This window comes from Pseudoalteromonas sp. PA2MD11 (assembly GCF_017808125.1).
In the GTDB taxonomy this organism is placed as follows: Bacteria; Pseudomonadota; Gammaproteobacteria; order Enterobacterales; family Alteromonadaceae; genus Pseudoalteromonas; species Pseudoalteromonas simplex.
The window spans coordinates 403,699-444,404 of the sequence record NZ_JADKNF010000002.1 but is presented as its reverse complement, the minus strand read 5'-3'; the positions used below and the strand labels follow the sequence as shown (position 1 = coordinate 444,404).

Genomic DNA, 40,706 nt, shown 5'->3' with positions numbered 1-40,706 from the left:
CAAGGTAAGTGTGGCTCAAATGATCAGAATAGGATCTCCGCGTAGCGGCTTAGTTCAACATGTTTATAGCGAGCTAAATGCGCGCTTTTCTTATTGGTTTATTTTTAACAAAGTTGTTAACTAATTACCACTGTTATAAAAATCTAGTCGTGCTAGTTATTCACCTGCGTTGCTAATTTAAAAATGTTATTTTGATCTAGTTAGAGAAGCGTTAGAGGTAATTAATGAAATTAACTTTTTATTCTTTGTTGCTATTCTTGATTACAGGTTGCGCCATTTCCGCCTCTGTACTCAAGTCTGGGATTAAAATTGATGGTGAAAACTCATCAAATAACGAATTTATCTATTGGATCAACCTAGATAATATAAATGAATTTAAGCTATATCCTGATGGGTGCTCACAATATGATGAGCGCTCTTTTATGATGTCTTTTCTTGTTCCATTACCACCCCTAGTGCCTACTACTAAGGTGGATGAAGTCACAAAATCGGAAGCTAACTTTACAATCCGTATTACATCAGAAACAGGGGCTAACGTTGACTTGGACTAAGTTTCTATTTCTGTCACGCTTGGCAGTGATGCATATGATTTTGTTTATGTTGAAACGATAACTAATCAATATATTCCAGAATTCAAAGCATATCGCTTTAAGTCCTCTCTAAAGTGCGGTCAAATACTCGATGGTACATTAAATATAAAGGGGTTTGATGTAGACACCATAAAGTATAAGATAAATTTTTATGAGGGTACTGAATTGGAAGTCGGGTATCTGCAAGCCTGAGATCTAACAAGTATTCCAAACAAGTGAGCTTGAGAATTCTAGATATTTTATGATTGTTACATCTGTATTTCCGCTGGATGCTTCCGTAGGTTCCGCACAAGAGTGGAACAAATATCTAGCTAGTAACTAAAGTTCTTATATCAAGGTAATTATGGATGGGATATCAAAAATTGCTTGGCGCGTGTTCTTTACTAATTTTAGCCAAGCATTTTTGCCAGTTATTAGTTCGTTGTATTGGTGAGAATCGTGCATATTGCTATAAGTTTTAAAAGTACAAAGTTTGACGTTTCAAAAGAGCGAACAAATCCAATTAATCCGATTTTTGGTGAATCACTTTTAAAGTGGTTTAAATCTGAAATTGAACCTGACTTTGACGTTACTGAACCAGATGCAGAGGATTGGGGTTGGTATAGCTATATTGATTGGAAGGGACGTCAATACATACTTGGTGCATCTACTTATTTTGAAGAAGGGAATGATCCAAAGTCAGAACTCGAGTGGGTTTTACAAATAGATAAAAGCCGTACTTTCATCTAGAAGCTCTTTGGAAAAGCAAAAATATCTGAGACTGATGAATGTGTATTGTATTTAAAATCGAAACTAGAGTCAGAGCCTAAAATTAGCTCAGTAAGTTTTGAGTAATCGCACATAACAACCGTTGCAGTAAGATATTTTTAACGGTTGACGTCATGTTTTCACGGAGTAGTGGTGATTTAAGGAAACTGGGATGGCGCAATTTTTAAAGCTTGCCATTGGTAGACTTTTGAGTGAGTGTTATAACTCTGGCGATGGGGTCGCTCAGCTTCACATATGAGCCAAACATTAAGCAGTCGCTGAATAGTGTATTATGAAGAAATTGTTATGGATTATATTGTTCTTTTAGGCTTTGGAATTGGCGGATTGTATATTTACTATGCTCCAACAAAGAAGTTGTTAAAAATTGATTTTGGTTTAGCCAAAATATATTACAGGAGAGCCAAGGACAAAGGTGTTGGTTTAAATAAAGCACGCGAGTATTACAACAAGCTAGGTAAAGCTTTTGTTTTTGTGTCGATAACGGGGATTTTAATAAAGCTATTCTTTGTTTTATTTTCGTCAGTAACATAACAAGCTGCCTAAAGAGGTAGTAAAAACTTTGCCTACGCTCCTTTATTGAGTATTTTAGCGAAGCATTTTTTGCCCCATTTAGGTGAGAATTATAAATCATGGAAGGTTTTGTGAAATTAAAAAGTTTTGACGTTTTCTTAATAATTCTTTCTTCTAACGTCTTGGCTTGAATCTCGATGGAGAGTTTATGCTTTTATTAAAGTAAGCTTATAGCCATATGTCATCTAAAGAAATTTATGTTGATATCCCCAACAAATTGAATGATAAATAGTGTTTACCAAATTCTTGCAATGGCTTTTTACTTTCAGGAGATACAGTGAGATTTCTAGTATTTTTACTTTCATTAACTCCCTTGTTTAGCCTTGCTTGTTCGACTGAAAATACGAGTGGGTTATCAGCTTTTAAAACTCAAAGTATTTACGGTGAGATATCGCATATAGAAGTTTACTACCCTTTGGATTACGGCGACGCTCAAGCTTTTCGAGCTGAAATTTCGTTTGAAAGCAATTTTGATCAACCTGTATTAACTGTTCCCACATTTGTTAATGAACCATTAGATCTAGATCAAAGGCCCGAGTTGAGACCTTATAGAGTTTCAACTTTCCAGCTTGCTACTAATATGCTAGTTAAAGCTTCTATAGCCATTTATTATAAGTTTCCGAAAAGAGATGATGGTTTAATAACATTTTGTATGGGACTAAGAGTGATATACAAAATAAGTGACTTACCTGAAAAGTCTCTATAACAAACACATTAATAAATGAATGTTTATAGGCTAGCTTATGTATACAGAACGTTAACTTTAGCCAGTCATAGAGCATAAAGTGTTTTATAATTTTGATGGCATTAAATGATCTAACATTGATTTTTCTCACCTTGAGCGAGATTATTTTTCTGATTAGGGCTAGTTATAGGTTTTCGAACACTTACCGATTTTACTTTTAGTTTAGTTGACTGATTCGTTTAAAATGAAAATTACGCAATGATGAACACCCCATCAACTTGAGCCCTTGTCGATGGGATGTTTAGTTTTATTACTAAATGAGTGAATTGGCGTACATTAAACTTTTAGGTTATTGCTAGATTAAGGTTGTTGACGGGTAGGAGCAATCTGTAATTCACGAACACACACATGTTGTGGTTGCTCTTGAATAAATAGCGCAGCACGAGCGATATCATCAGCAATTAGTACTCCACCCATAGCTTTTTTCCATTCGTTGTAACCTGCTTTTATATCGTCAGATGTTGTGTGGCCAAGCAATTCTGTCTCAACGGCACCAGGGCAAATACTTGTTACGCGTACCCCAAAGTCGGCCACTTCTTCTCGAACATTTTCTGTAATTGCTGATACGGCGAACTTTGAGCCGCAATAAGCTGCATGATTAGCAAATGTCTTTTTACCAGCTATTGAACTAACGTTAATTATGGTGCCACTATTACGTTTTTTCATAGCAGGTAAAACAGCTTGCATACCATTTAGTAATGCTAAAACATTAACATCGAACATTTTTTGCCATTCAGTAGACTTTTGTGTATCTATTTGGCCTAATAACATGACACCCGCATTATTAATTAAGCATTCAACAGGGCCGTATTGTGCCTCAGCTTTTTCTATAGAATTAGAAAACGCTTCTTTATCAGTAACATCTACCTGTTCACAGATGCAATTTTGAAGATTCAAAGCCTTTAATTTTTCAACTCGTCTTGCAACAAGCAAGAGTGGGTAACCGGCTTCGCTAAAGTGCTTAGCAATAGCTTCACCAATGCCTGAACTTGCTCCAGTAATCACTACTAACTTTTTCATTTATTACTCCTCTAGGTGAAATTAATTTAAGTTTTAACTATCTATTTCTAATGATGTTTTTCTGAAGCTTATTTTATTTATTAAAGATTTGATGATATATAGTCATTAATTCACAATACTGTTTACAGATTTGAGCGAATCTATGTGGTTAAGTTGATTTTAATGGGTATAAAACATGAAAAAAGACATCAATTATGCTGATATCAATAGCTTTCTTATTTTGGTCGAAGAGGGAAGCTTTACAAAAGCAGCCAATAAATTAATGTGCTCTCGCTCACAAATTTCTAAACAACTATCTCAATTAGAGGCTGGTCTAGGTGTCAGTTTGTTAGTTAGGACGACGCGTACGCAACATTTAACACCATCTGGTGAGCTTTTTTACGATAAATGTAAAAGAGCTTTTGAGCGCATTGAACATGCTATAGATATAACATCAGATACTGCGTCACATACATCAGGTGAAATTAGAATAAATTGTGTCGGGGGGTACATTGGTGAAAATGTTATTGGCCCAATGGTTACTGATTTTATGCAGAAGTACCCACAAATTAATGTTGTGTTAGATTTTAGTAGTCGAAGAGTCGACTTAGTAGCAGGCGAATTTGATTTTGTATTCAGAATGGGAGACTTAACAGATTCATCATTAATCGCAAGAAAGTTAACTGAGCTTACAATAGGCATTTATGCGAGCCCAGAGTACATTAAAAAGCATGGAGAACCATTAAACCCAAAAGATTTAATTAATCACAAGTGTATAGCAGGTTCATTGAATACATGGACTCTATTAAGTGAGCATACAAATGAGAAGCAAGAGGTCATCGTCCAAGGTGATCTTGAGTGCAAAAATGGCAAAGTAATGGTGTACTCTGCATTGCGTGGTAATGGCATAATCCGAGTTCCAGAAGTTTACTGTAATTCGGAGTTAAATGACGGCACCTTGATCCCTGTTTTTAAGCATTGGCACCCTAAGGCAACGCCATTCTATTTGGTCTTTTTACGAGATAAACATCAACCAATGAGAATAAAAGTATTTAAAGAGTTTGTTTATAAAAACTTTATGCATTATCTAAATGGTGGCTCTGGCTCAAATTGCTAGCTCAGCTATTTTTAAGTGACATAGTTTACTGAATTTAGCAAAAGGGCTAATTGACAAGAAACTTTGGGCAACAAGACTGGTAGCTGTCAAGAATAAGGAAAGAGTTGTTTATGTCACTTTATGTAAATCATCCCCGTTATGGGTGTAAGCCGATTCGATCTGGATACCAATACTCTGTAACAGAAATAAAAAATTCTTATTGGCGATATAAACACGTTAAGTTTCTCGTTGGGACAGCTATACCTGCTAATACAGAGAAACAGAATTATGGGGTTTATCCGAGGGAGAAATACATTGATATAGAAGAGTTGTGTGAGGTATGTAATAGACCTTTTATTTTCTTTGCCTTGGAGCAAAAGTATTGGTTTGAGGTACTCAGATTTTATATTGATGCGCACTGCACAAAGTGTATTGATTGCCGTAAAAATGAACAAAAAATAAAGAGGTTACAAAAGTCTTATTGTGATTTAGTTACAAATAAAAACAGGACTTCAAGACAAAATGAAACATTAAAAAAATTGTTTGTAGAGTTAACAAGGCTGGGAATAATCAAACATAAAAATAACCCTAGTTTTCGAGATAAACTTTAACAATCAATTACGGAAACATTGCTACCTGGTAGATTAGACTTACGCTTAATTTGGCAATTATAGGGATTTAGTTACAGAGTCTAGGGATGATATTTAACTATTCTAACAATATAAAAGCCCAGCTTAACTGGGCTTTGCACTCTCACAATTTAGTGCTTTTTCATTTTACTCATTTCAGCATGACAACTTTGAATTGTCAGCAGGGTTTTAGATAACGCGGCTTCACAATCATGTGGTTGTGGTTTTTTAAGCGCATGTTTGATTTCAGCTAGTGTTTTATCTTCAACTTCTTCAAGTTCGCTAACATAGGTGGCGTTTTTGTCGGCACCGAGTTTGGTAATTAGCGATGTATAGGCTTTACGCGCTTCTACAGCAAAATCAGAGCCATTTTCGCGCTCGCCATTTTCGTTAATAGCATAAGGTTGTAAGCGCTCAACACTTACTTTACGCGCATCTATCATGCGCTGAAATAAGGCAATTATGCTTGGGTCGGTTACTTTTTCCTGAGCTTTTTCATAAAAATCGATACCGCTATTCATAACTTGGATGATATCTGCAATATGATGAACGTCTTGTCCTTGATGAGTATTCATAATGACCTCTTTTTGAATATTAAAAACAATGCAATTAGATACTTGCAAAGCATATTCCAGTTCATTACTTAAATATAAAGTTATTATATTTCAGGTGGTTATTGGTTTTTAATAGGAGGGGTGCTGCTGATAAGCTAAGCTAACACCTTGCTTATCAGCAATAATTACAATTTGGTTGGTAAAATCTTACTTAAGCTCGTCGGCTACTTCTGCAACCTTTTGGCGTAACCAAATATGGCTTGCATCACGGTGTAATAGCGGGCTCCAAATCATATCGAGCTCAAACGGCGGAATAGGGAATGGCGGCTCAAGAATTTTAAGGCCCGGATCGTCTAAATAAATATTTGCGGCTTTTGATGGTAATGTAGCAACCAAGTTTTGTTCTTTCGCTAAGTGGATGGCAACGTGGTAGTTACGGGTAAAGGTGGCAATATTACGGTGTTTACCAAAGTGAGCGAGCGCCTCATCAACCCAACCTAGCTTTTGCACATCTTTAGGGTCCATACCAACGCCCACACCAAAGCCTGTTTTACTTACCCAGATGTGGCGTGCTTTTAAATAGCTGTCGAGGCTAAAGTCTTTGATAATTGGGTTATCTGCTTTTACTAGGCAACAAAAGCTGTCTTTCCATATTTGTTTATAGTGAAACGATTGCGGTAAGTTTTCAAAGCGGTTGATAGCCATATCTACCTTACCGTTTTCAACATCGTGGAAGGTAACATCACTTGGGGTCAAAATATCGAGTGTAGTATCGGGGGCTTCTTCGTGTAATTTACTTAATAAGCGTGGGGCAAGAGTGCTTGCTGCGTAGTCACTGGCCATGATACGAAAAACACGTTTACTTTGTGATGCTTCAAATTCGCGGTTTGGTGCAAGTGTTTCTTCAAGGGTCATTAAAATGCCGCGGATCACCGGCTGTAGCTCTTTTGCACGCTCTGTCGGTACCATACCTTCGCTGGTACGCACCAAAATTGGGTCGTTAAATAAATTACGGAGTCTTTTTAAGCCATTACTCATGGCAGGTTGGGTAATGCTTAGCTGGTTAGCTGCTTTAGTTACATTACACTCCCTTAATAACGTATCTAGGTAAACAAGTAAGTTTAAATCTATTTTACTTATATTCATTGTGTGTCCTTGGTGTTTACCAATAATGGATAAATCGTTGTGCAGCAGGGTATGGATAAATGTGGCTAACTACACCTTGCTTATAATTGTATTGTGCTTGTCGCCAATAGGCTGGATCTTCAAGCTCTGGGTGTGTACTCAATAAATATTGCTTATACACCGGGTTTGCTGTCACAAAGGTACATAATTGCTCTGGAAACACATCTTGCGGTGCCACAGAGTAACTTTGCTCATTGGTTAAGTAATCATCGTACGACTTTGCTTTTGGTAAGGCGCGAAAGTTCATGTCTGTTAGGTACTGAACTTCATCATAGTCGTAAAAAATAATGCGATTATGTTTACTCACCCCAAAATTTTTCAACAGCATGTCGCCTGGGAAAATATTTACGGCGATCATTTCTTTTAAAGCTTGGCCATATTCTTCTATTGCTTCAAACGCTTGCTGTTCACTGGCATTTTCAAGATACAGATTTAACGGTGTCATCCGTCTTTCTATATACAAATGCTTAATGATTAACCATTCGCCTTCAATAATCATCGAAGAAGCAATGGTTTTATGTAACTCTGCAAGTAATTTACTATCAAATCGGGCTAGTGGAAATACGACGTTCGAATACTCTATGGTGTCGGCCATGCGGCCAACACGGTCATGGCTTTTTACTAATTGATAGCGTTTTAATACGGTGTCGCGGCCAAAGGGTTTGCTTTCTCCAAAGGTGTCTTTAATGACTTTAAACACATATCCAAACGACGGCAGGGTAAATACCATCATCACCATACCCGGTGTACCAGGGGCAATTACAAGCTGATCGTTTGAATGATCTAAATGACTTAAAAACTCTCGGTAAAACTCGGTCTTACCTTGTTTATGAAAACCTATTGCATTGTATAGCTCAGCCAGTGTTTTATTCGGCATAAGCTGATTTAAAAAGCGTACTAACGCCGATGGGGCGTGGGTTTCAACCATAAAATAAGCACGGGCAAAACCAAAGATAACCCGCATTTGCGATGATTTGGTGAGTAGAGCATCAAGGTATAACCCTTTGTCTTCATGGTGCAATACCGCAATAATAAATGGCTGTACGCCACTTTCTGACACCACGCGACCAACAATATAAGCCGCTTTGTTTCGGTAAAACGGGGCTTGCAGTATATCAAAGCGCATTTGCCATGCTTGGTGATGTGTATCGGGCGCTTGTTTATAAAAGGCTTTTACCAGCAAGCGAATATCGCGTTCTAAATCAACAAAGGGCGCTTTAAAATCAAACTGATTAATAATTTTGCGTATTGTGGGTCTTAAGCCATCAACAACAGGGTGGTAACTGCGGTATTCAACTTCCATTGGAAGTGCGGGGGCATCTGCAAGCGTCGCTTTTACAAAGATAAAGTCATTATTAAAATAACGACGATGAAATAAACGACAAAAAACAGAGTTGTAAAAGGTTTCGGCAAGTTCTGCCTGAGGGTGAAAGCGCAAAAATTGCTGATAGAGCTGTTTGGTTTCGAGCCAGCAGGTTTGATCTAAGGTAATAATTTGCTGTTCGTTGAGCGACTTGAGCTTAGCAATGGTTTCGTTAACCCGATCATCGTAATGGCTAATTCTGAGTTTGCTTATTTCATTTATTTTTTGCCAATCACGCTGTGCAAACGCGAGTGGCGCTTTGGCAGTAATTGCTTGAAAGAGCTTATAGTGATTGCGAAACCCAGATAAAATTAACTCTGCAATGTGTTGTGGCTGCATATAAACTCCTTACTTGTACCAACATAGAGCAATAACTCTATTGGTGTTAAGAATATGTTATTTATTCTTCAAACCCAATAGTAAAGTGCATTTAATTATAGCGAGCTAGTTTTTTCTCTAGATTTGCGAGTTTTTTATTAACGCTTCTTACGTCACGCCCGTATTGCTTGTTAATTGCTTTTAGCTGCTTTTTAATGTCTTTATTAATTTGCTTTGCTTCTTTGTCAGACAAAATTCGGTTTAAGCGCTGCTCTTGCTGGTACTGAGCTCGGTCTCGATCACGGCTTAAAATATCTAAACGGTGTTTATAGCTGCGAATTTCAGCTTCGAGGTTTCTGATAATTTGCTGGCGCTCAAGCTCGTTGAGCTCTTTAACAAAGTTTTGCGGTGCTTGTAAGTCTGGATCGGTTACTTGAATTTTGTGCTTGGTTGCACGGCTACCACAGGGGAACTCACTAAATACGGTGCCTCTGTCTGTGACACATTTATAGTATTCTGTGGTGGCAGCAAGTGATGTGTTGGTTAAACAAATTAGTGTAAGTGATATTAGATAAATGATTATGGCTTTCATGACGTCCGTGTCTCCTAATCAATTAAGGTGTCTAATATCTAAAGCTAGCTCGAAATAATGATTTATCAATAAGCGCTAGGGCGTATATCGCTTCAGCTTTTTAATGCTTTGAACTAAGAATGGAATATCGAGCCCTTGTTCAATGGCAAAGCCTTGTGCTGCTGAAATGTTTTTAAAGTTACCATCTGAATCAATCAGGGTAATTCTGTCTTTTTTAAATGCGATAAATACATTTTGCGAGTAATTAACACCCGTGTCGTCATGGCGCTTGTATAAGTTACTGCCTAACATGCTTTGTTTAGCTAGGGTTTTGCAACCTAAATAATGGCCTACGCTGGTGGCGATAATATCACTTGGTTGAATAAGGCCTTCGGTTTGTACAACTTTTTTATCTGAGCTGTATAAACGAGAGGCTGTAACAATACCATTGCTCTGCTGTGCAAGACTAAAGGCAAACACGGCATTAGCAGATTCACGTGCTTGTGTTGTAGCGTCTGCACGTACAAGGCGAACCGCTGGGCTTTGGTCGTCGTTATTAATAAATTCGAATTGCTCAAAACCATTAATTTGAATTGAGCGATTATCAGCAAGCCACACAGGCAGTTGCTGTTTGTCTAGAATAGGGGCTTTGTAAAATGCTGGCAGGCCATACACTAAACTAAATAACGTATCTTCGGTTTCTACAGGTTGTAAGAACAAGTCTGTTTTACGTAATGCTGGCTCAGTGGCAACAAATTGTTCAAGGTCAGCATTATTTTCAAATACTAAAATATCGATAGTCGCACTCGACTCAGCTTTACACTCGGCAAGTGGAGTAGGTGCTAAGTAATCGATATTATGTGGGTCAAGCCTCACATCGTGCGCTTCTTTGTAGCTTTCTAAATCAAGCAAATCGTTTTTAGCTAATAAGCTTTTTGCTGTTGTAGGGTAAGACAACGGCAATACATTATCTTGTTTAGTGATATCAAATTTTAAATTGGCATCTGCCCAAATATGAATACTGTGGCTAAGTGCAAAGCACACTAAAATAGTGCTGGTTGCATAGCGCGGGAACTTATATTGCTTTAAACGCGCTAGGTGGTGCCACGTATAGTTACTGACTAATAACTGGAACGCTAAAATTAGCAGCACAATGCCGCCCGCAAGAATCGTTGTTAATGCCGGTGAGTTTGTTAAGCGGTGCCACAACAAAGAAACGATTTCAGGTAGCGCAGACGTGTTTAAGTGATAACCCAAGTTAAAATAAACATAGGCATCAAGCGTTAAGAATGACGCGCCGAGGGTTGCAATAATGGCTGCCATCCCTCGGATATGCCGAGGGTATGGAAACACTAAACTTAATGGAAATATCGTTAAAACAAAGGCAATAAAAGTAATAAAGCTGGTGTGGCTTAACCAAGTCACGAGCATATATACATAGCCCATGAAGGTAGTCGGTGCACTGTCTGCAACTAAGTAGCTTAAGCTAATAAATAGCACTAACCCTATGTTTGCAAAGGTGAACCAATGGCCCCAACTTAAAAGCTGACTTACTTTTGAAGAAAACTGACTTTGTTGCGATAAATTCATAAATCTTATTTAACCGACTGCGCTAATGCTTTGGCAAAGTTGTCGGCAACAGCTTGTCTTTTCTCTGATGGTACATGCTCTTTTAAAATATGCGTGATAGAATTTCCTAAACACATAAGGCTTAAATCAACAGGCGCTTTGTGCTCTGTTAGTACATCAATCAGCTGATCAACGATTTGTTCTACTTGGTCATTAGAATATTTTGATATGATAGGCATCAGTTGGTTCGATAAAAAGAGTTATATTCCCGTATTTTAACACCAGAGGCGTGAAAAACAAAGATGACAATAGATGTTAAAAAATTAGTCGTTCATTATGTAGACAAAAAAGATGACGATACAGATATTCATTTACGCAATGATGAGATGGTTGTTAACGATAAAGTAGCCGTTTTTATAGAGCAGCTACACCATGCATATAATGGTAAGCCTGGTAAAGGCTACTGTGCATTCAGCGGCGAGAAAAACAGCATTGTTGCTTCGGCAATGCAAAGTTACCGTAACGACGAACTTGGCTTTTGGCACATGACAGAGCAAGCAACGAATGTGCTAAAAGAAGAGTTAAATAAGTATGCCTTTAACGAAACGGGTTATTTAGTTTTTTGCCATTATCAATATGTTGCAAGTGACTTTTTGTTAATTGCGATGATCAATATTAAAGAGCATTACTCAATTACTTCTGAGCTTGATTTAGCTTCATCTCGTCACTTAGATATTTCGCGTATGCAACTAGCTGCACGTGTAGATTTAACTGCGTGGGATACGCAACCAGAAGATAATCGCTATGTGTCGTTTATTAAAGGTCGTGCAGGTCGTAAAGTAGCTGATTTCTTTTTAGACTTTTTAGGCTGCGAAGAGGGCATTGATCCTAAACAGCAAAGCCAAGTTATGCTTAGTGCTGTAGAAGATTATTTATCTGAGCAACAATACGACAAGTCAGAAAAAGATGAGCTACGTAAGCAAGTTTTTGATTACTGTAATGATTGCGTAACCACAGGTGAAGATGCCAGCGTTAAAGAGCTTTCTGCAACCTTATCGAAAAATGACGACAGTCCATTTGAAAGCTTCTGCCAAGAGCAAAGTTATGACTTAGAAGAGTCGTTCCCTGTTGATAAGAAAACAGTCACTAGCATGGTGAAGTTCTCTGGCATGGGCGGCGGTGTTAGCGTGAGCTTTGAACGTAAACACTTAGGTGAGCGCGTCATGTATAACGAAGCAACCGATACACTGGTAATTAAAGGTATTCCACCTAATCTTAAAGACCAGCTTCAGCGCTTTATGGAGCAAGACGAAGGTTAATCGGATTCAGCTTCAAGTTTTAAGCTTTAAGCGATAAGCCGATAGATATTAGTTTTTGCCCTGCATGTGTCACAATTGGGTTATTTTATTGTGAGCAAACTACTCATTCTTATGTGCTAGTTTGGGTTGTGTTACCACTGTGTGGGTAGGCTTATTTATTTTCTTTCGCTTTCACAGACTATTGATTGTTTATTAAAACAGTATTACCTACCCAAAGTAACATAGTATTTACTTTGTACGTAACCCATTAATTTTAGGTGAAATATATGCAATGGATTGCAATCTTTGCAGCTATAGGCTGGACCTTTTTGCAGGTATTTATTCTTTTTATAGCCACGCAATGTGTTTTTGCTTTGGTGGAGCTTAGATCTAAAACAGAAAATATTTATCAAAAACTATTGTCCCAAACAATTGTTTTACTTTTTGATTCTTTATTCATATTACCATTAATTTCATTAGGTGTGTTTTATTATCAGGTAATCAATATAATTAGTTGGTCTGAGCTATTACCTGCAATATGGCTCTTTGCTATGTGGTGTGGCTCATTTGTACTTTTTCTTATTTTATTAGATGTTAAAAGCTATATTGAAGGCAAGAAAAGAAAATAGCGTATGAATTCATAATTTCTGTAATGAAGACAGTGATAGTCTTTGGTTACCGGTAATCATGTTCAAGCTGCGTTTCTTTGGCTAGAATGTTTGCAACAACAGAGAGATAAAGTATTCTTTTTACGTTAAAAGTAATTTTACGGCTGAAGATCTAAGAGGTTAGATGGCTATTTCATTTAATACACCGAGACTAAACGTCATTGAAATAAACTCTAATACCGCTAAATTAGAGCAAACTACTTTAGTTAACGCTTTACCTTCGATATTAACACCTGCTGTAGTTGCAAATTTACCGGGTTATTTTCAGGGGATAGATTCTATAGCTGCTGCTGAAAAGTGGTTGGCTAACATGCTTAACGAGTGCTGCTTATTAATGGTGCAATCTCAACATCAAGACGTTGTTGGGCTTTTATTTATCTATACCGAAAACCATGATGCTCATATAGGTTATTTGTTAGCTGAGCAATATTGGGGGCAGGGTCTTGCATTTGAATTATTGCAGGGATTTATAAACTTGGCTGGTACTCAGTCACACTGGCATAAGCTCATCGCAGGTGTTGATGAGTCAAATACACCATCAATTAAGCTTTTAAAAAAGTTGGCTTTTGAAGAGCAAGCACCTAAGGAAAATGGCATGTTGTTTTATGAATTTAATTTAAACCAAGGCACTCAATAATGACAATAACCGCATTTTTAGTTAACTCGTTTAGTGCAAATAATACAGGCGGCAACCCAGCAGGTGTCGTTTTGAATGCAGATAAACTCACCAGCGCAGAAAAACTGACGATTGCAAAAGAAATTGGCTTTTCAGAAACCGCATTTGTGGCGCAAGATCATGAAGTTGACTTTGCTGTGTCATTTTTTACGACAACGGAAGAAGTTGATTTTTGTGGCCACGCAACCTTAGCGGTGTTTGCTACGCTCTTCGAACAAGGGTTATTAAAACCAGGTTATTACACTCAGCGAACAAAAGCGGGCTTGTTAGGCGTAACAATTGCCGAAGATGGTCAAGTTACCATGGAGCAAGCCTTGCCAAAATACCTAGGCAACTTTGCTTATGACGACCTTGCAGGCTTATTAGGGCTTGATGAAACGACTCTGGCAGAAACAGGCTTACCAATCGATGTAATAACTACAGGATTGCCAGATATTATAGTCGCTGTGCCGAATGGCTACTTAGATAAAATCACTATAGATGAAGAAGCTCTGAGCGAGTTCTGCCAACAGCATAACGTGATTGGTGTGCATGCCTTTGAATTATGTGAAGAGCAAAGTGAGCTGACCGCAAGTTGTCGTAACTTTGCGCCTTTGGTTGGTATACCCGAAGAGTCAGCAACCGGTAGCGCCAGTGGCGCGCTTGCATGCTACTTATCAAAACACGTATTTGTACAGCAAGAAAACCATTTCAAGTTTGAACAAGGCCGAGCAATGGGGTGCAGTTCACACATTTCAGCCAGTGTTTATTCGGATGAACAGGGGGTAAGCAAAGTGCTTGTAGGCGGCTATGCCAATCACCTAGGTACCCAAGATATTGCTTTATAAGAAAAATACACACAAAAAAGCCGCGTTATAAACGCGGCTTTTTTATTAAGCAACTAAATTAATCAGCCGCTAAGGTTTTTGCCATATCAGCACGGGCTCTGCCAGCAGGTTTAATTGAACCTGCACGAAGGCCGCTATCTGGAATAGCTACACGTTTATCATGGGCCATAGCTGCTGGTGTTGGCTCTGGGTCACTATCTGCAACTGGTGTAGGTTTTGCCATTGCAGCGCTTGCTGAACCTTTTACTAAAACAGTTTTTTCATTTTTAGCAGGTTCTACAGCTTTCACTGGTTCTTCAGCTTGTGCTGGCTCTTCAGCTTTCACTGGCTGTTCAGCTTTCACTGGTTCTTCAGTTTTAACTGGCTCTTCAGCTTTCACTGGTTCTTCAGCCTGTGCTGGCTCTTCAGCTTTCACTGGTTCTTCAGCTTTCACTGGTTCTTCAGCTTTCACTGGCTCTTCAGTTTTTACTGGTTCTTCAGCTTTCACTGGTTCTTCAGCTTTCACTGGTTCTTCAGCTTTCACTGGCTCTTCAGCTTTCACTGGCTCTTCAGTTATAACTGGCTCTTCAGCTTTCACTGGTTCTTCAGTTATAACTGGCTCTTCAGTTTTAACTGGTTCTTCAGTTTTAACTGGTTCTTCAGTTTTAACTGGTTCTTCAGTTTTCACTGGCTCTTCAGTTTTAACAGGCTCTTCAGCTTTTACAGGTTCTTCAGTTTCAGCCTGAGCCTGTTTTGCCTTAAGCTCAGCTTCATATTCAGCAGCAGCTTGATCTGCTACAGGAATAAATGCTGGCGAATCAGCTTTGTCATCACTTGATTTTTCATCATGCTCAGGGCGACGGCGACGTTGACCAGCAGCACGTAAGTGGCGAGGTGAACGACGAGAGCGTGTACGAGGTTGAGCTTGTTCTTCATCAGTTGATGATTCAACTACCGATTCAGTTTGCTCTGCTTGTTTAGGCTCAGCGTCAGCTTTTACTGGTTCTGCAGGTACTTGCTTTTCAGCAACTGGCTGTTCTGCTTGTTCAGTTTCAACTGCTACTTTTTCCTTTGCAGGCTTAGCTGGTTTTTCAGCTTTAGGTGCTTGCTCAGTTGTTTCAGTTGTTTGTACTGCTTTTGCTTCATCTGCGCTTTCATCTGTTACGCGAACTTTTTTGCGTAAGTTGCGACGTTGACGACGAACCTTAGGTTTAGTTTCCTTTGGTTGCTCAGATTTCGTCTCTGGTGCAGTGTCTTTATTCGTTTGTTCTACATCATCATTACGTTTTTCATTACGTTTTCTGTTGTTAGAATTACGACGACGTTTGTTGCGATTCTCGTTACCTTCTTTTTGCTCAGGCTTATTCGAAGTATTTGTGTTTTCTTCTTTAGCTTGTGCATCGTCAGGACGTTTATTACGAGAGTTGCGACGACGTTGGTTGTTGCTACGACGACGGTTGTCGTTGTTGCGACGATTATTGCTACGTCTTTGTGCTGCTTTTTTCTCTTCTTGCTCTTTTTCAGCTTCTTCTTCGGCATTACTGAATAGCGACTTGAAGAACTTACCAATGGCAGCAAATAAACCACCTTCAGACTTTTTAGCCGCAGGGGGCGTTTGCTCAGCTTTTGGTGCAGCTTGAGGTGCAGGTGTAGTAGGCATAACAACACCTTTAAGAACCGGCTCTTCACGAACTGGTGCTGAAGGGGCTTTAGCCATTTCAAAAGCTTCTGGCTCAGGAGCAACAACTTGCTCGTAGCTTACTGTTTCGATTGTTTCGTCTTTACGTAAGCGAACGACTTCGTAATGTGGTGTTTCCATGTGTTGATTAGGAATGATCACAACATCAACGTTATGGCGCTTTTCGATGCGTTGCACACTACGACGTTTTTCGTTTAATAGGTAAGCGGCAACAGCCACAGGCACTTGTGCATTTACTTGTGATGTATTGTCTTTGATTGCTTCTTCTTCGATTAAACGAAGGATAGACAATGCAATTGATTCGTTAGAACGAATCGTACCTTGACCATTACAACGAGGACATGGACCCTGGCTTGCTTCACCCAATGAAGGGCGTAAGCGCTGACGCGACATTTCAAGCAGACCAAAGCGTGAGATCTTACCAATCTGTACACGGGCACGGTCAGGGCGAGCAGCGTCTTTTAAACGATTCTCTACTTCGCGTTGGTGGCGTGGTGGTGTCATATCGATAAAGTCGATAACAATAAGACCACCTAAGTCACGTAAACGTAATTGACGGGCAATCTCGTCTGCTGCTTCTAAGTTAGTATTAAGTGCTGTTTCTTCGATATCACCGCCTTTAGTGGCTTTAGATGAGTTGATATCGATAGACGTTAGTGCTTCAGTTGGGTCAATTACAATTGAACCACCTGATGGTAAGCGAACTTCACGTTGGAAAGCAGATTCAATTTGGCTTTCAATTTGGTAGTGGGTGAATAGTGGTACATCGCCCTGATAAAGCTTAACGCGGCTCATGAAATCTGGACGGAAACGCTCAATATGCGCTTTCGCTTCTTCAAATACACGTGCTTTATCAATTAAAATTTCACCAATATCACGACGTAAATAGTCACGGATTGCGCGGAAAATTACGTTACTTTCTTGGTGAATTAAGAACGGAGCAGGGCCGCTATCAGCAGCTTGCTGAATCGCTTGCCAATGCACTAATAGTGCTTTTAAGTCGTACTCTAGTTCTTCAAATGATTTACCAACACCTGCAGTACGAACAATTAAGCCCATACCTTTAGGTAGTTCTAAACGGCTCAGAGCTTCTTTAAGTTCAGTACGCTCATCACCTTCGATACGGCGAGAAATACCACCGGCGCGAGGGTTGTTAGGCATAAGTACTAAATAGCTACCTGCAACGCTGATAAAAGTCGTTAACGCAGCGCCTTTTTGGCCACGCTCTTCTTTATCAACTTGCACAATGACTTCTTGGCCTTCTTTGATCACGTCACGGATATTAGGACGACCTTGGAATGTATAGCCTTGTGGGAAGTAGGTGCGAGCTATTTCTTTAAGAGGAAGGAAACCGTGTCTTTCAGCGCCATAATCAACAAAGGCAGCTTCTAATGACGGTTCGATACGGGTAATTTTACCCTTGTAAATATTTGCTTTTTTTTGTTCGTGACCTGGGCTCTCTATGTCTAAATCATACAGGCGCTGGCCATCAACCAGTGCAACGCGCATTTCTTCTTGCTGCGTCGCATTGATTAGCATACGTTTCATATTGTTACTCTACTAATTCTGTCGCTGACATGACGATATAAACTCGTCTGTTCAATGGTTTCTGACGGTTGTTTTTGTGCAGTCTCACGACTGGGTAAAGTCAAAACCTGAAGTTGTTTGCTTACATTGAGCATCACTAAGTGTGGCTGACAATAACATGTTGTCACGTTATTAAATTCTTATAGGTGTCAAAACTGCCGCCAATTCTGCGGTTTTAATTTACGAGTTTTGTCCCGAAGTCGACCATGTTCAAATTTTTATTCAATGTCTTGCTACAACAGCTGCTTCTGAATGACGTTGCTACGTCGTCACTATCAGTCAATTTATCTTGTTCAATTGCTTTTTATGTTCATTAATCAACATTCGTGCTCAAATTATTCAGGCAATATATTACGCGCATCGCCGATAATTGAACGCTCGTGTTGGCTGGGTAATTATAAAAGCTTTGGAAAACTTAGCGCGGATCTGTATGATCGGCAACCCAGAATATGCTTCACGAATGTATTAATGTGATAAAAGCACCGTTGTTACTTGCAAACTTTATGTTCGCGACGGTGATTATCCCACTATTACAGTCGCGTTAGCAACTAAATTATTTACTTAAATCAGTGATTAGGCAATGTCAGAAAAAACCGGCTTACAAGTTTCGTTTGTTACCATAGGTGAAGACCATCTAGGTCAACGTATTGATAACTTTCTTATTACTCACCTAAAAGGTGTGCCTAAAAGTGCAGTTTATAAAATCCTTCGTAAAGGCGAAGTGCGAGTAAATAAAAAACGCATAAAACCTGTCTACAAACTACAACTTAATGATGTGGTTCGTATTCCACCTATTAAAGTGGCCGAAAAAGAAGAGTTTGTGCCAAAAAAACTCGATAAAGTAAAACAACTTGAAGACGCCATTTTGTTTGAAGACAAGTATTTAATGGTGATCAACAAGCCTTCGGGTATGGCTGTGCATGGTGGCAGTGGCCTAAGTTATGGCTTAATCGAAGCGCTTCGCGTACTTCGCCCTGAAGAGCGTAGTTTAGAGCTTGTACACCGTCTAGACCGTGACACATCAGGTTGTTTGCTTATTTCTAAGCGTCGTTCAGTGTTAACTGATTTACATAAACAGTTACGTGAAAAAACCATGGAGAAAAACTATTGGGCATTAGTTGATGGTCAATGGGACTCTAAAACGAAAAACGTTACCGAAGGACTTCGTAAGAATACCTTGAAGTCTGGTGAGCGTGTGGTTCGTGTTGATAATACTGAAGGTAAACCATCGCACACGCGTTTTCGTGTGCTTGAGCGATATGCTGAGTGCTCATTAGTGCAAGCGTCGCCGGTAACGGGGCGTACTCACCAAATTCGTGTGCATACGCAATGTAAAGGTCATCCAATTGCTTGTGATGATAAATATGGCGTTGCAGAGTTCGATCAATACGTGAATAAACTGACTGGTTTAAATCGTTTGTTTTTACATGCCCACGATTTACGTTTTATGCACCCTAAAAATGAAACAACCATGCATGTTGAAGCGCCACTCGATAATGCACTTCAAAATTGTATCAAAAAGCTACGTGCAGATAATGAACAAGTTTAAGCTGGTTATTTTTGATTGGGATGGCACAGTGATGGACTCTGTGCCAAAAATTGTTACCTGCCTGCGAAATACTGCGCGAGACTTAGGTATTCCTGTTCCAACAGAGCAACAAGCAAAAGACGTTATTGGTTTATCGCTGGCAAAAGCCACTGAAGTGCTTTTTCCGGCGCATTTACATTTAAGCGACGAACTCGTTGCAGGTTACAAAGCACAGTACCGTGAGTTAGATGTTACACCTACACCTTTATTTAAAGATGTAGAATCCGTTTTAAAGCAGTTAAGCGATGCAGGTATGCAATTGGCTGTTGCTACCGGTAAAGGACGTGAAGGCATTGATAGGCTTCTTAATGAGTCAGGCCTTGGTAAGTACTTTGTGAATATAAAATGCTCTGACGATGCTGAGTCGAAGCCATCTCCAGATATGCTTGAGCAAGTTTTACGTGAGCAGGGCATCGCAAAAAGCGATGCTGTGATGATTGGCGATAGCCAACTCGATATGGCAATGGCTAATGCCGCAGGCATTGCTTGTATTGGAGTGAGTTTTGGTGCCCATAGCCCGGCGCAGTTGCAACAACATACGCCGTTATGTGTTGTTGATTCATACCAGCAGTTAAAGCAATATTTGCTTTAACTGCTTAGCCAATTTAAACACTAACAACGTAAGCTAATAATCGAGTTTGTACATTTTTGGCTATATCGTTCAGTAGAACACAATTCCTTTTTAATTTTTCGGCTACAATTCCCAGCTAAATGCGCATTACCACGTGTGTGGCTATCAATCGTTTCAATTTCTTTACTATTTTCCTCAATAAACTTAAGTAGACAATTTGAAATAGCTACATCAGTTAAATCCACCACAGGACTGAATAATAAGTTCATTGCCATACCATCTATAATTGATGCGCCACGGTTTAACTTGTAAGTTAAGTTTAATTTACGAGTACCACCAATATTAAATTCACCATTATATTTCACTTCAAAGTTTAAAAGGTTATCCGAACCTCCATAAACCTTACTAATATAAGAACCTATTTCATTGTGTTGAAGACTTATTTGAAATCCTAGGTCGCCTTTACTTAGTTTTAGCATGCTTTGAGTTACATCAGAGACTATAAAATTATCAAACCAATTTGCATCAAAAAGTTCTTTTTCTATGAGTTGTGTTAAAGTTTCATGGAGGTTGACTTGATATTGTTGATTGCCAAAATAACTAACTGGGTGTGAGGCACAACTATCTTCGTTATTTAAACTCGTTGACTTAAGCTCAAGCGGGCCTTGTATTTTAGATGATGTTATGTAAGAAGTTTTCGATACTGCGGTTCTGAAATCTCGGTCTATATCGTAAAAAGTTTTTAATAAATCTTTTTCTGAGGTGTTTAATGGCAAGATTTCGATTGTTGAAATAACCCCATTCTCTTGAGAAGTTGATGAGTTGTTTGTCGCCTTAACATTAAATTTAAAAGCTCTTTTATCTAATGGATTTGCTATTATCAAGTTTTTCGATGAAGTATCGCATTTTAGAATAGGTTGACCAAGGTGTAACCTTTCATTAGATGAAGTTTCCCATTGGCAAACAGGTTTGACATGGTGTTCTTTAGCAATTGTTTTGGCTTTTTCATAATTACACGTGTTGCATGAGTAGACTTCTATTAATTCTTGTGAGGCATGTATTTTGCCGGTAAACAAACTTAACCCTGATAGAAAAAAGGTTATTAACAATCCTTGTCGAGTCATAAATCCTTTCCTTTTTAGCTTGAATTTTTATCTACACTATTTAATAGAATTTACTAGGCTTTGTGACATGTCAAAACGTCAACACCAAACTCAGCCAGCACTTTAGTTAATGTGATAAGTGGCAGGCCTATCAATGTATTAGGATCATCGCCACTGAGCTTTTCAAATAAACAGATACCTAACCCTTCACTTTTAAAGCTGCCTGCACAGTTGTATGGCTGCTCTGCATCGCAATAAGCATTGATCTGCTCAAGTGTGAGTGTTTTAAATGTCACATCAAATGGCACTACTGTGGTAATTGCTTTATCGCTTTGTATATCAAAAACACTTAAACCCGTTAAAAAGGTCACTGTATGGCCACTAAATGATGATAGCTGCTTAATGGCATTCTCTTTAGTATGAGGTTTACCTAAAATTGTATCGTTGAATACCGCAACTTGATCTGAGCCAATTACCAAACCTTCACTATAATGTTGTTTGGCAACTCGGGCTTTTTGCTCGCTTAAACGAGCAACTAATTGCTCTGGTGTTTCAGCTGCGATAGGGGACTCATCAATATCTGGAGAAAAACTTTGAAAAGGTAAGTTAAACTTAGTTAATAATTGCTGTCTAAATGGTGAGCTTGACGCTAATATAAGTGTTGGTTTCATAATAAATTCTGGATGAAAATTGTATTTTGCCAAGGATAAGCCACAATGAATCCGAAAACAAAGCAGAAGATCGTTAAAAACCTACCAAAATTGGTTTTTTACTTTGACTAACTTACTAACTATCTATATGATGCAGCCCCTATGCAAAAGGTGAAAATTCCCATCACTCTTCATCCCAGCAAAGCAGCTCAACATCGTTTAACGTATGACGGTATTGTCCCGCTTGAAAAACTTTCTCGTTTAGAGCAAGTTGTGCAGGAGGAAGCAGGTGAAATAGCGGTAAAGATTCATTGCAAAATTGACGAGCAAGGTTTAGTGGTAATAAGTGGTAACTTATCAACACATGTAACTGTAACTTGCCAACGCTGTAATGGAGAATTAGGGTTGGATTTGGAACAAGACTTTGTGTATTCGCCAATTGGTTTGGATGCAGAGTCAGATCATCTACCTGAAGGTTACGATGAAGTAGAGCTGGACGAAAACGGTGAAATCAACGTATTTGAGTTAATCGAAGACGAACTGATTTTAGCTATTCCAATAGTGCCTACTCACAACGAAGCTTCATGCAGTTATTCATCAGAGCCTACTAGCTTTGGTAAATTAGCAGCAAAAGATGACAAACCAAATCCATTTGATATTTTGAAACAACTTAAGAAAGATTCTTAGGAGAAGACTAATGGCTGTACAAAAAAGCAAAAAGTCTCGTGCAAGACGCGGCATGCGCCGTTCACACGATGCGATCAGTGGTCCAACTTTAACTGTAGATCAAGTTTCTGGTGAGACTCACCGTCGTCACCACGTAACTGCTGACGGTTACTACAAAGGCGTTAAAGTAATTTCTAACTAAGAGATTGCTATATGCTGACCAATCTAACCATAGCGTTAGATATGATGGGGGGCGATTACGGCCCCCGTTCATCTATCCCCGCTGCCGTGCAAGCGGTAAATGCTAATACCAACTTAAGACTCATCTTATGTGGTAATCAGCAAGTTATTCTAAAAGAACTCGAAGCACTCGATTCTGTTTCACACCCTCGTTTAATTATTCGCCATTGTAGCGAAGTCGTCACAAATGCGTGTGAACCTGCTTCAGCTGTTCGTTCTAAAAAAGATTCATCAATGCGAGTTGCCCTCGATTTAGTTAAATCGGGTGAAGCGCAAGCGTGTGTAAGCTCTGGTAATACAGGCGCGTTATTTTTTATGGCGCATTATGTATTAAAGATGCTTCCAGGCGTTAAACGTCCTGCATTAATCTCTGCTGTTCCAACCGAACGTAAAAATCCTGTTTATTTACTTGATTTAGGCGCTAATGTGCATTGTGACGCACAAACCCTTTATCAATTTGGCATTATGGGTTCTGTGGTAGCAGGGCAGGCACTTGGGTGTGATAACCCAAGAGTTAGTTTATTGAATATTGGCTCTGAAGACATCAAAGGGCATGAAGGAATAAAACAAGCTGCACAGTTAATGCAGCAGTGTGAATATCTCAACTACACAGGTTACAGTGAAGGTAGTGATATTTTCAGCGGAAAAGCCGATGTTATTGTGTGCGAAGGATTTGTTGGTAATGTGGCATTAAAAACCTGTGAAGGTATTGCCAAACTGATCATGCATAAACTCACCAAAGCCTTACACAAACATTTCTTATACAAAAGTTTAGCGTTTTTATTGCGTCCAGTGATAAAAAAACTCTACAAGCGGGTGAACCCCGACCAGTATAACGGCGCAAGTCTGGTAGGATTGCGCGGTATTGTTGTTAAAAGCCATGGCAATGCCTCACCAAAGGCGTTTCATGCAGCTATTGATGAAGCCGCGCGGGAAGTCGAACGCCAACTCCCTGAAAAAATCGCTGCGATTTTTGAGCAAACACATCCAACAACAAAGTAGTGCAGCATATCTAAAACTTGTTATGCTGCCTGCTACAGAATATTTTTTTGTTTAATTATAAGAGCAAAGTATGGCACATAAAATTGCACTCGTATTTCCAGGTCAAGGCTCACAAACTGTGGGCATGTTATCTGAACTATTAGCTGATTCACAAATTGCTAAAGCAACATTCGCTGAAGCATCTGAAGCTCTTGGCTATGATCTAGCTGCACTTGTACTAAATGGTCCAGAAGAAGAATTAAATCAAACCCATCGTACACAACCAGCACTTCTTACTGCTAGTGTTGCTATTTACCGTCAATGGTTAGACGCAAACCCTGATGCCGATGTTGTTATGGCTGGTCACAGTTTAGGCGAGTATTCAGCATTAGTTTGTGCTGGCGTTGTAAGCTTAAGCGAAGCAGTTAAACTAGTAGAAAATCGTGGTTTATATATGCAAGAAGCAGTACCTGCGGGTGTTGGTTCTATGGCTGCAATCATCGGCTTAGGTGACGACGAAATCAAAGCAGCGTGTGAAGCATCAGCAAATGGTGAAGTTGTTTCACCAGTAAACTACAACTCACCAGGTCAGGTTGTAATTGCCGGCCACAAAGCGGCAGTTGAGCGTGCATCAGAAGCATGTAAAGAAGCAGGTGCTAAACGTGCTTTACCACTTGCAGTAAGCGTACCTTCTCACTGTGAACTAATGAAACCAGCCGCTGAAAAATTAGCTGCTGATTTAGCCGCTTTAACATTTAATACACCTAAGTGTGATGTAATCAACAACGTTGATGTAAAAGCTGAGCAATCAAGTGAAGCAATTAAAGATGCATTAGTACGCCAACTTTACAGCCCAGTACGCTGGACTGAAACTGTACAAGCATTAGTTGCACAAGGTATTACCCAAAGCTATGAGTTTGGCCCAGGTAAAGTATTAACGGGTCTTGCTAAACGAATTGATAAAGCAATGGTATGTGGTGCGGTTAATACGCAAGCTGCTATTGATGAAGCGAAATAAGTAGGAATAGAATGACAAATTTATTTTCTCTTGAGGGCAAGGTTGTCCTAATCACTGGTGCAAGCCGTGGTATTGGTAAAGCGATTGCAAATACGCTAGTTGCACAAGGTGCAAAAGTAGCGGGTACTGCAACAAGCGAATCAGGTGCTGCTAAAATCAGTGAATACCTAGGTGACAACGGTAAAGGTTATGCCCTTAACGTTACAGATCCTGAATCGATTGAGGCGACACTTGCTGCGATCAAGGCTGATTTAGGCGATATCGACGTATTAGTTAACAATGCGGGTATTACTCGCGATAACTTATTAATGCGTATGAAAGACGGTGAGTGGGATGACATCATCGACACTAACTTAAGCTCAATTTTCCGTTTATCTAAGGCTGTTTTACGCCCTATGATGAAAAAGAAAAATGGCCGTATCATTAATATCGGTTCTGTTGTGGGCACAATGGGTAATGCGGGTCAAGCTAACTACGCTGCAGCGAAAGCGGGTGTAATTGGTTTTACTAAGTCATTAGCACGCGAAGTGGCATCACGTGGTATCACAGTGAACGTTGTTGCACCGGGTTTTATCCAAACAGATATGACAGACGAGCTGACTGAAGACCAAAAAGCAGCTACGCTTGCAAATGTACCTGCAGGGCGTTTAGGTCAACCTGAAGAAATCGCTGCTGCGGTATGCTATTTAGCATCTGACGCTGCTGCGTATGTATCAGGCGAAACATTGCACGTAAATGGCGCGATGTACATGGTTTAATGAAAGTTAGCAAAAATTTGCTAGCGAAAGATTATCGAAAATTGTTGAAATTTTTATGATCTTGCTTTAAACATACTTGAATTCGCTATGAAAATAAGCGATAAATGAACAAATACTATTCGAGAGGTTTGACCAGATAAGTAATTATCAGCAAATCCTTGAATCACAGAATTATGCGGCGTAAACTACGCCGCAATCTGAAAATAACGCATTGGCGTTTTTAATAAAGGAAAGAAGAATGAGCGACATCCAAGAACGCGTAAAGAAAATTATCATTGAGCAACTAGGTGTTAAAGAAGAAGAAGTAAAACATGAAGCTTCTTTCGTTGACGACTTAGGTGCTGATTCACTTGACACTGTAGAACTAGTAATGGCTCTTGAAGAAGAGTTCGACACTGAGATCCCAGACGAAGAAGCTGAAAAGATCACTACAGTTCAAGCTGCAATCGATTACGTTACAGCTCACGCTGAGTAATTTTACGCATTTTGATTTTAAGGGCAGCATTAAGCTGCCCTTAGTCTATCTATAGAATGATACTAATAAATTTGGTATACACCCCACCTAAAATAATTTCCTTATTGGAGGCAACCCGTGGCTAAACGTCGAGTCGTCGTAACTGGCTTAGGAATGTTGACACCGCTAGGTAATGATGTTGAATCTACTTGGCAAGGTTTGTTAAACGGTAAAAGTGGTATTCAAACTATCACGCATTTCGATACCTCAAGTTTCGGCACCAAATTCGCAGGTTTGCTGAATGACTTTGATGCATCAGCTTACATGTCACCGAAAGATGCAAAGAAAATGGATTTGTTTATCCAATATGGCATTGCAGCGGGTGTACAAGCACTACAAGATTCTGGTCTAGAGATCACTGAAGAAAACGCCACTCGTGTTGGTGTAGCAGTGGGTTCTGGCATCGGTGGTTTAACTTTAATTGAAGAAAACCACATCAAACTGTTAAATAGCGGCCCGCGTAAGCTTTCTCCGTTTTACGTGCCTTCGACCATTATCAATATGATCTCTGGTCATTTATCGATTATGCACGGTTTACGTGGCCCTAATATTTCAATCGTTACAGCCTGTACTACAGGTCTACATAACATTGGTCATGCTGCGCGTATGATTGCATACGGCGATGCAGATGCAATGGTAGCCGGTGGTGCTGAAAAAGCATCAACACCAATTGGTATGGGTGGCTTTAATGCGGCACGTGCATTATCAACTCGTAACGACGACCCACAAGCAGCATCACGCCCTTGGGATAAAGACCGTGATGGTTTTGTTCTTGCTGATGGTGCTGGTGTTATCGTACTTGAAGAATATGAGCATGCTAAAGCACGTGGCGCGAAAATCTACGCTGAACTCGTTGGTTTTGGTATGAGTGGCGATGCCTATCACATGACATCTCCACCTGAAGACGGTGCAGGCGCAGCTCTAGCGATGGAAAATGCCCTAAACGATGCACAAGTTAATGCAGACCAAGTTGGTTACATTAATGCTCACGGTACATCGACGAATGCAGGCGATAAAGCCGAAACATCCGCTGTTAAAACTATTTTTGGCGATGCAGCGAAAGATGTGATGGTAAGTTCATCTAAATCAATGATGGGTCACTTGTTAGGTGCAGCAGGCTCGGTAGAGTCAATAATTACTATCTTGTCACTTGTTGACCAGAAAGTAAGCCCTACAATCAACCTTGATAACCCAGATGAAGGCTGTGATTTAGACTACGTACCGCACACTGCACGTGACGCTAAATTGGATTACGCACTATGTAATTCATTTGGTTTTGGTGGTACTAATGGCTCGTTGCTGTTTAAAAAGGTATAATTCTTTTTAACAACGGACTAAAAAGAAGAGCCCAGTTGTTTAACTGGGCTTTTTTGTATGAGTAAATTAAAACAAACAATAAAAATAATCACACCAGACACCACAATAAGCACGCAAGATCGTGGCTTAAATTATGGTGACGGCTTTTTTACCACTGCCTCGGTGGTGAATTCTGTCGTTGAGCACTGGGATTTACACAAAGCGCGTTTAGAAGAATGCGCGCAAAGACTATTTTTCCCCGAATTAGATTTAACCGCAATTATGCGTGAAGTTAACCACGCAATCAGTGATACACAAACCGGTATTTTAAAAATAGTTATCACCCGTGGTGCAGGTGGGCGTGGTTATGGCTTACCAGATACACCAAGTATCCAAGTGTTGATCAGTGTAATGCCTGCAGTTTCACACTATAAAAGTTGGCAACAGCAGGGTGTAAACCTAGCGGTCAGTGACGTGAAACTTGCACATCAACCTTTACTTGCAGGCTTAAAAACATTGAATCGTTTAGAGCAAGTGCTTATCAAAAAGCAAATGAGCAGCCTTGAATGTGATGACGTTGTTGTACTTGACTATGATAACAATGTGATTGAGTGCTCTGCTGCAAATTTATTTGCCATTAAAGACAGTCAAGTTATGTCACCTAAGTTAGACCGCTGCGGTATCACTGGGGTTTATCTCAGCGCTTTATGTGATAAGTTAGCCATTGAATTTAAAGCAATCCAACTAGATGAGCTTTTAGCTATGGATGCCGTATTTATGTGTAATAGTTTAATGGGCGTGGTTCCCGTTGCACGAATTGCTGATACACAGTTTGATATTGAATGCAGTAAAGCGCTATTAACGGCGCAGTTTGCCAAGGAGAGTGTGTGATAAAAGTCATTGTTAGCGTGCTGTTATTAGCATTGCTATGTTGTGGTATTGGCTATCAACAACTTCAATCAGCATTAAAAATGCCGTTAAAAGTTGAAAATAGTACTTTATTTAAAGTGGAGCGTGGCACCGGCTTTAATCAACTTTGCCAAGCATGGCAATCAAAGCAGTGGGTTGATAGCTGTTTTAAATTTCAGGTACTCGCTAAATTAGATCCTACGCTTACTGATCTAAAAGCGGGTCTTTATGAACTGGATACAAGCGCTGTGATTGATAATATTCGTCGTATCAATCAAGGTGCACAAGTGAGCTTTAGCTTCACAATTATTGAAGGTCAGCCACTTCGTGACGTTGTTGCTAATATTCAAAAACAAGCGCATTTAAGCCAAGACTTAGATACAGAAAATTTAGCGACGCAGATAAGTAACACGCAAGAGAATTTAGAAGGTTGGTTGTTCCCTGATACCTATCACTACCACAGCGAAGATAGGGCCAGCGGCTTATTAAAACGCGCATACAATAAAATGCAGCAGGAATTAGACGCTGCATGGCAAACTAGAGCGCCAGATTTAGTATTAAGTTCACCGTATGAAGCGTTAATACTGGCTTCTATCATCGAAAAAGAAACGGGCCTTGCCTCTGAGCGACCATTAATTTCTGCGGTATTTACCAATCGTTTAAAAACCAATATGCGCTTACAAACCGATCCAACGGTTATTTATGGTATTGGAGCTGATTTTGATGGTGATATAAAACGAAAAGATTTAACAACCTATACACCGTATAACACGTATAAGATAAAAGGCTTGCCGCCAACACCCATAGCCATGCCTTCAAAAGCAGCGATTTTGGCCGCGGTTAATCCACCTGAGTCTGAATATGTGTATTTTGTTGCGAAAGGGGATGGCAGCCATCAATTTTCTAAAACATTGCAAGAACATAATCGAGCGGTAAAGCAGTACCAATTAAACTAACAACCAGAATTGAGTCATATGACAGCGAAATTTATTGTGATTGAAGGCCTAGAAGGGGCCGGAAAATCAACGGCCATTGCCGTATGCCAAGCTTATTTAGAAAACAAGCAAGTCGATTTTATTAATGTACGTGAGCCTGGCGGTACTGCTATGGCTGAAGAGCTGCGTAATATCGTCAAACAGGCTCACCAAGAAACAGTGACCGGTGAAACAGAGCTGTTAATTATGTATGCAGCACGTTCGCAATTGGTTGCTAATGTTATTAATCCGGCACTTGAAAAGGGCACTTGGGTTTTAGGTGATCGCCATGATCTTTCATCACAAGCATATCAAGGTGGTGGTCGTGGTATTGAACAAACTAAACTCTCTTTTTTAGCTGATATGGTGCTAAATGGTTTAAAGCCTGATTTAACCATTTATTTAGACATTGACCCAGCTGTGGGTCTTGCTCGCGCAAAAGGACGTGGTGAACTTGATCGGATCGAACAAGAAGCATTAGGCTTTTTTGAGCGCACTCGCGCACGCTACCTTGAAATAGCTAACACTGATAGCAGTATCAAAACTGTGGATGCAAACCAAACAATGCCAGAAGTACATGCGGCAATCACAACCGTGCTTGATCACTTTTTTGCAGGTTTAAATTAATATGCCTTTGCCGTGGCTTGAAGGGCTTTATCAGCAACTTGCGCAAAGTTTTGCACAGCAACGCTTTCATCATGCCCAGCTATTTAATGGTGATAAAGGTGTTGGCAAGCAACGTTTAGTCGATTCGCTCGCTGATGGGCTACTTTGTGCGTCACCTGTAAACTTAAAAGCCTGTGGCAATTGTAAAAGCTGCCAACTAAATCAAGCGGGTACTCATCCTGATAAACGCGTTGTAAAGGTAGAAGGCCAAACAATAGGCGTTGATGAAATTCGGGAGATCAGTGATTTTATAAACCATTCAGCAGCGCAAAATGGTAACAAAGTAGTGGTGCTTGAACAGTGTCATAAAATGACCACTGCAGCGGCTAATGCTTTATTAAAAACCCTTGAAGAGCCAAATTTGCGCCGTTATTTATTGTTAACGTGCGAACAAACAGCATTATTACCTGCAACAATTTTAAGTCGCTGTGCGGTACACGAAATAAAGGTTAACCCAGAATATACAACACAATGGTTAGCATCACTGAACATTGCTAATTATTCATGGTTAGAGTTGTTCGCTCGACAGCCACTGCTTGTTCAGCAGTGGCAAAATGACAATAAACTTGAAGCTATTGATTCACTCTTTAAATTTGCAACTAAGCTAAAAGACAGCCATAATTTCAGTGCGTTAGTCGACATCCTTAATAAAGATCATAGCTTGGTTAATGTATTTGCCTTGTTTTTAACAGAGCATCTTAAAACGCAATTAGTATTAGGAATGGACTTTTTCAATTATCAAAAAGCACAATCTGCTATTTCAGAGTTTCTTTATAACAGCTCGCATGTGCTTGGCTTAAATATGGATCTAGCCATTTCACAATTAGCGTTTACTTTACGTGAAAGTCAAAATTAGGATATATCCGTGCAAGAATTATTAGTAGATATCGAAGACTTAGAAGAATTATACCGCTGTTACATGCCTTATCTAAAAAATGGTGGGTTATTTGTTCGCACTAATATGCGCTTTGAAATGGGTCATTCATTGGCTTTAAAAGTCACATTACCCGATGCACTAGAGGATGATGTAGTAACGGGTAAAGTTGCTTGGATCACACCACAAGGTGCGCAAAGCTCAAACCCGCCAGGTATTGGTGTGAATTTTATCGATGATAAAACCAATTTAAATGCCAAAATCGAAAAACTACTCGGTACTATGTTAAACTCAGGCAATCCGACCTATACCATGTAATAAAAGTAGTACCATGATTGTAGATTCTCATTGTCATTTAGATCGTTTAGATTTTGATAAACTCGACTTAGACTTAGACCAAGTTTTAGATAATGCTCGCGCTAAAAAGGTTGAACACTTTTTATGTGTCAGTGTAACTTTAGATCAATTCCCATCAATGCTGGATAAAATTAAGAACTATCCAGATGTTTCAGCATCATGTGGTGTGCATCCACTCGATCAAAAAGACGCACTCGATAAGCAAAAGCTAATTTCACTTGCAAGCCACGACAAAGTGGTGGCAATTGGCGAAACGGGTCTTGATTACTATTACTCAAAAGACACCCATATTGTTCAGCAAGAAAGCTTTGTGGGTCATATCGACGTTGCCAATGAGCTAAATAAGCCGCTTATTATTCATACACGAGACGCTAGAGAAGACACCATTAACTTAATGCGCGCCCACAATGCTGAGAATTGTGGTGGTGTATTACATTGCTTTACAGAAAACTGGGATATGGCCAAAAAAGCCATTGATATGGGCTTTTATATTTCGATTTCGGGCATTGTTACGTTTAAAAATGCTGTAGAGTTAAAAGACGTTGTTAAGCAAATTCCGCTAGATCGCTTATTGATCGAAACAGATTCACCGTATTTAGCGCCTGTTCCATATCGTGGTAAAACAAATCAACCAGCCTATGTTGAAGATGTGGCTTACTACATCGCTGAGTTAAAAGGGCTTACTTTTAATGAGTTAGCTGAAGCAACAACTAACAACTTTTATTCGTTGTTTAATCAAGCTAAAAGGGCGTAATAGTGGACGGCGTATCGAACTTACCTCAGTTAGTAATGGGGCCAATGGTACGCCGAGCAGATTCAGAGCGAGTGTGCTTTCAATTTGTTACAACTAGACCTTGCCACTACCGAATAGAGTTTAGCGGTGTTGAAACATTCTCTAGCTTAGAATCAATCCAGTTAGGGCAACACCTTTACTTAAATTTCATAAATGTCATACCAGTCAGTGGCCAGTTTGCAGTTGATTCACTGATCTATTATTCGTTACATGATGAAGAAAAAAGCCTTGATTTATCGTCTTATTGCTATGAACGTGCAGAATCTCCTGCATTTGTGATCCCAAATCGACTCGATAGAATTCTGCATGGTTCGTGTCGTAACCCTCATCACCCTGCAAAAGATAGCCTTGTAGCTGCAGATAATTGGCAAAATGATCAGCGCCAGTCACTTAATGCAGGTGCTGACCTATTATTGTTATCTGGCGACCAAATATATGCGGATGATGTCGCAGGGCCTATGCTGCTCGCGATTGAAAAAGTGATTAGCTTGTTTGGTGTGTTTTCAGAGCCAGCGCTTGATTTAGATTTACCTGCTGGGTTTGATCAGCAACTTTATCAGCGCCATTTACACTTACCCAAAGTACCTTGGCAGAAACGGAGTAAATTTGGTGTTGGTTATTGGCTTAAAAAAGATGAGCCGCACTTCTCAAGCTTAAAAGCTGAAAACCACTTAATCCATTTTCAAGAATTTATAGCGCTTTATTTATTAAACTTCAGCGCGGTTACTTGGCAGCTAATTGAGTTCGAATCAATTGAATGCCCAGCATTAGCCCCTAAATACGCTAATTTATTTAAACTTGAAAAAGACGCACTGCTTGGCTTTGCAAAGGGTCTTCAGAGTGTTGAAAGGTTATTTGCCAATGTATCGACATTAATGATGTTTGACGATCATGATGTCACCGATGATTGGAACCTAACCGCAGGCTGGGAGCAAGCTATTTATCAGCACCCAGCTAGCCGTCGTATTGTAAATAATGGCCTGATTAGTTATTGGTTAATGCAAGGAATTGGTAATGATGCAGGTGATAACTCGCTGTCTTTATTAGCCAGTTTTAAACAAAGTCTGCAGCAACAGAGCTGGCAGTTTCAAGACTTTGATAAGCTAATACTCAATTTTAATCATTGGCATTACGAGCTTAATACCATTCCAAAGGTTGTAGTACTCGATACCCGAACGCATCGCTGGCGCAATGAACAAAACTTCAATGAACCATCTGGTTTACTTGATTGGGAAAGGCTCACTGAATTAGAAGAAAGCTTATTGTCTCACGATAAAGTGATTATTGTATCTCCAGCACCGGTGTTTGGTGTTAAATCGATTGAAGCAATCCAAGCTATTTTTAATTTTTGCGGGCAGCCATTGTTGGTTGATGTTGAAAACTGGATGGCCCATGAAGGTTCTGCTAAAAAACTGCTAGATACTTTTCGCCGTGAAGATACGCCAAAAGAAACCTTGATCCTCTCTGGTGATGTTCATTATTCATTTTGTTTTTCAGTTCAAAAGCGCTTTGGTAAACATAAAAACCGAATTTGGCAATTGACTGCCAGTGGCATTAAAAATGAGTTCCCACGCAAACTTATTAATGTACTCGATAAACTCGACTCAATTTTATATGCCCCGAAAAGCCCACTTAACTTTTTCACTAAACGTTGGCAAATGGAAGTTGATAAACATCAAACCAAAGGCGAAGGACAAAAGTATTTGGTCAGTAATGCGGCTATCAGCTTAATTGAGCTCAATGACGGTTTACTTGCTAAATATGAACTTATTCACGCTGATAACCAAATAACTGAATTCGATTTAAACGATAATTAATCGAATACATTAGAATAAAAAAACGCCCAGAACGAATCCGCATTGTTCTGGGCTTAGGGGGTGGCTCGTGTGAGCCTGCGCTAACTATAAAAAAAACACCTTCTAAATTCAGTAGGGAGAAGTAGAAAGTACTTTTAAGTGTAGTTAATCAACAGGAAATTGCACGGTAAATGTACAAATTTTATACTGGTTTAAAATCAGTCTGTTACAGCTTTTTACCTAAATTAGCGCCTTATTTATACAGTCTTTATGCGCAACTTATACCCAAGTTATCAACTGGGCATTTTGGACCAAATCACGAGGTAATGAGTTCTTAATTTTATTCTTTTGCCACTTACCTAGGCCTACCGGACAACCACATAACATTAAAACTACTTCACCATTATCTTGCGTTGGTTTTTCGAGCCTAATATCTTTACCGTTAAAGTAATCGTTTGCTTGGCAAGCAGACATCTCAAAGGTATTTTTATCGCAATCTTGGCCAAAGACAGTGGCAAACTCGTGAGTTAAGCGAACACCGCCTTTGTGGATCACACCAAGTTGAATACCTAAACGTGAGTATTTAATTTTATCATGCAGTTCATCAAAGCCATCAGGAAACAACCAAAGCTCTTTATCACGTTGCATTAAGGTGCCTTGAAGTGATTTTAGACCGAACTGTTTTTTAATTGTTTGCATAAACGCTTGGCTTTGCTTTTTATCAAATTCAGCAAACGGAAATGCGCCTTTTTTAACTTTTTGATTTGGGTTATCGCTTGATGCTACTTTCTTAAATTTAGCGATGAAGAAACCTTCACTGTCGTAAGTTTGCGGCCAAACATGTAAATAACCTTCACTGGTTGTCGCTTTGTCTGCGCCATCAAACAGGCTGTCGAGCGGTTGTACTTCGATGCAATCAGGGAACTCTGCTAATAGATACTCACACACTTGTTGGTTTTCAAGGGGTGTTAAAGTACAGGTCGAATAGACTAATGTGCCGCCTGGTTTTAAGGCATAAAAGGCACTTTTGATAAGGGCTTTTTGCACAGCAGCAATATCAATATTAGATTCGATTGACCAATTTTTTAGGGCGTCTGAATCTTTACGAACCGTGCCTTCACCTGAACACGGGGCATCTAGCAAAATGTTGTCGAAGCACTCATACATGTAATCCCCGAATATCACACCGTCAAAATGTGATAATGCACAATTACCCACACCCATACGTTTGAGGGTTGCAGCCAATACTTTTAAGCGTGACGATGACAACTCATTGGCCACTAACACGCCACTATTATCCATCATGGCGGCGATTTGTGATGTTTTTGAACCTGGTGCCGATGCCATATCAAGTACCGCGTCGCTTTGCTTAACTTCGGCTCTCAGTGCTACCGGCGGTAACATTGAGCTGGCTTCTTGCACATACATAGCACCACTTAAATGTAAATCGGTATTACCGATTGCAAGGGCGGCTTCTTCGTCGCTTGGTCGTGTTAGCCAGAACCCTTCTTCGCACCATGGAATTGCTGTTAACTCCCATCCTTTTTTGGCACATTGACGCTGAAATTCATCGACTGACATTTTTAATGTATTTACGCGAACAGATCGTCTTAGTGGGCGGCGACAGGCTGCAATAAAGTCGTCTAATGATAAATGTTCAGGAAGGTAGCTTTTTACATCATCAATAAATGAGTCAGGAATATATGTATTAGCGTCCACTAAATGGCTCTCACATCACGTAATAATAGCTGGATCATACCATTTATAGCGCTATCAGGGGATATTTTTAGCTTTTTAAGAGCGATATTGAAGTGTCGACATATTGCTAATATAAATGTTCTTTATAGCCATTATTTTTGATAAATATCAATTTATGTCGACATTTTGCTGGTTTTTTAGCCTATTTTTCAGATCTCAAGGTTGACAGTTTCAATGTTAGGGCGCATAGTGAACTCATAAATTGTCGACAATCTTAATTTAGTACTTTGATAGACCTATTATGACAGAGCAAAAAGCCAACGATAACTACAACGATATCACGATAACAACAGCCTCAGACCAAGTGTTTGTCGACATGCGTCGTGAAATTGTCCAAGGCACCATCGAGCAGGGTAGCAAAATTTCTGAGCCAGAACTTGCTAAACGCTATGGTGTAAGCCGTGCCACCTTACGTGAGGCACTAAATCGTTTAGAGAGCTGTTATTTGGTAGAGCGTAAAGCGAATGTCGGTTGTCGTGTTGTTGCGCTAACCGCCGAGCGTTTAATCGAAGTCTATCAGGTTCGTAGTGCCTTAGAAGGGCTGGCTTGTCGGTTAGCTGCCGACAACATGGAACCTGAAGAAGTACAGGGTTTAAAACAGTTATTGAATCAGCACTTACAAACACAGCGTGTAAAAGAAGGTGAATCATACTACCAAGAAGCGGGCGACCTTGATTTTCATTATCGCATTATTAAAGGGTCGAAAAACGCACACTTAATTCATCTGTTATGTAATGAGTTGTACCAGTTAATTCGTATGTACCGTGTACAAATGGGGATGGTTGGGCCACGTGTATCAAAAGCGTTTGATGAACACTTGGCTATTATTAATGCCATTGAAAACCATGACGGTGAATTAGCCGAAATGCTTATGAAACGCCATATTAGTGCGTCTCAGGCAAATATTCAGACGAAGTTTGACTTACTCGCAGCAAAAAAATCAGTAGCGCCGTAGTTAAACAGTCACAATTTAGATTTAAAAAATAGAGTTAGCCAAAGAGCTGAAACCGTTCAAAGATAGGAGTTATCCAATGTCAGCAGGATTAAAATTCAAACAGGCAATCGCCAACAACAAGCCATTGCAAGTGGTTGGCACTGTCAACGCGTACTGCGCAATGATGGCAGAAAAAACAGGCCACCAAGCACTTTACCTCTCAGGTGCGGGTGTTGCTAACGCATCATACGGCATGCCAGATTTAGGTATGACTAGCCTTGATAACGTACTTGAAGATATTCGTCGAATCACCAGCGCTACCGACTTACCGCTTCTTGTTGATGCTGACACAGGTTGGGGCGGCGCTTTTAATATTGCTCGTACCGTTAAAGAAATGACCAAAGCAGGTGCAGCGGGCTTCCATATTGAAGACCAAGTAGCACAAAAACGTTGTGGTCACCGTCCTAATAAAGAGATCGTGTCTAAAGATGAAATGGTTGACCGTATTAAAGCTGCGGTTGATGCCAAAACAGACAGTGATTTTTATATTATGGCGCGTACTGATGCATTCCAAAAAGAAGGCTTAAATGCCGCGATTGACCGCGCAGCAGCGTGTGTTGAAGCTGGTGCAGACGCCATCTTTGCAGAAGCGGTACATGATTTAGCAGATTACCAAGCGTTTGCTAAGGCGTTAAATGTGCCAATTCTCGCGAATATCACTGAATTTGGTCAAACGCCACTTTATACAAAAGAGCAATTGAGCGAAGTGGGTGTTGAAATTGTACTTTATCCACTTAGTGCATTTAGAGCGATGAACAAAGCAGCACTTAATGTGTATTCATCTATTCTTAGCGAAGGCTCGCAACAAAGCCAAGTAGACAATATGCAAACACGTGCGGAATTATATGAGTTTTTAGATTATCACTCATATGAAAACACACTCGATAACCTTTTCTCAGCTAAAAAATCATAACGACAACATTTAAGGAGAACACTCATGGTAGATAAAGCATTAGGCGGCGCAGGTTTACGTGGTCAAGTAGCAGGTGAGACAGCACTGTGTACAGTAGGTAAATCAGGTTCAGGTTTAACTTATTGTGGTTATGATATTAGTGAATTAGCAGATAAAGCACAGTTTGAAGAAGTGTCTTTTTTACTGTCGCGCGGTGAATTACCAACAGAGTCTGAGCTGACTGAATATAAAGCAAAGCTAAAATCACTTCGTGGTTTACCTGACGCACTAAAAACTGTGCTTGAGAACATTCCTAAAGACGCGCACCCAATGGATGTAATGCGTACGGGTTGTTCAATGCTAGGTAACCTAGAAATGGAGCAAGACTTCTCAGAGGCGAATGATGCGATTGATCGCCTAGTTGCCGTATTCCCAAGCATTATTTGTTACTGGTATCGTTTTAGCCATGACGGCGTTCGTATTGAAACTGAAACAGATGATGATTCGGTAGGTGCACACTTCTTACGTTTGTTACATGACGAAGCACCATCTGCATTATTCGAGCAAGTAATGAATGTGTCTTTAATTCTTTATGCTGAGCATGAGTTTAATGCATCAACATTCACTGCGCGTGTGTGTGCATCAACATTGTCTGATATTCACTCTTGTGTTACGGGTGCGATTGGTAGCTTACGTGGTCCATTACATGGTGGTGCGAACGAAGCGGCTATGGATATGATTGAAGGCTTTACTAGTGCAGACCAAGCTGAAGATGCGCTGATGGGTATGCTTGAGCGTAAAGACAAGATCATGGGCTTTGGTCATGCTATTTACCGTGAATCAGATCCACGTAACGTGATCATCAAAAAATGGTCAGAAAAGCTGGCTGCAGAAGTGGGTGACGATGTTCTATATCCTGTATCTGTTCGATGTGAAGAAGTTATGTGGCGTGAAAAGAAATTATTCTGTAATGCTGATTTCTTCCATGCATCTGCGTATCACTTCATGGGTATCCCAACTAAGTTATTTACGCCAATTTTCGTGATGAGCCGTGTAACAGGTTGGACAGCACACGTGAAAGAGCAACGTGCTAATAACCGTATTATTCGCCCAAGTGCCGATTATACTGGCCCAGAAGCGCGTAGCTACACGCCAATTTCTGAGCGTTAATCGTTAATTAAATCAGTGATAGGGGTGGCTTGGCTACCCCTTTATGAAGGGGCGAAATAAATACAAAAACAATCAGCCCACCTTTGTTCACCGTCACCAAGTACAAGTAGAATCATCATGAATACAAATTTTAGAAAACCATTAGCAGGCACCGGCGTCGATTACTTTGATACTCGCGCTGCTGTTGATGCAATTAAACCGGGCAGCTATGCCACACTTCCTTATACATCGCGAGTACTTGCCGAAAACTTAGTTCGTCGTTGTGACCCTGAAATGCTAAATGATGCACTGTCGCAATTGATTAACCGCAAGCGTGATTTAGATTTTCCATGGTTTCCTGCGCGCGTTGTGTGTCACGACATCTTAGGTCAAACAGCGTTAGTTGATTTAGCAGGCCTGCGTGATGCCATAGCTGCAAAAGGCGGCGATCCTGCAAAAGTAAACCCTGTGGTACCGACACAGTTAATTGTTGACCATTCATTAGCGGTTGAACACGCAGGTTTTGAACCTGACGCATTTGAAAAAAACCGTGCTATTGAAGACCGTCGTAACGATGACCGATTCCACTTTATTAATTGGACGAAAACAGCATTTAAAAATATTGATGTGATCCCGCCGGGTAACGGCATTATGCATCAAATCAATTTAGAGAAAATGTCACCTGTGATCCAAAAACGTGACGGCGTGGCATTCCCAGATACATTAGTTGGTACAGATAGCCACACACCTATGGTCGATGCATTAGGTGTTATTGCAGTCGGTGTAGGTGGTCTTGAAGCTGAAAGCGTGATGCTTGGCCGTGCATCTTACATGCGTTTACCTGACATTGTGGGTGTTGAACTCAAAGGCAAGCCACAACCGGGTATTACTGCAACCGACATTGTATTAGCGATCACCGAATTTTTACGTAATGAAAGAGTTGTGTCGACCTACCTTGAATTTTATGGTGAAGGTGCTGATGCACTTACCTTAGGCGATAGAGCAACTATTTCTAATATGACGCCAGAGTTTGGCGCAACAGCTGCGATGTTTTACATTGATGACAACACGCTTGATTATCTACGTTTAACAGGCCGTGAAGAAGAGCAAGTTAAACTCGTCGAAACTTACGCAAAAGAAACTGGCCTTTGGAGTGATAGCCTTAAAACGGCAGAATATGAGCGTGTGTTAACCTTTGATCTATCATCAGTTGGTCGCAATATTGCGGGCCCTTCAAATCCACATCGCCGTGTTGCAACAAGCGAACTTGATAAAGCGGGTATCACTGGCGTTGTTGAGAATGAAGAAGGCTTAATGCCAGATGGTGCCTGTATCATTGCTGCAATCACAAGTTGTACGAATACTAGTAATCCACGCAATGTTATTGCCGCAGGTTTACTTGCGCGTAATGCTAACGCTAAAGGGTTAACTCGTAAGCCATGGGTTAAAACATCACTGGCACCGGGTTCTAAAGCGGTTAAGTCTTACTTAGAAGAAGCAAATTTATTACCTGAGCTTGAACAACTAGGTTTTGGTATTGTTGCCTTTGCATGTACAACCTGTAACGGGATGAGTGGTGCGCTTGACCCAAAAATTCAGCAAGAAGTGATTGACCGCGACTTATACGCAACTGCTGTGCTTTCGGGTAACCGTAACTTCGATGGCCGTATTCACCCTTATGCTAAACAAGCATTCTTAGCTTCACCGCCACTGGTTGTTGCTTATGCTATCGCCGGTACTATTCGTTTTGATATCGAAAAAGATGTATTAGGGCATGATCAACAAGGCAACGAAATTCGCCTTATGGATTTATGGCCATCAGATGAAGAAATTGATGCAGTGATCAAACAAAGTGTTAAACCTGAACAATTTAAAAAGGTTTACGAGCCAATGTTTGACTTAAGTGTAGATTACGGTGAAGACAACGATCCACTTTACCAATGGCGTCCACAAAGTACTTATATTCGCCGTCCTCCTTATTGGGAAGGCGCATTAGCGGGTGAACGCTCTCTGAGTGATATGCGTGCATTAGCTGTGTTGGGCGACAACATCACTACTGATCACTTATCACCTTCGAATGCGATTTTAGCGTCAAGTGCTGCTGGTGAATACCTGGCTAAAATGGGTCTCCCAGAAGAAGATTTTAACTCCTATGCTACTCACCGAGGTGACCATTTAACAGCACAGCGTGCTACATTCGCTAACCCTAAGTTATTGAATGAAATGGTTAAAGAAAATGGTGAAGTGAAGCAAGGTTCATATGCTCGCATTGAACCAGAAGGCAAAGTGACGCGTATGTGGGAAGCTATCGAAACCTACATGGAGCGCAAACAACCGCTTATCATTGTAGCTGGTGCTGATTATGGTCAAGGTTCGTCACGTGACTGGGCTGCAAAAGGTGTTCGCCTAGCTGGTGTTCAAGTGATTGCAGCAGAAGGCTTTGAGCGTATTCACCGCACTAACTTAAT

The 40,706-nt window shown here is 40.1% G+C and carries 41 protein-coding genes (1 of these 41 running past the window's edge); 30 read left to right on the top strand and 11 right to left on the bottom strand.

The window, feature by feature from the left end; genetic code table 11:
• The first annotated feature begins 224 nt into the window (after positions 1 to 224).
• From ISP07_RS04700 to ISP07_RS04685, 4 genes are all read left to right on the top strand, one after another.
• A complete protein-coding gene (locus ISP07_RS04700; protein ID WP_209326964.1) occupies positions 225 to 551 on the top strand; it encodes a hypothetical protein in 327 nt (108 codons plus the stop codon).
• A 477-nt stretch (positions 552 to 1,028) separates the two neighbouring features.
• A complete protein-coding gene (locus ISP07_RS04695; protein WP_228290508.1) occupies positions 1,029 to 1,319 on the top strand; it encodes a hypothetical protein in 291 nt (96 codons plus the stop codon).
• A 324-nt stretch (positions 1,320 to 1,643) separates the two neighbouring features.
• On the top strand, positions 1,644 to 1,889 hold the full coding sequence (locus tag ISP07_RS04690) for a hypothetical protein (protein ID WP_209326963.1): 246 nt from the start codon (positions 1,644 to 1,646) through the stop codon (positions 1,887 to 1,889).
• Positions 1,890 to 2,205: 316 nt separating this feature from the next.
• Positions 2,206 to 2,634: a hypothetical protein gene (locus ISP07_RS04685; protein ID WP_209326962.1), complete on the top strand. Its 429-nt coding sequence runs from the start codon at positions 2,206 to 2,208 to the stop codon at positions 2,632 to 2,634.
• A 339-nt stretch (positions 2,635 to 2,973) separates the two neighbouring features.
• Here the strand turns inward: ISP07_RS04685 and ISP07_RS04680 are convergent, their stop codons facing one another.
• A complete protein-coding gene (locus tag ISP07_RS04680) occupies positions 2,974 to 3,693 on the bottom strand; it encodes an SDR family oxidoreductase (protein ID WP_209326961.1) in 720 nt (239 codons plus the stop codon).
• Positions 3,694 to 3,868: 175 nt separating this feature from the next.
• On the opposite strand from ISP07_RS04680, the gene ISP07_RS04675 reads away from it, so the two are divergent.
• Together ISP07_RS04675 and ISP07_RS04670 are read left to right on the top strand one after the other, a co-directional pair.
• Positions 3,869 to 4,789, top strand: a complete 921-nt coding sequence (locus ISP07_RS04675) for a LysR family transcriptional regulator (protein WP_209326960.1) — start codon at positions 3,869 to 3,871, stop codon at positions 4,787 to 4,789.
• Between the two features lie 110 nt (positions 4,790 to 4,899).
• A complete protein-coding gene (locus ISP07_RS04670; protein ID WP_138618240.1) occupies positions 4,900 to 5,379 on the top strand; it encodes a zinc-ribbon domain containing protein in 480 nt (159 codons plus the stop codon).
• Positions 5,380 to 5,528: 149 nt separating this feature from the next.
• Here the strand turns inward: ISP07_RS04670 and ISP07_RS04665 are convergent, their stop codons facing one another.
• The 6 genes from ISP07_RS04665 to ISP07_RS04640 form a co-directional block, all read right to left on the bottom strand.
• Positions 5,529 to 5,972, bottom strand: coding sequence for a ferritin-like domain-containing protein (locus ISP07_RS04665; protein ID WP_054554697.1), 444 nt, complete (start codon positions 5,970 to 5,972; stop codon positions 5,529 to 5,531).
• A 186-nt stretch (positions 5,973 to 6,158) separates the two neighbouring features.
• A complete protein-coding gene (locus ISP07_RS04660; protein WP_054554698.1) occupies positions 6,159 to 7,097 on the bottom strand; it encodes a LysR family transcriptional regulator in 939 nt (312 codons plus the stop codon).
• A 16-nt stretch (positions 7,098 to 7,113) separates the two neighbouring features.
• On the bottom strand, positions 7,114 to 8,838 hold the full coding sequence (aceK, locus tag ISP07_RS04655) for a bifunctional isocitrate dehydrogenase kinase/phosphatase (RefSeq protein WP_209326959.1): 1,725 nt from the start codon (positions 8,836 to 8,838) through the stop codon (positions 7,114 to 7,116).
• A gap of 91 nt (positions 8,839 to 8,929) precedes the next feature.
• Positions 8,930 to 9,409, bottom strand: coding sequence for a DUF4124 domain-containing protein (locus tag ISP07_RS04650; protein ID WP_209326958.1), 480 nt, complete (start codon positions 9,407 to 9,409; stop codon positions 8,930 to 8,932).
• 75 nt (positions 9,410 to 9,484) lie between these two features.
• Positions 9,485 to 10,978: a DUF3413 domain-containing protein gene (locus ISP07_RS04645; protein WP_209326957.1), complete on the bottom strand. Its 1,494-nt coding sequence runs from the start codon at positions 10,976 to 10,978 to the stop codon at positions 9,485 to 9,487.
• Between the two features lie 5 nt (positions 10,979 to 10,983).
• Complete coding sequence (locus ISP07_RS04640; RefSeq protein WP_054554702.1) at positions 10,984 to 11,196, bottom strand: DUF1414 domain-containing protein; 213 nt, start codon at positions 11,194 to 11,196, stop codon at positions 10,984 to 10,986.
• A 63-nt stretch (positions 11,197 to 11,259) separates the two neighbouring features.
• Between ISP07_RS04640 and yejK the strand changes: the two genes are divergently transcribed.
• The 4 genes from yejK to ISP07_RS04620 all read left to right on the top strand — a co-directional run bounded on the left by yejK (position 11,260) and on the right by ISP07_RS04620 (position 14,426).
• Complete coding sequence (gene yejK, locus ISP07_RS04635) at positions 11,260 to 12,276, top strand: nucleoid-associated protein YejK (RefSeq protein ID WP_187490658.1); 1,017 nt, start codon at positions 11,260 to 11,262, stop codon at positions 12,274 to 12,276.
• Positions 12,277 to 12,542: 266 nt separating this feature from the next.
• Positions 12,543 to 12,884, top strand: a complete 342-nt coding sequence (locus ISP07_RS04630; RefSeq protein ID WP_209326956.1) for a hypothetical protein — start codon at positions 12,543 to 12,545, stop codon at positions 12,882 to 12,884.
• A gap of 163 nt (positions 12,885 to 13,047) precedes the next feature.
• Entirely contained in the window at positions 13,048 to 13,560 is a 513-nt protein-coding gene (locus ISP07_RS04625) for a GNAT family N-acetyltransferase (RefSeq protein ID WP_209326955.1), read from the top strand.
• Positions 13,560 to 14,426, top strand: a complete 867-nt coding sequence (locus tag ISP07_RS04620) for a PhzF family phenazine biosynthesis protein (protein ID WP_209326954.1) — start codon at positions 13,560 to 13,562, stop codon at positions 14,424 to 14,426. Before ISP07_RS04625 ends, ISP07_RS04620 begins: the two co-directional genes overlap by 1 nt.
• Before the next feature lie 58 nt (positions 14,427 to 14,484).
• Here the strand turns inward: ISP07_RS04620 and rne are convergent, their stop codons facing one another.
• Entirely contained in the window at positions 14,485 to 17,652 is a 3,168-nt protein-coding gene (rne, locus tag ISP07_RS04615) for a ribonuclease E (RefSeq protein WP_209326953.1), read from the bottom strand.
• A gap of 619 nt (positions 17,653 to 18,271) precedes the next feature.
• On the opposite strand from rne, the gene rluC reads away from it, so the two are divergent.
• Positions 18,272 to 19,240 (top strand): 23S rRNA pseudouridine(955/2504/2580) synthase RluC, encoded by a 969-nt coding sequence (gene rluC / locus ISP07_RS04610; protein ID WP_054561362.1) that lies wholly within the window; start codon positions 18,272 to 18,274, stop codon positions 19,238 to 19,240.
• Entirely contained in the window at positions 19,227 to 19,871 is a 645-nt protein-coding gene (locus ISP07_RS04605) for an HAD family hydrolase (RefSeq protein WP_209326952.1), read from the top strand. The genes rluC and ISP07_RS04605 overlap by 14 nt, the downstream gene beginning before the upstream one ends.
• Before the next feature lie 20 nt (positions 19,872 to 19,891).
• Here the strand turns inward: ISP07_RS04605 and ISP07_RS04600 are convergent, their stop codons facing one another.
• Positions 19,892 to 20,974 carry a hypothetical protein gene (locus ISP07_RS04600; protein ID WP_209326951.1) on the bottom strand — a complete coding sequence of 361 codons (1,083 nt, stop codon included), beginning with the start codon at positions 20,972 to 20,974 and terminating at the stop codon, positions 19,892 to 19,894.
• A 53-nt stretch (positions 20,975 to 21,027) separates the two neighbouring features.
• On the bottom strand, positions 21,028 to 21,624 hold the full coding sequence (locus ISP07_RS04595; protein ID WP_209326950.1) for a Maf family protein: 597 nt from the start codon (positions 21,622 to 21,624) through the stop codon (positions 21,028 to 21,030).
• Between the two features lie 141 nt (positions 21,625 to 21,765).
• On the opposite strand from ISP07_RS04595, the gene yceD reads away from it, so the two are divergent.
• The 14 genes from yceD (at position 21,766) to ISP07_RS04525 (ending at position 33,466) form a co-directional block, all read left to right on the top strand.
• Positions 21,766 to 22,290, top strand: a complete 525-nt coding sequence (gene yceD, locus ISP07_RS04590) for a 23S rRNA accumulation protein YceD (RefSeq protein WP_054554711.1) — start codon at positions 21,766 to 21,768, stop codon at positions 22,288 to 22,290.
• A gap of 10 nt (positions 22,291 to 22,300) precedes the next feature.
• Positions 22,301 to 22,471, top strand: coding sequence for a 50S ribosomal protein L32 (rpmF, locus tag ISP07_RS04585; RefSeq protein WP_036967969.1), 171 nt, complete (start codon positions 22,301 to 22,303; stop codon positions 22,469 to 22,471).
• An 11-nt stretch (positions 22,472 to 22,482) separates the two neighbouring features.
• Positions 22,483 to 23,511: a phosphate acyltransferase PlsX gene (plsX, locus tag ISP07_RS04580; protein WP_054554712.1), complete on the top strand. Its 1,029-nt coding sequence runs from the start codon at positions 22,483 to 22,485 to the stop codon at positions 23,509 to 23,511.
• A gap of 70 nt (positions 23,512 to 23,581) precedes the next feature.
• Positions 23,582 to 24,508 (top strand): ACP S-malonyltransferase, encoded by a 927-nt coding sequence (fabD, locus tag ISP07_RS04575; RefSeq protein ID WP_054561366.1) that lies wholly within the window; start codon positions 23,582 to 23,584, stop codon positions 24,506 to 24,508.
• A gap of 11 nt (positions 24,509 to 24,519) precedes the next feature.
• A complete protein-coding gene (fabG, locus tag ISP07_RS04570; protein WP_054554714.1) occupies positions 24,520 to 25,266 on the top strand; it encodes a 3-oxoacyl-ACP reductase FabG in 747 nt (248 codons plus the stop codon).
• Positions 25,267 to 25,504: 238 nt separating this feature from the next.
• A complete protein-coding gene (acpP, locus tag ISP07_RS04565; RefSeq protein WP_016707440.1) occupies positions 25,505 to 25,741 on the top strand; it encodes an acyl carrier protein in 237 nt (78 codons plus the stop codon).
• A gap of 117 nt (positions 25,742 to 25,858) precedes the next feature.
• The gene (fabF, locus tag ISP07_RS04560; protein WP_054554715.1) at positions 25,859 to 27,097 is read left to right on the top strand and encodes a beta-ketoacyl-ACP synthase II; all 1,239 of its coding nucleotides are present in this window, start codon (positions 25,859 to 25,861) and stop codon (positions 27,095 to 27,097) included.
• A 57-nt stretch (positions 27,098 to 27,154) separates the two neighbouring features.
• On the top strand, positions 27,155 to 27,967 hold the full coding sequence (gene pabC, locus ISP07_RS04555; protein ID WP_209326949.1) for an aminodeoxychorismate lyase: 813 nt from the start codon (positions 27,155 to 27,157) through the stop codon (positions 27,965 to 27,967).
• A complete protein-coding gene (gene mltG / locus ISP07_RS04550) occupies positions 27,964 to 28,941 on the top strand; it encodes an endolytic transglycosylase MltG (protein WP_209326948.1) in 978 nt (325 codons plus the stop codon). Before pabC ends, mltG begins: the two co-directional genes overlap by 4 nt.
• A gap of 18 nt (positions 28,942 to 28,959) precedes the next feature.
• Positions 28,960 to 29,586 (top strand): dTMP kinase, encoded by a 627-nt coding sequence (gene tmk / locus ISP07_RS04545; protein ID WP_209326947.1) that lies wholly within the window; start codon positions 28,960 to 28,962, stop codon positions 29,584 to 29,586.
• Between the two features lies 1 nt (position 29,587).
• Positions 29,588 to 30,481: a DNA polymerase III subunit gene (locus ISP07_RS04540; RefSeq protein ID WP_209326946.1), complete on the top strand. Its 894-nt coding sequence runs from the start codon at positions 29,588 to 29,590 to the stop codon at positions 30,479 to 30,481.
• A 9-nt stretch (positions 30,482 to 30,490) separates the two neighbouring features.
• Positions 30,491 to 30,817: a PilZ domain-containing protein gene (locus tag ISP07_RS04535; protein ID WP_054554720.1), complete on the top strand. Its 327-nt coding sequence runs from the start codon at positions 30,491 to 30,493 to the stop codon at positions 30,815 to 30,817.
• A gap of 13 nt (positions 30,818 to 30,830) precedes the next feature.
• Positions 30,831 to 31,610: a TatD family hydrolase gene (locus tag ISP07_RS04530; protein ID WP_209326945.1), complete on the top strand. Its 780-nt coding sequence runs from the start codon at positions 30,831 to 30,833 to the stop codon at positions 31,608 to 31,610.
• Positions 31,610 to 33,466, top strand: coding sequence for an alkaline phosphatase D family protein (locus ISP07_RS04525; RefSeq protein WP_420706820.1), 1,857 nt, complete (start codon positions 31,610 to 31,612; stop codon positions 33,464 to 33,466). The genes ISP07_RS04530 and ISP07_RS04525 overlap by 1 nt, the downstream gene beginning before the upstream one ends.
• A gap of 258 nt (positions 33,467 to 33,724) precedes the next feature.
• Here the strand turns inward: ISP07_RS04525 and rsmF are convergent, their stop codons facing one another.
• Complete coding sequence (rsmF, locus tag ISP07_RS04520) at positions 33,725 to 35,164, bottom strand: 16S rRNA (cytosine(1407)-C(5))-methyltransferase RsmF (protein ID WP_209326944.1); 1,440 nt, start codon at positions 35,162 to 35,164, stop codon at positions 33,725 to 33,727.
• 280 nt (positions 35,165 to 35,444) lie between these two features.
• Here rsmF and ISP07_RS04515 point away from each other — a divergent pair, with 280 nt between their 5' ends.
• The 4 genes from ISP07_RS04515 to acnD all read left to right on the top strand — a co-directional run.
• Positions 35,445 to 36,158, top strand: coding sequence for a GntR family transcriptional regulator (locus ISP07_RS04515; RefSeq protein ID WP_209326943.1), 714 nt, complete (start codon positions 35,445 to 35,447; stop codon positions 36,156 to 36,158).
• A 76-nt stretch (positions 36,159 to 36,234) separates the two neighbouring features.
• Positions 36,235 to 37,110 carry a methylisocitrate lyase gene (gene prpB, locus ISP07_RS04510; protein WP_054561375.1) on the top strand — a complete coding sequence of 292 codons (876 nt, stop codon included), beginning with the start codon at positions 36,235 to 36,237 and terminating at the stop codon, positions 37,108 to 37,110.
• A 24-nt stretch (positions 37,111 to 37,134) separates the two neighbouring features.
• Positions 37,135 to 38,259, top strand: coding sequence for a bifunctional 2-methylcitrate synthase/citrate synthase (gene prpC, locus ISP07_RS04505; RefSeq protein ID WP_062565267.1), 1,125 nt, complete (start codon positions 37,135 to 37,137; stop codon positions 38,257 to 38,259).
• Between the two features lie 117 nt (positions 38,260 to 38,376).
• On the top strand, positions 38,377 to 40,706 hold the 5' portion of the coding sequence (gene acnD / locus ISP07_RS04500; protein WP_138600116.1) for a Fe/S-dependent 2-methylisocitrate dehydratase AcnD. 262 nt of this gene lie beyond the right edge of the window; only the first 2,330 of its 2,592 coding nucleotides appear in the window; its start codon is at positions 38,377 to 38,379; its stop codon lies beyond the right edge, outside the window.

Bases quoted from the DNA above. Each gene is read 5' to 3' on its own strand.
- ISP07_RS04665 (WP_054554697.1), bottom strand. From the start codon at position 5,972: ATGAATACTCATCAAGGACAAGACGTTCATCATATTGCAGATATCATC.
- acpP (WP_016707440.1), top strand. From the start codon at position 25,505: ATGAGCGACATCCAAGAACGCGTAAAGAAAATTATCATTGAGCAACTA.
- ISP07_RS04680 (WP_209326961.1), bottom strand. From the start codon at position 3,693: ATGAAAAAGTTAGTAGTGATTACTGGAGCAAGTTCAGGCATTGGTGAA.
- ISP07_RS04640 (WP_054554702.1), bottom strand. From the start codon at position 11,196: ATGCCTATCATATCAAAATATTCTAATGACCAAGTAGAACAAATCGTT.
- tmk (WP_209326947.1), top strand. From the start codon at position 28,960: ATGACAGCGAAATTTATTGTGATTGAAGGCCTAGAAGGGGCCGGAAAA.
- ISP07_RS04630 (WP_209326956.1), top strand. From the start codon at position 12,543: ATGCAATGGATTGCAATCTTTGCAGCTATAGGCTGGACCTTTTTGCAG.
- ISP07_RS04625 (WP_209326955.1), top strand. From the start codon at position 13,048: ATGGCTATTTCATTTAATACACCGAGACTAAACGTCATTGAAATAAAC.
- rluC (WP_054561362.1), top strand. From the start codon at position 18,272: ATGTCAGAAAAAACCGGCTTACAAGTTTCGTTTGTTACCATAGGTGAA.
- yceD (WP_054554711.1), top strand. From the start codon at position 21,766: ATGCAAAAGGTGAAAATTCCCATCACTCTTCATCCCAGCAAAGCAGCT.
- aceK (WP_209326959.1), bottom strand. From the start codon at position 8,838: ATGCAGCCACAACACATTGCAGAGTTAATTTTATCTGGGTTTCGCAAT.
- ISP07_RS04690 (WP_209326963.1), top strand. From the start codon at position 1,644: ATGGATTATATTGTTCTTTTAGGCTTTGGAATTGGCGGATTGTATATT.
- ISP07_RS04650 (WP_209326958.1), bottom strand. From the start codon at position 9,409: ATGAAAGCCATAATCATTTATCTAATATCACTTACACTAATTTGTTTA.
- ISP07_RS04660 (WP_054554698.1), bottom strand. From the start codon at position 7,097: ATGAATATAAGTAAAATAGATTTAAACTTACTTGTTTACCTAGATACG.
- ISP07_RS04700 (WP_209326964.1), top strand. From the start codon at position 225: ATGAAATTAACTTTTTATTCTTTGTTGCTATTCTTGATTACAGGTTGC.
- rne (WP_209326953.1), bottom strand. From the start codon at position 17,652: ATGAAACGTATGCTAATCAATGCGACGCAGCAAGAAGAAATGCGCGTT.
- rpmF (WP_036967969.1), top strand. From the start codon at position 22,301: ATGGCTGTACAAAAAAGCAAAAAGTCTCGTGCAAGACGCGGCATGCGC.
- ISP07_RS04600 (WP_209326951.1), bottom strand. From the start codon at position 20,974: ATGACTCGACAAGGATTGTTAATAACCTTTTTTCTATCAGGGTTAAGT.
- ISP07_RS04670 (WP_138618240.1), top strand. From the start codon at position 4,900: ATGTCACTTTATGTAAATCATCCCCGTTATGGGTGTAAGCCGATTCGA.
- plsX (WP_054554712.1), top strand. From the start codon at position 22,483: ATGCTGACCAATCTAACCATAGCGTTAGATATGATGGGGGGCGATTAC.
- ISP07_RS04515 (WP_209326943.1), top strand. From the start codon at position 35,445: ATGACAGAGCAAAAAGCCAACGATAACTACAACGATATCACGATAACA.
- fabG (WP_054554714.1), top strand. From the start codon at position 24,520: ATGACAAATTTATTTTCTCTTGAGGGCAAGGTTGTCCTAATCACTGGT.
- prpC (WP_062565267.1), top strand. From the start codon at position 37,135: ATGGTAGATAAAGCATTAGGCGGCGCAGGTTTACGTGGTCAAGTAGCA.
- ISP07_RS04530 (WP_209326945.1), top strand. From the start codon at position 30,831: ATGATTGTAGATTCTCATTGTCATTTAGATCGTTTAGATTTTGATAAA.
- ISP07_RS04605 (WP_209326952.1), top strand. From the start codon at position 19,227: ATGAACAAGTTTAAGCTGGTTATTTTTGATTGGGATGGCACAGTGATG.
- ISP07_RS04620 (WP_209326954.1), top strand. From the start codon at position 13,560: ATGACAATAACCGCATTTTTAGTTAACTCGTTTAGTGCAAATAATACA.
- ISP07_RS04595 (WP_209326950.1), bottom strand. From the start codon at position 21,624: ATGAAACCAACACTTATATTAGCGTCAAGCTCACCATTTAGACAGCAA.
- yejK (WP_187490658.1), top strand. From the start codon at position 11,260: ATGACAATAGATGTTAAAAAATTAGTCGTTCATTATGTAGACAAAAAA.
- ISP07_RS04645 (WP_209326957.1), bottom strand. From the start codon at position 10,978: ATGAATTTATCGCAACAAAGTCAGTTTTCTTCAAAAGTAAGTCAGCTT.
- fabD (WP_054561366.1), top strand. From the start codon at position 23,582: ATGGCACATAAAATTGCACTCGTATTTCCAGGTCAAGGCTCACAAACT.
- pabC (WP_209326949.1), top strand. From the start codon at position 27,155: ATGAGTAAATTAAAACAAACAATAAAAATAATCACACCAGACACCACA.
- prpB (WP_054561375.1), top strand. From the start codon at position 36,235: ATGTCAGCAGGATTAAAATTCAAACAGGCAATCGCCAACAACAAGCCA.
- ISP07_RS04675 (WP_209326960.1), top strand. From the start codon at position 3,869: ATGAAAAAAGACATCAATTATGCTGATATCAATAGCTTTCTTATTTTG.
- ISP07_RS04540 (WP_209326946.1), top strand. From the start codon at position 29,588: ATGCCTTTGCCGTGGCTTGAAGGGCTTTATCAGCAACTTGCGCAAAGT.